Origin of the sequence: Bordetella genomosp. 8, assembly GCF_002119685.1 — a bacterium.
Classification (GTDB): domain Bacteria; phylum Pseudomonadota; class Gammaproteobacteria; order Burkholderiales; family Burkholderiaceae_B; genus Bordetella_C.
On the sequence record NZ_CP021108.1, the window covers coordinates 3,870,881 to 3,926,670 of the forward strand.

Annotated in this window: 55 protein-coding genes and 1 tRNA gene (1 of these 56 cut by a window edge); 27 read left to right on the forward strand and 29 right to left on the reverse strand. The window is 64.3% G+C overall.

Annotated elements, in window-relative coordinates; genetic code table 11:
* Nucleotides 1-14 precede the first annotated feature (14 nt).
* From CAL12_RS17615 to CAL12_RS17630, 4 genes are all read left to right on the forward strand, one after another.
* Nucleotides 15-959 (forward strand): AEC family transporter, encoded by a 945-nt coding sequence (locus CAL12_RS17615; RefSeq protein ID WP_086065820.1) that lies wholly within the window; start codon nt 15-17, stop codon nt 957-959.
* Nucleotides 960-1,053: 94 nt separating this feature from the next.
* Nucleotides 1,054-2,331, forward strand: coding sequence for an arsenic transporter (locus tag CAL12_RS17620; RefSeq protein WP_086065821.1), 1,278 nt, complete (start codon nt 1,054-1,056; stop codon nt 2,329-2,331).
* Nucleotides 2,332-2,424: 93 nt separating this feature from the next.
* Nucleotides 2,425-4,086, forward strand: a complete 1,662-nt coding sequence (locus tag CAL12_RS17625) for an FMN-binding glutamate synthase family protein (RefSeq protein WP_086065822.1) — start codon at nt 2,425-2,427, stop codon at nt 4,084-4,086.
* A gap of 201 nt (nt 4,087-4,287) precedes the next feature.
* Nucleotides 4,288-4,569, forward strand: a complete 282-nt coding sequence (locus CAL12_RS17630) for a hypothetical protein (protein WP_086065823.1) — start codon at nt 4,288-4,290, stop codon at nt 4,567-4,569.
* 117 nt (nt 4,570-4,686) lie between these two features.
* Here the strand turns inward: CAL12_RS17630 and CAL12_RS17635 are convergent, their stop codons facing one another.
* The gene (locus tag CAL12_RS17635) at nt 4,687-6,078 is read right to left on the reverse strand and encodes a sigma-54-dependent transcriptional regulator (RefSeq protein WP_086065824.1); all 1,392 of its coding nucleotides are present in this window, start codon (nt 6,076-6,078) and stop codon (nt 4,687-4,689) included.
* A 271-nt stretch (nt 6,079-6,349) separates the two neighbouring features.
* Between CAL12_RS17635 and CAL12_RS17640 the strand changes: the two genes are divergently transcribed.
* Nucleotides 6,350-7,432 (forward strand): sigma-54 interaction domain-containing protein, encoded by a 1,083-nt coding sequence (locus CAL12_RS17640; protein ID WP_232464559.1) that lies wholly within the window; start codon nt 6,350-6,352, stop codon nt 7,430-7,432.
* A gap of 6 nt (nt 7,433-7,438) precedes the next feature.
* Here the strand turns inward: CAL12_RS17640 and CAL12_RS17645 are convergent, their stop codons facing one another.
* Nucleotides 7,439-7,891 (reverse strand): PRC-barrel domain-containing protein, encoded by a 453-nt coding sequence (locus CAL12_RS17645; RefSeq protein WP_086065825.1) that lies wholly within the window; start codon nt 7,889-7,891, stop codon nt 7,439-7,441.
* Nucleotides 7,892-8,167: 276 nt separating this feature from the next.
* Between CAL12_RS17645 and CAL12_RS17650 the strand changes: the two genes are divergently transcribed.
* Nucleotides 8,168-9,646 carry an RNA polymerase factor sigma-54 gene (locus CAL12_RS17650; protein WP_232464560.1) on the forward strand — a complete coding sequence of 493 codons (1,479 nt, stop codon included), beginning with the start codon at nt 8,168-8,170 and terminating at the stop codon, nt 9,644-9,646.
* Between the two features lie 131 nt (nt 9,647-9,777).
* Here CAL12_RS17650 and CAL12_RS17655 read toward each other — a convergent pair whose 3' ends face one another.
* A complete protein-coding gene (locus tag CAL12_RS17655; protein WP_086065827.1) occupies nt 9,778-10,110 on the reverse strand; it encodes a hypothetical protein in 333 nt (110 codons plus the stop codon).
* A 166-nt stretch (nt 10,111-10,276) separates the two neighbouring features.
* Here CAL12_RS17655 and CAL12_RS17660 point away from each other — a divergent pair, with 166 nt between their 5' ends.
* Entirely contained in the window at nt 10,277-10,645 is a 369-nt protein-coding gene (locus CAL12_RS17660; protein ID WP_086065828.1) for a hypothetical protein, read from the forward strand.
* A 113-nt stretch (nt 10,646-10,758) separates the two neighbouring features.
* Here CAL12_RS17660 and CAL12_RS17665 read toward each other — a convergent pair whose 3' ends face one another.
* The 4 genes from CAL12_RS17665 to CAL12_RS17680 all read right to left on the reverse strand — a co-directional run bounded on the left by CAL12_RS17665 (nt 10,759) and on the right by CAL12_RS17680 (nt 13,565).
* Nucleotides 10,759-12,213 (reverse strand): phospholipase D-like domain-containing protein, encoded by a 1,455-nt coding sequence (locus CAL12_RS17665; RefSeq protein ID WP_086065829.1) that lies wholly within the window; start codon nt 12,211-12,213, stop codon nt 10,759-10,761.
* A gap of 134 nt (nt 12,214-12,347) precedes the next feature.
* The gene (locus CAL12_RS17670; RefSeq protein ID WP_086065830.1) at nt 12,348-12,659 is read right to left on the reverse strand and encodes a hypothetical protein; all 312 of its coding nucleotides are present in this window, start codon (nt 12,657-12,659) and stop codon (nt 12,348-12,350) included.
* Between the two features lie 19 nt (nt 12,660-12,678).
* A complete protein-coding gene (locus CAL12_RS17675) occupies nt 12,679-13,194 on the reverse strand; it encodes a hypothetical protein (protein ID WP_086065831.1) in 516 nt (171 codons plus the stop codon).
* 32 nt (nt 13,195-13,226) lie between these two features.
* Entirely contained in the window at nt 13,227-13,565 is a 339-nt protein-coding gene (locus tag CAL12_RS17680; protein ID WP_086065832.1) for a DUF883 family protein, read from the reverse strand.
* A 221-nt stretch (nt 13,566-13,786) separates the two neighbouring features.
* Between CAL12_RS17680 and egtD the strand changes: the two genes are divergently transcribed.
* The 3 genes from egtD to CAL12_RS17695 all read left to right on the forward strand — a co-directional run bounded on the left by egtD (nt 13,787) and on the right by CAL12_RS17695 (nt 16,283).
* Nucleotides 13,787-14,809 (forward strand): L-histidine N(alpha)-methyltransferase, encoded by a 1,023-nt coding sequence (gene egtD / locus CAL12_RS17685; protein ID WP_086065833.1) that lies wholly within the window; start codon nt 13,787-13,789, stop codon nt 14,807-14,809.
* Between the two features lie 27 nt (nt 14,810-14,836).
* A complete protein-coding gene (gene egtB, locus CAL12_RS17690) occupies nt 14,837-16,153 on the forward strand; it encodes an ergothioneine biosynthesis protein EgtB (protein ID WP_086065834.1) in 1,317 nt (438 codons plus the stop codon).
* A 53-nt stretch (nt 16,154-16,206) separates the two neighbouring features.
* Nucleotides 16,207-16,283 (forward strand) — tRNA-Met (locus tag CAL12_RS17695).
* 68 nt (nt 16,284-16,351) lie between these two features.
* Here CAL12_RS17695 and CAL12_RS17700 read toward each other — a convergent pair.
* Together CAL12_RS17700 and CAL12_RS17705 are read right to left on the reverse strand one after the other, a co-directional pair.
* The gene (locus tag CAL12_RS17700; RefSeq protein ID WP_086065835.1) at nt 16,352-16,702 is read right to left on the reverse strand and encodes a hypothetical protein; all 351 of its coding nucleotides are present in this window, start codon (nt 16,700-16,702) and stop codon (nt 16,352-16,354) included.
* A 127-nt stretch (nt 16,703-16,829) separates the two neighbouring features.
* A complete protein-coding gene (locus CAL12_RS17705; RefSeq protein WP_086065836.1) occupies nt 16,830-17,033 on the reverse strand; it encodes a cold-shock protein in 204 nt (67 codons plus the stop codon).
* 403 nt (nt 17,034-17,436) lie between these two features.
* Between CAL12_RS17705 and CAL12_RS17710 the strand changes: the two genes are divergently transcribed.
* A complete protein-coding gene (locus CAL12_RS17710; RefSeq protein ID WP_086065837.1) occupies nt 17,437-17,775 on the forward strand; it encodes a hypothetical protein in 339 nt (112 codons plus the stop codon).
* A gap of 2 nt (nt 17,776-17,777) precedes the next feature.
* Here the strand turns inward: CAL12_RS17710 and CAL12_RS17715 are convergent, their stop codons facing one another.
* The 3 genes from CAL12_RS17715 to purB form a co-directional block, all read right to left on the reverse strand.
* The gene (locus CAL12_RS17715; protein WP_232464561.1) at nt 17,778-18,095 is read right to left on the reverse strand and encodes a hypothetical protein; all 318 of its coding nucleotides are present in this window, start codon (nt 18,093-18,095) and stop codon (nt 17,778-17,780) included.
* A gap of 88 nt (nt 18,096-18,183) precedes the next feature.
* Nucleotides 18,184-18,414, reverse strand: coding sequence for a hypothetical protein (locus CAL12_RS17720; protein WP_086065838.1), 231 nt, complete (start codon nt 18,412-18,414; stop codon nt 18,184-18,186).
* A gap of 254 nt (nt 18,415-18,668) precedes the next feature.
* The gene (gene purB, locus CAL12_RS17725; protein ID WP_086065839.1) at nt 18,669-20,045 is read right to left on the reverse strand and encodes an adenylosuccinate lyase; all 1,377 of its coding nucleotides are present in this window, start codon (nt 20,043-20,045) and stop codon (nt 18,669-18,671) included.
* Between the two features lie 170 nt (nt 20,046-20,215).
* On the opposite strand from purB, the gene CAL12_RS17730 reads away from it, so the two are divergent.
* Nucleotides 20,216-20,830 (forward strand): glutathione S-transferase, encoded by a 615-nt coding sequence (locus CAL12_RS17730; RefSeq protein WP_086065840.1) that lies wholly within the window; start codon nt 20,216-20,218, stop codon nt 20,828-20,830.
* Between the two features lie 15 nt (nt 20,831-20,845).
* Here CAL12_RS17730 and CAL12_RS17735 read toward each other — a convergent pair whose 3' ends face one another.
* Together CAL12_RS17735 and mnmA are read right to left on the reverse strand one after the other, a co-directional pair.
* Nucleotides 20,846-21,661: a sulfite exporter TauE/SafE family protein gene (locus CAL12_RS17735; RefSeq protein WP_086065841.1), complete on the reverse strand. Its 816-nt coding sequence runs from the start codon at nt 21,659-21,661 to the stop codon at nt 20,846-20,848.
* 21 nt (nt 21,662-21,682) lie between these two features.
* Complete coding sequence (gene mnmA / locus CAL12_RS17740) at nt 21,683-22,804, reverse strand: tRNA 2-thiouridine(34) synthase MnmA (protein ID WP_086065842.1); 1,122 nt, start codon at nt 22,802-22,804, stop codon at nt 21,683-21,685.
* Between the two features lie 91 nt (nt 22,805-22,895).
* On the opposite strand from mnmA, the gene CAL12_RS17745 reads away from it, so the two are divergent.
* From CAL12_RS17745 to CAL12_RS17755, 3 genes are read left to right on the forward strand one after another with little or no spacing between them, the layout of a single operon-like run.
* Nucleotides 22,896-24,014: a Re/Si-specific NAD(P)(+) transhydrogenase subunit alpha gene (locus CAL12_RS17745; RefSeq protein WP_086065843.1), complete on the forward strand. Its 1,119-nt coding sequence runs from the start codon at nt 22,896-22,898 to the stop codon at nt 24,012-24,014.
* Nucleotides 24,015-24,362, forward strand: coding sequence for an NAD(P) transhydrogenase subunit alpha (locus CAL12_RS17750; protein ID WP_086065844.1), 348 nt, complete (start codon nt 24,015-24,017; stop codon nt 24,360-24,362).
* Nucleotides 24,359-25,798: an NAD(P)(+) transhydrogenase (Re/Si-specific) subunit beta gene (locus CAL12_RS17755; protein ID WP_086065845.1), complete on the forward strand. Its 1,440-nt coding sequence runs from the start codon at nt 24,359-24,361 to the stop codon at nt 25,796-25,798. The genes CAL12_RS17750 and CAL12_RS17755 overlap by 4 nt, the downstream gene beginning before the upstream one ends.
* Here CAL12_RS17755 and glcF read toward each other — a convergent pair.
* From glcF to CAL12_RS17790, 8 genes are all read right to left on the reverse strand, one after another.
* The gene (gene glcF, locus CAL12_RS17760) at nt 25,782-27,041 is read right to left on the reverse strand and encodes a glycolate oxidase subunit GlcF (RefSeq protein WP_086065846.1); all 1,260 of its coding nucleotides are present in this window, start codon (nt 27,039-27,041) and stop codon (nt 25,782-25,784) included. The two genes, CAL12_RS17755 and glcF, sit on opposite strands and share 17 nt — an antisense overlap.
* Nucleotides 27,042-27,048: 7 nt before the next feature.
* Complete coding sequence (gene glcE / locus CAL12_RS17765; protein ID WP_086065847.1) at nt 27,049-28,158, reverse strand: glycolate oxidase subunit GlcE; 1,110 nt, start codon at nt 28,156-28,158, stop codon at nt 27,049-27,051.
* Between the two features lie 13 nt (nt 28,159-28,171).
* Nucleotides 28,172-29,674, reverse strand: coding sequence for an FAD-linked oxidase C-terminal domain-containing protein (locus CAL12_RS17770; protein ID WP_086065848.1), 1,503 nt, complete (start codon nt 29,672-29,674; stop codon nt 28,172-28,174).
* Nucleotides 29,675-29,751: 77 nt separating this feature from the next.
* On the reverse strand, nt 29,752-31,161 hold the full coding sequence (locus CAL12_RS17775; RefSeq protein WP_086065849.1) for an FAD-binding oxidoreductase: 1,410 nt from the start codon (nt 31,159-31,161) through the stop codon (nt 29,752-29,754).
* A gap of 79 nt (nt 31,162-31,240) precedes the next feature.
* Nucleotides 31,241-32,311 (reverse strand): 3-deoxy-7-phosphoheptulonate synthase AroG, encoded by a 1,071-nt coding sequence (gene aroG / locus CAL12_RS17780; protein ID WP_086065850.1) that lies wholly within the window; start codon nt 32,309-32,311, stop codon nt 31,241-31,243.
* A gap of 93 nt (nt 32,312-32,404) precedes the next feature.
* Complete coding sequence (locus CAL12_RS28115; RefSeq protein WP_157793023.1) at nt 32,405-32,575, reverse strand: hypothetical protein; 171 nt, start codon at nt 32,573-32,575, stop codon at nt 32,405-32,407.
* Between the two features lie 15 nt (nt 32,576-32,590).
* Complete coding sequence (gene tldD / locus CAL12_RS17785; protein WP_086065851.1) at nt 32,591-34,048, reverse strand: metalloprotease TldD; 1,458 nt, start codon at nt 34,046-34,048, stop codon at nt 32,591-32,593.
* 18 nt (nt 34,049-34,066) lie between these two features.
* The gene (locus CAL12_RS17790; RefSeq protein ID WP_086065852.1) at nt 34,067-34,894 is read right to left on the reverse strand and encodes a carbon-nitrogen hydrolase family protein; all 828 of its coding nucleotides are present in this window, start codon (nt 34,892-34,894) and stop codon (nt 34,067-34,069) included.
* Between the two features lie 118 nt (nt 34,895-35,012).
* Between CAL12_RS17790 and CAL12_RS17795 the strand changes: the two genes are divergently transcribed.
* On the forward strand, nt 35,013-35,381 hold the full coding sequence (locus tag CAL12_RS17795; RefSeq protein ID WP_086065853.1) for an H-NS histone family protein: 369 nt from the start codon (nt 35,013-35,015) through the stop codon (nt 35,379-35,381).
* A 164-nt stretch (nt 35,382-35,545) separates the two neighbouring features.
* Here CAL12_RS17795 and CAL12_RS17800 read toward each other — a convergent pair whose 3' ends face one another.
* Entirely contained in the window at nt 35,546-36,196 is a 651-nt protein-coding gene (locus tag CAL12_RS17800; protein WP_086065854.1) for a DUF4136 domain-containing protein, read from the reverse strand.
* A gap of 166 nt (nt 36,197-36,362) precedes the next feature.
* Here CAL12_RS17800 and pepN point away from each other — a divergent pair, with 166 nt between their 5' ends.
* A complete protein-coding gene (gene pepN, locus CAL12_RS17805; protein WP_086067960.1) occupies nt 36,363-39,065 on the forward strand; it encodes an aminopeptidase N in 2,703 nt (900 codons plus the stop codon).
* Nucleotides 39,066-39,090: 25 nt separating this feature from the next.
* Complete coding sequence (locus tag CAL12_RS17810) at nt 39,091-40,113, forward strand: class 1 fructose-bisphosphatase (protein WP_086065855.1); 1,023 nt, start codon at nt 39,091-39,093, stop codon at nt 40,111-40,113.
* Between the two features lie 119 nt (nt 40,114-40,232).
* On the opposite strand, the gene CAL12_RS17815 is transcribed toward CAL12_RS17810, so the two are convergent.
* The 3 genes from CAL12_RS17815 to CAL12_RS17825 all read right to left on the reverse strand — a co-directional run bounded on the left by CAL12_RS17815 (nt 40,233) and on the right by CAL12_RS17825 (nt 42,589).
* Nucleotides 40,233-40,448: a YgdI/YgdR family lipoprotein gene (locus CAL12_RS17815; RefSeq protein ID WP_086065856.1), complete on the reverse strand. Its 216-nt coding sequence runs from the start codon at nt 40,446-40,448 to the stop codon at nt 40,233-40,235.
* A gap of 122 nt (nt 40,449-40,570) precedes the next feature.
* Nucleotides 40,571-41,563: a quinone oxidoreductase family protein gene (locus CAL12_RS17820; RefSeq protein ID WP_086065857.1), complete on the reverse strand. Its 993-nt coding sequence runs from the start codon at nt 41,561-41,563 to the stop codon at nt 40,571-40,573.
* Nucleotides 41,564-41,635: 72 nt separating this feature from the next.
* Complete coding sequence (locus tag CAL12_RS17825) at nt 41,636-42,589, reverse strand: DMT family transporter (RefSeq protein ID WP_086065858.1); 954 nt, start codon at nt 42,587-42,589, stop codon at nt 41,636-41,638.
* A gap of 177 nt (nt 42,590-42,766) precedes the next feature.
* On the opposite strand from CAL12_RS17825, the gene CAL12_RS17830 reads away from it, so the two are divergent.
* From CAL12_RS17830 to CAL12_RS17845, 4 genes are all read left to right on the forward strand, one after another.
* Nucleotides 42,767-43,267, forward strand: coding sequence for a MarR family winged helix-turn-helix transcriptional regulator (locus CAL12_RS17830; RefSeq protein ID WP_086065859.1), 501 nt, complete (start codon nt 42,767-42,769; stop codon nt 43,265-43,267).
* Nucleotides 43,268-43,413: 146 nt separating this feature from the next.
* The gene (locus tag CAL12_RS17835; RefSeq protein ID WP_086065860.1) at nt 43,414-44,850 is read left to right on the forward strand and encodes an efflux transporter outer membrane subunit; all 1,437 of its coding nucleotides are present in this window, start codon (nt 43,414-43,416) and stop codon (nt 44,848-44,850) included.
* A gap of 19 nt (nt 44,851-44,869) precedes the next feature.
* A complete protein-coding gene (locus tag CAL12_RS17840) occupies nt 44,870-46,063 on the forward strand; it encodes an HlyD family secretion protein (protein ID WP_086065861.1) in 1,194 nt (397 codons plus the stop codon).
* A complete protein-coding gene (locus CAL12_RS17845; protein ID WP_086065862.1) occupies nt 46,060-47,673 on the forward strand; it encodes a DHA2 family efflux MFS transporter permease subunit in 1,614 nt (537 codons plus the stop codon). Before CAL12_RS17840 ends, CAL12_RS17845 begins: the two co-directional genes overlap by 4 nt.
* A 98-nt stretch (nt 47,674-47,771) precedes the next feature.
* Here CAL12_RS17845 and CAL12_RS17850 read toward each other — a convergent pair whose 3' ends face one another.
* The 3 genes from CAL12_RS17850 to CAL12_RS17860 all read right to left on the reverse strand — a co-directional run bounded on the left by CAL12_RS17850 (nt 47,772) and on the right by CAL12_RS17860 (nt 51,837).
* On the reverse strand, nt 47,772-48,629 hold the full coding sequence (locus CAL12_RS17850; protein WP_232464562.1) for a hypothetical protein: 858 nt from the start codon (nt 48,627-48,629) through the stop codon (nt 47,772-47,774).
* A gap of 517 nt (nt 48,630-49,146) precedes the next feature.
* Entirely contained in the window at nt 49,147-50,208 is a 1,062-nt protein-coding gene (locus CAL12_RS17855) for a tartrate dehydrogenase (protein ID WP_086067961.1), read from the reverse strand.
* Between the two features lie 90 nt (nt 50,209-50,298).
* Nucleotides 50,299-51,837, reverse strand: a complete 1,539-nt coding sequence (locus tag CAL12_RS17860) for a helicase HerA-like domain-containing protein (RefSeq protein WP_086065864.1) — start codon at nt 51,835-51,837, stop codon at nt 50,299-50,301.
* 149 nt (nt 51,838-51,986) lie between these two features.
* Here CAL12_RS17860 and CAL12_RS17865 point away from each other — a divergent pair, with 149 nt between their 5' ends.
* The 5 genes from CAL12_RS17865 to rsfS all read left to right on the forward strand — a co-directional run.
* Entirely contained in the window at nt 51,987-52,721 is a 735-nt protein-coding gene (locus CAL12_RS17865; protein WP_086065865.1) for a YebC/PmpR family DNA-binding transcriptional regulator, read from the forward strand.
* A 114-nt stretch (nt 52,722-52,835) separates the two neighbouring features.
* Nucleotides 52,836-54,140 carry a phosphoribosylamine--glycine ligase gene (purD, locus tag CAL12_RS17870; RefSeq protein ID WP_086065866.1) on the forward strand — a complete coding sequence of 435 codons (1,305 nt, stop codon included), beginning with the start codon at nt 52,836-52,838 and terminating at the stop codon, nt 54,138-54,140.
* Complete coding sequence (gene hemF / locus CAL12_RS17875) at nt 54,141-55,073, forward strand: oxygen-dependent coproporphyrinogen oxidase (protein WP_086065867.1); 933 nt, start codon at nt 54,141-54,143, stop codon at nt 55,071-55,073.
* Nucleotides 55,070-55,660, forward strand: a complete 591-nt coding sequence (gene nadD / locus CAL12_RS17880; protein WP_086065868.1) for a nicotinate (nicotinamide) nucleotide adenylyltransferase — start codon at nt 55,070-55,072, stop codon at nt 55,658-55,660. Before hemF ends, nadD begins: the two co-directional genes overlap by 4 nt.
* A gap of 74 nt (nt 55,661-55,734) precedes the next feature.
* Nucleotides 55,735-55,790: the beginning of a ribosome silencing factor gene (rsfS, locus tag CAL12_RS17885; RefSeq protein ID WP_086065869.1), read on the forward strand. It continues 340 nt past the right edge of the window; the window shows 56 of its 396 coding nt (coding positions 1-56); it begins with the start codon at nt 55,735-55,737; its stop codon lies off the right edge, out of view.

Sequence of the window (55,790 nt, forward strand, 5' to 3'; positions counted from 1 at the left end):
CACCGATATTCCACATGCATGCCGTTGCCACCGCCGCCCTGCCGGTATTCGCCTTGATCCTGGTGGGCTGGCTGGCCGCGCGCAGGGGCCTGATGGGCCCGTCGGCAAGCGACGTCCTGAACCGTTTCGTCGTTTATCTGTCGTTGCCGGCACTGCTTTTCCGCGCCATGTCGCAAGTGACGTGGGACCAGGTGGCGCATGCGGGCTATGCGCTGTCCGTCATCGGCGGCATCGCCGCGGCTTTCGCCATCGCCCTGATCGCGCATCGCGGCAAGGGCACGCCATTGACCGACGTCAGCATCGAGGCCCTGAGCAACTCCTACGCGAACGTCGGTTTCATGGGCATCCCGCTATGCCTCGTGGTGTTCGGCCAGCAAGGCCTGGCGCCCGTCATCGTGGCGACGTTGATGACCGCCTGCGTACTGTTCGGCGTGTCCATCGCGCTGATCGAAGCGGACCAGCGGCAGGGCCAGCATATGGGCAAGACCTTTGCCAAGGTGGGCGGCGCGCTGATACGCAACCCCTTGGTGGCGTCGCCCCTGCTGGGCTTCGCCTGGTCGGTCACGGGCGTCCCGCTGCCCGAATCAGTCGACCGGTTCCTGGTCCTGCTGGGCAATGCGGCGAGCCCTTGCGCGCTGATTGCCATCGGCCTGTTCCTGGCGCAGGCTGAAGCCGGCGCGGACGGCGCCACCGTCGCGCGCGTCGTTACCGCCAAGCTGCTGGTGCAGCCGGCCGTGACAGCCCTGCTGGCCTTCGGCGTGTTTTCCATGCCGCCGGTATGGGCCTGGACGGCCGTGCTGATGGCCGCCCTGCCCATAGGCACCGGTCCGTTCATCCTGGCTCGACTGTATGGGCGCGATGCCCGCCTGGCGTCCCGAACCATATTGCTGTCGACGCTGGTGTCGGTCGTGACGATTTCGGCGCTGGTCGCATGGATAGAAGCCCACGGCGTGCGTTAGCGCCGCGGCGCTGTCCCGCCAGCATTCGCACACACGCGATACGGCCCGCCTCTTACTCCACCGCTTTCTTTCACATACTGCCCGCCACCCCGCCATGATCGCAGCCTGCATCTTCATATTGACCCTAGCCCTGGTCATCATCCAGCCGCGCGGCCTGGGCGTGGGCTGGAGCGCCGCGGGCGGCGCGGTCCTGGCGCTGGCCCTGGGGGTGGTGCATATCGGCGACGTGGCCGAGGTCTGGCACATCGTCTGGAATGCGACGGCCACCTTCATCGCCATCATCGTCACCAGCCTGATCCTGGACGAGGCGGGCTTCTTCAAATGGTGCGCCTTGCACGTGGCCAAATGGGGCCGCGGCCATGGCCGGCGGCTGTTCGTCCTGATCGTGCTGCTGGGCGCGATGGTCACCGCCCTCTTCGCCAATGACGGGGCCGCCTTGATCCTGACGCCCATCGTCATGGAAGTCCTGCTGGCCCTGGGTTTCGGCGCGGGTGCATCGCTGGCTTTCGTGATGGCGGCCGGTTTCATCGCCGACACGGGCAGCCTGCCGCTGATCGTGTCCAACCTGGTGAACATCGTCTCGGCGGACTTCTTCGACATCGGCTTCGCGCGATATGCATCGGTCATGGTGCCGGTCAACTTCGCGGCGGTGGCGGCCTCGCTCGCCATGCTGGGCCTGGTGTACAGGCGGGCCATCCCCCTCCGTTACGACGACGGCCAGCTTCCCGAACCGCGCAGCGCGATACGCGATCCGGCCACCTTCCGCGCCGGATGGATCGTGCTGGCCCTGTTGCTGGCCGGTTTTTTCATACTGGAGCCCATGGGAATACCGGTGAGCGCCATCGCCGCCTGCGGCGCCCTGGGGCTGCTGCTCGTCGCCGGGCGCACCCATATCGTCGGCACCCGGCGCATCATGCGCCATGCCCCCTGGCACATCGTCGTGTTCTCGCTCGGCATGTACCTGGTCGTCTATGGGCTGCGCAATGCGGGCCTGACGGCGTACCTGACCAGTTTCCTGTCGTGGTGCGCGCAGGGCGGCGTCTGGGGCGGCGCATTCGGCGCCGGGGTCGCCGCCGCCACGCTGTCTTCGGTCATGAACAACCTGCCCGCGGTCCTGGTGGGCGCCCTGTCCATCGCCGACGCGTCGGCGGCGGGCGCCGTGCGCGAAGCCATGATCTACGCGAACGTCATCGGCAGCGACCTCGGGCCCAAGATCACCCCGATAGGCAGCCTGGCGACGCTGTTGTGGCTGCATGTCCTGGAGCGCAAGGGCATGCATATCGGCTGGGGGTATTACTTCCGCATCGGCGTGGTCCTGACCGTACCCGTCCTGCTGGTCACCCTGGCGGCGTTGGCGTGGCGTTTAAGTTGAAACGCCTGGCGGACACGGCTTTCTGTTATGGTGAGCCGCGTTTCGATCCCGCGGCCGGCAGCAGGCGGCCGATATCCGTCAGGAAGCAAAAAAATGTCCTGGTTCGCCATCAGGTTCTCCACTTTGGCACTCGTCCTGGCCGGCGCGGTCTGCACGGGCGTGCTGGCTGCGCTGTCCTCGCTGGCATGGCTATGGGCCGCCGTCCCGCTGTGCGCGCTCGCGGTCCTCGGCATCTACGACATGGTGCAGACGCATCACGCCATACGTCGCAACTACCCTATCCTGGGTAACCTGCGTTTCCTGTTCGAGGCCATACGGCCGGAGATCCGCCAGTACTTTCTGGAAGACGATACCAACGCCACGCCGTTCTCACGGGCGCAGCGCTCCATCGTGTACCAGCGGGCCAAGAAGCAGGTGGACAAGCGACCCTTCGGCACGCAGGAAGAGGTCTACAACGACCGTTATGAATGGATGAACCATTCGCTGGCACCGACGCACGTCGCCGACAGCGATTTCCGCGTCACCATCGGTGGGCCGGATTGCAAGCAGCCGTATTCCATGTCCGCGCTGAATATATCCGCCATGAGTTTCGGCGCCCTGTCCGGCAATGCCATCACGGCCTTGAACGAAGGCGCCCGGATCGGCGGCTTCGCGCACGACACGGGCGAAGGCGGCATCAGCCCCTATCACCGCAAGCCGGGCGGCGCGCTCGTCTGGAATATCGGCTCTGGTTATTTCGGCTGCCGCGACGAGCAAGGCAATTTCTCGGCGGAGGCATTCATCCGCAATGCGCGCGATCCGCAGATCAGGATGATCGAGATCAAGCTCTCGCAAGGCGCGAAGCCGGGCCATGGCGGCATCCTGCCCGGCCCCAAGGTCACGCCCGAAATCGCCGCGACACGGGGCGTGGCGCCCTGGAAGGATTGCAATTCGCCAGCGGGACATAGCGCCTTCGATTCGCCCATCGGCCTGATGCGCTTCGTGGCCAGGCTGCGCGAATTGTCCGAAGGCAAGCCGGTAGGCTTCAAGCTATGCGTCGGCCATCCCTGGGAATGGTTCGCCATCGTCAAGGCCATGCTGGAAACAGGCATCACGCCAGACTTCATCGTCGTCGATGGCGCCGAAGGCGGTACCGGCGCCGCGCCGCCCGAATTCGTCGACCACGTCGGCACGCCCCTGCGCGAAGGCTTGCGCCTGGTACATAACACACTGGTGGGCGTGAACCTTCGCGATCGCATCCGCATCGGGGCGTCCGGCAAGATCGTCACGGCTTTCGACATGGCGCGAACCATGGCGCTGGGAGCGGACTGGTGCAACGCGGCGCGCGGATTCATGTTCGCGATAGGCTGCATCCAGGCGCAGTCCTGTCACACCGACAAATGTCCCACGGGCGTTGCCACCCAGGACCCGGTCCGGCAACGCGCGCTGGTGGTACCCGACAAGGCGCAGCGCGTGGCCAATTTCCACGCGAATACGCTGCACGCACTGGCCGAACTGCTGGGGGCGGCAGGATTGACGCATCCCAAGGCGCTGCGGCCGCATCACATCGCGCGCCGCATTTCACCGTCGGAAGTCCGGCTGCTGTCAGCCATCTTCCCGGAGCTGGCACCGGGCGAACTGCTGGAAGGAAAATTCCGGCACAAGGTATTCGAGACCGGTTGGGCGATGGCGCGCGCGGACTCCTTCCAGCCCGCCCAGGACATTACGACCGCTCAGGCCCTGGCCGACAGTCCCCCCGAGGCAGTGCCGGCCTGATCGCCCGGGTCGGCGCCCCTGCGGGCGCCCCTGCAGGCGCCCCTGCAGGCGCCCTGCCGGCGGCCCGACCCCGCTGTACGCCGCCGAACGAAGCGCGCCGGGACAGGGTCACCGGTCCGCGGCGGCAGGGCACAGTGCTTGCGTCGAGCTCGCCATGCGCGGCGTCACCACGCCGCGGTTCGACGCATCAGGAGGACTTTCATGGCAACACGATATAACCCCGACGCCGATCTGGCCGGTGCTTCCCTGCCCGGCCACGGCAACCGCGCGCTGGGTCCGAGCGACTCCTCGGATTCCGCGAGTGACCTGGGCCCCGGCGCGCCGGACACCGACACGGATTCCACCGGCACCGGCGACCGCGCCGACGTGGAAGGCGAACCGGACGGCCCGGTGGCCGACGATATCGCGATCGACCGGATTGTCGGCGAAGAGGAAGCCGGCCTGGCCCACACCCGCCCCGAGCCCACCCGCAACGGCGGGTGAGGTCCAAGCCCGGCCTGGCGAAAATCGCCCAGGCCGGGGCGGGGACTTGCCAGCAATTGGCGTTATCAGGCCGGGACTCGGCCGCGACCTTTTATCCGGCCAGGACCTGGCCGCGACTTACTTGACGGGGCGGCCCACCGCTTCCGACTTGGCGGCCTCGCCGTTCACCTTGGGAAAGTGTCCGGCGGCGGCGTACTCTTCGAGCCGGTTATATAGCGTCTTCAGACTGATGCCGAGTATTTCCGCGGCATGCTTCTTGACACCGCCACATTGCTCGAGCGTGGCGAAAATCAAACGCCGATCCGCGTCGGCCAGCGGCACGCCGACCGGCACCGTGATCTGCGACCCGGTGGCGGTTTTCTCCGGCGACATCTGCAGCGGCACGATCCCGGCGCGGATTTCGTTGTCGTCGGCCAGGATGAAAGCGCGATGCACGTAGTTCTTGAGCTCCCGCACATTGCCGGGCCAGCTGTGATTGCGCAGGCTTTCCAGCGTATCCACCGCGAACTTCTTGTCCGCACCCCGCTCCTTGTTGAGCATGTCCAGGTAGCGCTGGGCGATCAGGATGACGTCGTCGCCCCGCTCACGCAAGGGCGGCAATTCCACCGGGAACACGTTCAGTCGGTGGTACAGGTCTTCGCGCAGCTTGCCTTCGGCAACGGCCTCTTCGGGGCTGCGGTTGGTTGCCGCCACGACGCGGACGTCACTGGCGATCTCCCGGTTCGTGCCCACCCGCATGAACAAGCCGGTTTCCAATACCCGCAGCAGCTTCACCTGCAGGTCGATGGGCATTTCGGTGATTTCGTCCAGGAACAGCGTGCCCCCGGCCGCGCGTTCGAAATAACCCTTGTGCTGGCGATCGGCCCCGGTAAAGCTGCCGCGCTCGTGGCCGAACATTTCGCTTTCGATCAGGTTGGGCGAAATCGCGCCGCAGTTGACCGGCAGAAAAGGGCCCTTCTTCCTTCCACTGAGCTCATGGATGGCCTGGGCGGCCAATTCCTTGCCGGTGCCGCTGTCGCCCATCAGGAATACCGTGGCTTCCGTGGGCGCCACCTTGGCGATTTGACGGTAGAGCTGCTTCATGGGCTGCGACCGACCCAGCATTTTGCCGAAACGATCTTCGTCCTCGAAGGGGCCGCCCCACGGGGACAGGTCGGCGTTGCGGGGCATGCGCCCCAACACCATTTTCAGCCGCTGGATATTGACCGGCTTGAGCAGATAATCGATGGCGCCCAGCCGCAGGGCATCCACCGCGCTTTCCACACTGGCGTGGCCGGTAATGAAGACGACATCGACGTTGGGCGAGCTCAGGGCCTGGAAAATATCCAGGCCGCTGCCATCGGGCAATTGCAGATCGGACAGCACCAGGTCCGGCGACTGGCGCAGGATCTGGATCTTCGCCTCGCGCAAATCGCTGGCTTGGGCTACGGTGAACCCTTCGTCCTTGACGATCTCTGCCAGCGCCGTCCGCACTGGCGATTCGTCATCGACGATCAAAACATGTGGCATGCGCAGTTCCGTGAAGTTCGCTTTCTTTCTGGTTTATAAAAGCCTGGGGCGCAATGCGCGCGCCGCGAGTCTTTTATTCTAGCCTCCGCCGGGCGTGAGCCGTATCGCGTTTAAGAGCGATGGCGGTGCATAATGCGGGCCAATCTCGGCCCCGAAGCTTATCGTGGGCCGTTATACCGAAACGTAAACAATTCGTACAGATAGCTAAGATTTTCATCTACTTTCAAGTGCTTGCAACGGCGAGTATTCCGGCTAAGTAGGATCATCAGATATGCAGCCCAACAATATCGCGGGCGCCGGCACCCGGCGCCCGGCAGCCAAACGAGCCAACAAGGAAATGGGAAGTCCCAATGCCGGCGCGGCAGCGCGCCCTGGAGGCCGTGCCGACCCGGCCGCTTTTCCCGATCCTGCGTCCATGGGAAAGTGCGACGCCATGCGCAAGCTGGCCGAGCAGATCGACAAAGTGGCCGGCACCGACGCCAGCGTGCTGATCGTCGGCGAAAGCGGCACCGGCAAAGAACTGGTCGCTCGGGCCATACATGGCGGCAGCACCCGTTCGGACCAGCCCTTCGTGCCGGTGAACTGCGGAGCGATCCCGGCTTCCCTGATCGAAGCGGAACTGTTCGGGCACGAAAAAGGCAGCTTCACCGGCGCCATTGCCCAGAACATCGGATATTTCGAACACGCCAGCGGCGGCACCCTGTTCCTCGACGAGGTTACGGAGATGCCGCTGGACATGCAGGTGCAACTGCTGCGCGTCCTTGAGACCGGCACCTTTCACCGCGTGGGCGGCCTGCAGCCGGTGCGCGTCAACGTACGCATCGTCGCGGCCACCAACCGCGACCCCTACACGGCTGTCAACGAAGGCCGTTTCCGCGAAGACCTGCTGTACCGCCTGGCCGTCGTACCGCTGCGGGTACCGCCGCTCCGCGAGCGGCTGGAAGACGTTCCCTATCTGGCGCAGCGGTTCCTGGACGGTTTCAATGCCGCTGAAGGCACCAGCAAGACCTTCTCCAAGCGCGCGATGGAAACCCTGCAAGGCTACGACTGGCCGGGCAACGTCAGGGAATTGAAGAACACCATTCATCGCGCCTACATCCTGGCCGACAACGTGGTGGAGGTGACCGGTCCCGCGCTGTCGCGCCGCCAGCCCAAGGCACAGGTGGCGCAAGGCACGCTGAAGATGGCGGTGGGTACCTCGCTATTGCAGGCCCAGCGCGAACTGATCCTGGCAACGCTGGCCCACCACCAGGGCGACAAACGGCTGACGGCCCGCACGCTGGGGATCAGCCTGAAGACGCTGTACAACAGGCTGGGCACCTATGACGGCGGCGCCACGGCCCATACAGGCTGAGCGGCGTCAGGACCAGTACGGGGGCTGCCCGTAGTATTCGTGGATACCGGCGGCCCATGACGGGTCGGCCATCCTCGGCCAGTTGTCCTTGTCGAAACCGGCTGCATTGCGCAGCCGCTCCAGATCGATATCCAGCAGGAAACATTTGCGGTCGGTATCCAGGGCCAGCGCGCCCCAGGGAATGGCGAACAGCTTGTCGCCTATCCCCATGACGCCACCTCGCACCAGCACGGCGTAGGCAATGCGGCCGGTGGGTACGTCGATCATGATGTCCTGCAATGTGCCGAGCTTTTCTCCCGACAGGTTCAGGACATCGTTGCCTTCCAGCGTCGAGGCCGCCATGATCTCGGGGCCTGGCCCGGCACTGGATTTCTTCGCCGAACCCACGATGCGGGTTTCGGCGGGCGATCCCGCGGCGGCGGCGCGGGCCGGCGGGACGGTGTCACGGCCATGATCCATATTGCTCTCCTGCACTAAACCGTAAGGCCAGCCCACCAGCCTGGAACTTTTACATGAGCTGGTAATTCCGTCTGGCAAGAAACTACCCTCACGCGCCGGTAGCGCGCGCATCTATCTGGGGTCAGCATACGGCGTGCCTCGAAAACCCAATGAATACGCGGGCTTGCCAAAACGCGCGCACGCGCACAGCCACTGACAAAAAGTTGGCATGTACTTTGCTTTTGTCTTCTTGAATGGGATGGACGTTTCATCCCCGCAGTCAAACGGAGACAGCAATTGGCACATCAAGCCACGTACGAACTCAGGGCGCGTCAGCAGACCAGCCTGACGCCGCGGCTCCAGCAATCGGTAAAACTGCTGCAGATGTCCGCGCTGGAATTCACCCGCGAAATCGAGCAAGCGCTCGCAACCAATCCATTCCTTGAAGAAGGCGACGACGACACGGCAGGCTCGGACGCCGCCAGCAGCACGGCTTCGAATACGGACGCCGTGCTGAACGACAACCTGGGCAGCGCGGCCGAGCTGCAGGCGCCCGCGATCACCGAGGCACCGCCGGAAGTTGTGATCGAACTGCCTGAGCTGCCCGACATGCAATCCGAGTATTCAGGCGACTACCCGGCTGCTCGCGCTTCCGGCGACGGTGACAGCGACGTCGGCCAGTGGGCGCGCAGCACCGAGGATCTGCGCGACCGCCTATCCACCGAACTCTGCAGCTATCGTTTGGCGCCCCGCGACCGGCTGATGGCGGAATACATCATCGAAGGACTCGACGAAGAAGGCTACCTGCGCACGGACCTGGCCGAACTCGCGGGCGAAGGCGTATTCGACCCGCCTGCGGAGCGCGAAGAATGGGAAGTCGCGTTGAAACTGGTCCAACAGCTGGATGTTCCCGGCCTGGCCGCGCGCAACCTGGCGGAATGCCTGAAGCTGCAGCTCATCGCGATGGATGGCGACACCCCGGGCCGCGACCTGGCGCTGCACATCGTCGAGCATGAACTGGAGCGCCTGGGCAAGCACGATTTCTCGGGCCTGGTGCGCGCCTGCCAATGCAGCGACGACGCCATGCGCGAAGCCTGCGCGCTGATCCGTCGGCTCGACCCTCGTCCTGGACTGCGCTACGCGCAAGACGACTCCAGCTACGTGGTGCCCGACGTCGTGGTGCAGAAGTTCAACAACCAATGGATCGTCACGCCCAATCGCGCAGCGATGCCGCGCGCGCGCCTGCATCGCGCATACGCGGACCTGTTCCGCACCGCGCGCTACAGCGACCGCTCGCCCATGGCGCAGGAGCTGCAGGAGGCCCGCTGGCTGATCCGCAACGTCGAACAACGCTACAGCACCATCCAGCGCGTTGCCGAAGCCATCGTGCTGCGGCAGCAGACGTTTTTCGAGTATGGCGAAATCGCCCTGCGCCCACTCATGCTGCGAGAGATCGCGGACGAGCTGGAGATCCATGAATCGACCGTCTCGCGCGCGACCAGCAACAAGTACATGGCAACGCCGCGCGGCATTTTCGAGTTCAAGCATTTCTTCTCGCGCGAACTCTATACCGATACGGGCGGCAGTTGCTCGGCGGCTGCGGTGCGGGCGCTGATCAAGGAAATGATCGATGGCGAAGACGCTGCGACGCCCTTGTCGGATGTCGATCTTGCCCACCTGCTGGGCCAGCAGGGCGTGGTCGTCGCGCGCCGTACGGTCTCCAAGTATCGCGGACAACTGAAGTATCCGCCCGCGGACATGCGCCGCCAGTACTGAACTGGCGACGCAGGGCCTCACGTCGCGTCGTCATCTCGTCGCGACGTCGCGTGGCAAATGAAAACGGGGCGCCGTGGCGCCCCGTTTTCAATGCCTTGCGCTGCCGACGGCACCGCAGGGCACACGGCGGATCAACGCTTGCCCGTGTCGGTGTACGGCGCACCGCCACCCTGCGTCGGCGACACGTTGGTGTTCTTCATGTCGGAGGGCAGGCGCGGCTCCTTCTCCTTGCGCAGGTCGCTGCCCGACGTGTCGCGATTGACCGGCGCGGTGCCGGAAGGTTGCGAAGCATACGGCGCGGGCGCGGGCGTGCCGGGAGGCACCTTGTCGTTGTTGGGCGGCGTCGCGGTTGTATCGTTGGGCGTCGTCGACGGCGTGGTCGGCGCGTTCTGCTGTGCCATCGCGGCACCGGAGCCGCAGGCGGCGGCAAGAATCAACATGGAGGTGAGTCGGCTGATCTTCATTCTGCTCTCCTATCAAGTGTGGCGAGTTTGGACCCCTCATACAGCAAACCCTATGCCCATGAGCAACCATCCTTCGGTTGATGCTCAGGTACACCGCTTGCTGTACAGCAACCAGGTCCAATCGTGGACCGGGCAGACGCCTGATATAAACAAAGGAGTAAGCATCATGAACGTGATCAAACTTTCGCTGAGCGCCATTGCCTTGAGCATCCCCGCCGTCAGCTTCACCGCATACGCGCAAGCGCAGGCGCCGATGACCAACAAGGAAATCGACGCGCAGTACCGCGCCGACGAAAAGAAGTGCGATGGCTTGAAGGGCGATCAGAAGGACGTGTGCCAGAAGCAAGCCAAGGCCACGCGCGATAATGCCAAGGCCGACGCAAAGCAGGCGAAGGAACAATCCGAAGCGCGCCACGACGCTACCAAGAAGAAGCGTGATAACGACTACGACGTCGCCAAGGCCAAGTGCGACACGCTGTCCGGCAATGCCAAGGACACCTGCATGGCCGACGCCAAGACCCGCTACGGCAAGTAAGCGGTTCCTGTCCCACATGCAAAAACGGCCAGCATCGCGCTGGCCGTTTTTCTTTTCTTTGTTCCGCTTGCTTCGAAGCGGCTTCCCATTGTTCAAACGCACCGGCCGGTTTTTCAAAGCCAGCGTTCGAACATCCTGGAAATGGACTCCATGAATCGATCGCGGATGCCGCGGTCTTTCCACGCATCCGGATCGATGCGCTGCGCGTGCGCCACGTCGTCGGCAAAGAGACCTTCCATTTGCTGGCCGAAGCGCGGGCCGATGATCACGGCATTCAGTTCGTAGTTCAGGGCGAAGCTGCGCCAGTCCATGTTGCTCGATCCCACCGTGGACCAGACGCCGTCGATCACCGCGGTCTTGGCGTGTAAAAGCGCGTCGCGCCGCTCGTAGATTTTTACACCCGCCTCGAGCAGCTCGGAATAGTACGAACGCCCCGCGTGGAAAACGAGCGACGAATCGCTGAAGCCAGGCAGCACAATCGACACGTCGACATTGCGGCGGGCGGCGTCGGCAAGCGCACGCACGAATGCCGGATCCGGAACGAAGTACGCCATCGTGATATGTATGGACCGCTGCGCGCTTTGGATCGCCGACATGAAGGTCAGGTAAAGCGTATAGCCATCGCGATCGCCGGGGCGGTTGGCGATGATGCGCACCAGCAGATCGCCCTGGCGCTCAGCCCGCGGATAGAACTCGCGCGGGTCCAGCGGTGGACCATGCTGGGCTTCCCAGCCCGCCTGCATGACGCGTTCGATCTCGGCCACCGCAGGTCCTCGCACGCGTATCTGCGTATCCCGCCAGGGCGCCTCCTTCGGGTCCGGCGCATTGTCCGCATCGGCCGAGCTTCCGCGCAGTATCGAAGCCGACGAGCCCGATGACGGCGAAGACTCGTACACGCCGCTGATATTGATGCCGCCCAGGAATCCGGTCTTGCCGTCGACCACCAATAGCTTGCGATGATCGCGATTGTTGGGCGACCATCCCGCGCGGGCCTCGGCGGGATTGATGGGATTGAAGACGACCACCTGTACGCCGGCGTCCCGCATCCGATCGAAGAAGGCCTTGGGGGTGCCAAGCGTACCGACGCCATCCACCATCAACGCGACCGGCACGCCCTCACGCCGTTTCGCAATCAGGGCGTCCGAAAACCGCTGCCCCGCCTCGTCGGCGTCGAAGATATAGCTTTCCATGTGCACGTACTGGCGTGCGCCCCGTATGGCGGCCAGCATTTCGCGGTAGGTGCTCGGCCCGTCGGCCAATAGCTCGACGCTGTTGTCGGCGGTCAGGGGCGAGCCGCTGATGGCTTCTTCCACCTGCAAGTGGCGCAGCAGGAAGCCGGCGGTCTCGGCGTCCATGTCGCCCGGCTCGAGCCGAGTGGACGGGGGCCCTGCTTTTTCCAGGCCCTTGACGACGGCCTGGCTGCGTTGATAGCTGAGCCAGCCGGAATCGGTCGCAATCCGTATCTGGTCGCGTGGCATCGCGCCGTCGCTGGTATCAGGCACGGTGGCGCAAGCGCCCAGGATGCAAACAACCGCCACGAGCCAGCCGGCCCGCCATAACCGTTTCATATCTTTTTCTTTTTATGCGGCACGATGCAAGCACCGCCCCGTCTTGTCCGCATCGATCGGGGCGGCTGTAGTTTCAGTCCTGGCAGGTCTGGGGGAACGCGGACTCGCCGCGCATGGGAAAGCGGCCGGCTCCGCTACTTTTTACGGGTGTCGGCCGGGGTCGCTTCAGACGGCGCGGCCTGGCGCGAGCCGACACGGCGCTCGGAGTCTTCTTTCTTCGGAAAGCCGAAATCGCGCGTCTCGTACTTGCCTTGGTCGTAGTCCCCCTTGTACCCACCCTGGTCTCCGGGCTGATAGCCGCGGTCCTGTGCCGCCTTGTCCCAATCCTGCTGCTTGTCCAGCTCATGCGCGACGCGCTGCGGCCCCTCGCGGCCCTTCGATTGTGGTTGATCGGTGGCCTGCGCATCCGCTGGCTTGTCGTGTTCGTCAGTGCGTCCGGCTTTCATCGTAGTCTCCCGTATCCGTTCAAATCGGAAATCCGGTCCGCAGGGAGGTTTGCATATCCTCGCGGCCTCGGATCAAATCCGCCACGATATGGCGTTGACGCAGGCGCTCCATGCTGCGCCCGCCAGCATCGCGCAGCAGTTGGGCGCCTTTGTCTTCCTGCCCGGCCTGGGTGACCACGGCGACGAACGCCGCCTGCGTAGGCAAGCGCCCATCGCTGTATCCACGACGTTCCAGCCGAGTGAACAAGGTCGCCAGCAGGTAGCCGAACAAGGCGGCCACCGCGGCCACAAGGACGATGTAGGCGTCCGGCACGTTCATGGCCACCGCGGCGGCGACACCTATCGAAGCGCCCGCCGCGCCCAGGGCCGCCGCCCGCGCCATGGCGACATGAACGAGCTGTCCGGGCCAGCGCTCGCCCTCCGCGGCGCGGAAAACGCATACGGCGTCCTCGCGAAAGCCCTCACCCACCAGGGCATGGGCAGCGCTGGCGGCGTCGGGCAAGGTTTCGAATCGTGCGACCAGTATCACAGGCATGATGACGTCTCGTGGTCGGGGCGGCGATCACGTCAACGACGATCGCCGCCCGAAGACAGGCAGGCGCCCAGCAGCAAGCCCACCAGGGCGGCGATCCCTATCGACTTCCAGGCATTTTCGTGGACGTATTCGTCCGTGGCATCGGCGACGACGCGATAGCGCTCGGCGGCCGTGCTTTCCCAGGATCCCGCCATGCTGCGCGCGTTTTCCAGCTGCGTTTTCAGGCGTTGGCGGGCGCGCTCGACTTCTTCTCCGGTGTAGGAGGCCGTGGAGCGGAGCAATTCCTCCGTTCCCGCCATCAGCTCTCTCAGGCTGGTGGTTACCCTGTCCTTGCTTGCCAGGAGTTCTGCGCTATGGGAGTTCGAGTTCATGGTCTCTCCTTGGAAAAAACCCTTGCAGGTGACAAAGGGGACGGCGTACCGTATGTCCCATTGTCGAGCTTGGCGATGGCCAGAGCCCTTTGCAATCGCAACGATGGGTAAAGCGCTATTTCAGCGCGACAGTAATGCCACATATCCGGCACGCCCCCTCTGGGAACGAGGGTTGCTCACGATCGAGCTTGGCCGGCATCAGCTTCCGACAAGGACTTCGCATGCGTTCTCCCTCGTATTCGTCCCCTTCCCTGCCCGAAACCGCCACGTCCGTCGCGGCACCAGAGGCACGATCCGCGGAACCGCGCTTTCACCAGCGCCATGTCGAGAACACCGAAACGGTAAGAAAAGAGTTGCTCGAAGGACTGGCGAGGCCTCAGGCGGAAATCAGCCCCAAATTCCTGTACGACGAATTGGGTTCCAGCCTGTTCACGGCCATCACCCTATTGGACGAGTACTACCCCACCCGCTGCGAGAACGAGATCTTCGCTCGCCATTCGGCCGAGATCGTGGGGCATGCCGGCCAGACGCGGACCCTGATCGACCTGGGCGCCGGCGACTGCGCCAAGGCCGAACGGCTGCTCGCCCACATGCACCCCACGCACTACGTGCCCATCGACATCTCTGTCGACTACCTGAAAGCCGCCGTCAAGCGTATCGCGGATCATTATCCGGAGCTGGACATCACCGCATTGGGCATGGACTTCTTCAATGACCTGACCCTGTCGGACGACGTCCACCCCGAGCAGCGCACATTCTTTTATCCGGGCTCCAGCATCGGCAACCTGCCGCCCGCACAAGCGGCCGACCTGTTGGCCAATATCCGCCGCCAGTGCGTCGACGGTGCGTTGATCATCGGCGTCGATCTGGTCAAGGCGCGCGAGATACTCGAACCCGCCTACGACGATGCGGTAGGCGTCACCGCGGCCTTCAACCTGAACATGCTGCGCCACGTCAACCAGATCCTGGGCTCCGATTTCGATCTGACGCAGTGGCGGCATGTGGCCTGCTTCAACGAAGCGCGTTCCCGCATGGAGATGCACCTGCGCGCCCGCGTCGCGACGACGGTCACGTGGCCCGGCGGGCAACGGCGCTTCGAGAAGGACGAAAACATACACACCGAGGATTCGTACAAGTACCGGCCGCACGCCTTTAAGGCAATGCTGGCGCGCGCGGGCTTCGGCCAGATCCGCTACTGGACGGATGCGCGCGAATGGTTCGCGGTATTCTGTGCCCGCGCCTGAACCCATTGCCGCAACGCACGAAATAGTATGGATACACCTCAAATCGCGACGCGCACGAAACATTCGACGGACCAGAGCAGCCATCTCCTGCTTACGCAATACCAGACGGTGCGCGACGCCAGCCGGGCGCTGGCCGCACCGCTGAGCGCCGAGGATTGCCAGGCCCAGTCCATGCCGGACGCCAGCCCGGTCAAATGGCATCTCGCGCATACGACGTGGTTCTTCGAAACCTTCCTGCTGCAGCCGCACCTGGCGGACTATGATGTCTTCCATCCGCGTTATGGCTTCCTGTTCAACTCGTACTACAACGCCATCGGCGAGCGGCATCCTCGCCCGCAGCGAGGCCTGCTGACGCGGCCACCGCTGCAGGACATACTCGCCTATCGCACGCACGTCGACGCGGGCATGGCGCGGCTGATTCCTCGCATCAGCCACGACGCGGAAATCGCCGCGCTGGTCGAACTCGGCTTGCACCACGAGCAGCAGCACCAGGAATTGATCCTTACCGACGTCAAGCACCTGCTGTCATGCAACGCGCTGCGGCCCGCCTACACCGAAACGGTGGCGCCCAGGACGACCGGCGCCCCGCTGGTCGCGGTCACGCCGCAAACGTGGCTGGACCATCCCGGCGGCATCGTGTCGCTGGGCCATGAAGGCGCGGGCTTCTGCTTCGACAACGAGACGCCCGCGCACCAGGTGCTGCTGCGGCCGTTCAAGCTGGCGCGGCGCCCCGTCACACAGGGTGAATACCTGGACTTCATGAAGGACGGCGGCTATACCCGCCCGGAGCTCTGGCTGTCGCTGGGTTGGGACACCGTGCGAACGCAGGGCTGGCAGGCTCCGCTGTACTGGGAAGACGTCGACGGCGAATGGCAGGCCTTTACGCTGCGCGGCATGGAACCGATAGACCCGCACGCCCCTGTTACCCACATCAGTTATTTCGAGGCGGACGCCTACGCCCGCTGGGCCGACGCGCGCCTGCCCAGGGAAGCCGAATGGGAGCAGGTCGCGCGAGCGATCGATCCCATGGAAACGCAGGCGAACCTGGTGGAGTCCGGCCACTTCCACCCGAGCGCCGCCACGGCCGGCCCGGCGAATGTGCCGCTGCAGATGTACGGCGACGTCTGGGAATGGACGGCCACCCCTTACGAGCCCTACCCCGGTTTCGCGACCGCGGCCGGCGCCGTCGGCGAGTACAACGGCAAGTTCATGTGCAACCAGTATGTGTTGCGCGGCGGATCCTGCGCCACGCCACGGTCGCATATCCGTGCCACCTACCGCAACTTCTTCCCGCCCGATGCGCGCTGGCAGTTCTCGGGACTGCGGCTGGCACGGGATGCGTGAGCGCGATTTGGCAACCAGCGGATCACCATGCTAGAATCGCGTTCTTTCCTTAAGGCGCATTAGCTCAGCCGGTTAGAGCGACGGAATCATAATCCGCAGGTCCCCTGTTCGAATCAGGGATGCGCCACCAAAGAATGCTCAAGAAGCCCCCACCTCCGCGTGGGGGCTTTTTGTTTGCCCACGCCCTTTGCCCACGCCCTAGCCTTGCGGTCCCGGGTAGATCGCTTTGTCCAGCTTGCGATAAAGAATGGCCACGAAGATGCCCAGCAACCCGCACACCGCGGCAATGCGCACCAGCAGGTTCAGTTCGATCACGGTCAGCGTATGAGGCAGGAAGCGCTGCACCAGCGATGGCGGTCCCCACAATCGCAGCCCTTGCGGGATCATCACGATCATCAACCATCCCGATGCGTTGGCAAGGCCAACGCGCACGCGCGCGAAGCGCGAATGCCGCAGCAGCCGCGCCGCGGTACCCGCCCAGGCCGCGCCCGCGATGGCTGACCAGATAGCGGTGCTCAGGGCCGCCCCCAAGGTGCCGCTTGTCATCATTTCCGCGCTCCTTACGCGACCGAAGAGCACATTATCGCGGAGGAACGGGTGCAGGAATCAAGGAGCCTGGCAACAAAAAGCCCCGCACTAGGCGGGGCTTTCTGGTCAAGAATTCATGCCCGAAGCATTACATGACCCTGATCTTCGTGGCTTGCGGACCCTTGGGACCGGTGGCCACTTCGTATTGCACGCGCTGGTTCTCTTCGAGGGAACGGAAGCCGTTGCCCTGGATTTCGGAGAAGTGCGCGAACAGGTCCTTACCGCCCGACTCGGGGGTGATAAAGCCATAACCTTTTTCAGAGTTGAACCACTTGACGACGCCGGTTTCCATACCGAATTTCCTTGCATTTACAATGGGCACGAGGCCCGGGATACGAGAGATTCAAGCTAGGGCCAAGAACAATAGCGGAGACCGGGAAGAACTCTGAACTGTACACAGATCGCGCTGCTTGAAAACCTCAACGACACTATGAACGGGACGTTCATTTAAGTCAAAACATTTTCCCCCGTCCACGGTGGGATATGAAACCAATTGCTACATCGCAGCGCATAAGGCCGCGCTGCTCTTACGCAGCGTTGCACATGAACATTGTGAAGAAGGAACGAATGGGAATTGCTGTGCAGCGGGTGCGCACTTTGCGGCATAAATGCGACTCCGCTTATCCGCAACATGCGTGCACCTTATACGCCGCCTCCCCACTCCATAATGCCGCCATGGCGATAAAAGGTTAATCATGAGCATTATCAGCGCCCACACCGGCGACCTCACCTCCGGTATTGTCCTGCGCACGACACTGGATGGCGAGTTCATCCGCAGCTATGTCGTGGTCAGCCCGCCCGATCTGGACGTAATCGCCGATATCGTGCCGCGCTCGGAGGTCGAGGCGGGCGGCCAGATCCACGCCACAGCCGTGAGCAGCCCGGAGAGGGCCGTGGAAGAAATCGGCGATGTCCTGGACAATATCAATCCAGGAGACATCGCCGTTTTCCTGTGCGCCGATACTCCAGCATACGAAGCCGCATTGCAGCTTTTAGGCTACGACGCGGCGCGCCACGATACTGAATTGCACTGAATTCAATACAAAGCCGGATTCGACGCGGGCACCTGATAAACCCTCACGCCAGCACGCGGCGTATTTTCGGCGGGCGTATATTGCGGCTTGGCGCCGCCCTGGATCGGCGCCAGGCGAAAACCCAAATCCATACCCCAACGATCCGTTTCGCGGATCCATTGGGTATGACAGCAAGAGCAGCGAAAGCGATCTTCGCGATGGTTTTCACGGCGCTTTTCCGTGGGGCGCACAAAGCCTTCATGCACCAGATTCTGGTGGGCCTGCAGTCCGGGCGTGGCTAGCGTAATGCTCTGGCAAGGAAGGCACATCATGGCGCTCATTTTCTTCTCCAATTTGGGTAGCTAAGGCGGTAAGGCAGGACAAAGGTATGCGCCGGCTCGTCCGCAGCGGGCCGGCGCGGGAAATGCTTCAGGTATCGGACGGGAAGGGAGCGGGCTCCAGCTCTTCCAGTGCAGTCCGGCCGTCCAGGATCGTTTCGTCGACCGACGGAAAGCCGACGGGAGACTCGATGCACTGCACGCGCGGCTCACCGAGTCGGCGGTCCTCGATCAGGATCTTCCAGCTGTATCGGCCTTGCCCATCCGGATCCACGGTCAGGGTGGCGCCCCAAGCGTTGAAGGTTTTTGCGAAAACTTCCATTGCGTATCGCCCAACAGGTTGTTGCCGGGGGTATCGCAAGCCGCGTGCCTGGGGTCGTTCAGCCCTGCTTTCCCTGGGAAGGGGCTTCGCCCGGGGTGGTCGTAGAAATGGGGACGTGGTGAAATAGCGCCATTCCTGGCGAATCGCACAGACACAAAGCCTTTAGGAAATGCAACGCCCCTGGACATCATGGGCGGCCAGGCAAACAAAAAGGCCGGCAAGCTTGCCGGCCTTTGCACTGAGGATTGTCTTTTTTACAATGCCCGGGCCAGTTCGGCCGCCAGCCCGATATAGGAACGTGGCGTCATATCCAGCAGGCGGGTCTTGGCGTCCTCAGGCAAAGCAAGGCCCTGGATGAACTCTCGCAGGGCGGACTCGGTAATGCCCTTGCCTCGGGTCAGCGCCTTCAACTGCTCATACGGTTGCGGCAGGCCGTAGCGGCGCATCACCGTCTGGACAGGCTCGGCAAGGACTTCCCAGCAACCGTCGATGTCCGCGTCGATCGCCGCCTTATTGACCTCGAGCTTGTCCAGGCCGCGCAGGCAGGCGTCCCATGCCACCATGCAGTAGCCGAACGCCACGCCCAGATTGCGCAGCACCGTCGAATCGGTCAGGTCGCGCTGCCAGCGCGAGACGGGCAGCTTGTCGGCCAGGTGGCGCAACATGGCGTTGGCCAGGCCGATGTTCCCTTCGGAGTTCTCGAAATCGATCGGATTGACCTTGTGCGGCATGGTCGACGACCCGACTTCGCCTTCCTTCAGGCGCTGCTTGAAATACCCCAGCGACACGTAGCCCCATACGTCGCGGTCCAGATCCAGGACGATGATGTTGGCGCGCGCCACGGCGTCGAACAAGGCGGCCATCCAGTCATGCGGCTCGATCTGGATCGTGTGGCGATTTTGCGTCAGTCCCAGCCCCTGCAGCACGCGCTGGCTGAACGCCGGCCAGTCGACTTCGGGATAGGCGGAAAGGTGGGCGTTGTAATTGCCGGTGGCGCCGTTGAGCTTGGCCAGCGGCTGCACCGCGCGGATGGCATCCAGCGCCCGGCCCAGCCGCGCCGCGACGTTGGCGAACTCCTTGCCCAGCGTGGTCGGGCTGGCGGGCTGGCCATGCGTGCGCGACAGCATGGGCTGGTCGGCATGGGCGACGGCCATCGCCGCCAGCTTGTCGCGCACTTTCTGCAGGGTCGGGACCAAAACACCGTTGCACGCGCGCGACAACATGAGCGCATGCGAGGTGTTGTTGATATCTTCCGAAGTACACGCGAAATGTATGAACTCCGCGGCCCGGGATAACTCGACGTGATCGGCGACCTTTTCCTTCAGCCAGTACTCCACCGCCTTGACATCATGGTTGGTGACGCGCTCGATTTCCTTGATCCGGGCGGCATCCGCTTCGGTGAAATCGTCGACGATCGCGCGCAGGCGCGCCTGGGCATCGGCGGAAAAGCGCGGCAACTCCGGCAGGCCGGCGTCGGCCAGGGCTGCCAGCCAGGCCACTTCCACTTCGACGCGGTGCGCCATGAAACCGGCTTCGGACAACAGTCCGCGCAGGGCATCGCCGCGCGAGGCGTATCGGCCGTCCAGGGGGGAAAGCGCATTGAGCGAACTGAGGGCGGGGGCTATATGCATGAGCAGGATAAAGAACCGGATCGAGTATTGAAAACCGCGGAAAAGCGGCGCGATTTTATCATCCGCGGTTCCGCCACCCTTATCGCGGCCCGCCGGGCGCGTCAGCCGCGTTCTGCCGTGGCATCATCCTGCTATACTGCCGCCCGCTTTCCGACTATGACCGTGCATCCATGAAACTGATAGGCTCCCTTACTAGCCCGTACGTACGTAAGGTACGGATCGTCATGGCGGAGAAGAAACTGGATTACCGCTTTGAGCTCGAGGACGTCTGGTCCGCCGAGACGAAGATCCAGCAATACAACCCGCTGGGCAAGGTGCCCTGCCTGGTCATGGAAGACGGCGGCGCGCTGTTCGATTCCCGCGTCATCGTCGAGTATCTCGACACCCTTTCCCCTGTTGCCCGGCTGATTCCGCAGTCCGGCCGCGAACGCGCCGCCGTGAAATGCTGGGAAGCCATCGCCGACGGCGTGCTGGATGCCGCCGTGGGGATCGTCAAGGAAAGGCAGCGTCCGGACGCCGTGCGCAACGACGAGTGGATCGCCCGCCAGTACGGCAAGATCAACGCCAGCCTGGACGCGATGAACAAGAGCCTGGGCGAGCATGCCCATTGCATGGGCATCAACCATAGCCTGGCGGATGTCGCGGTGGGTTGCGCCCTGGGCTACCTGGTATTGCGCTTCCCTGACCTGGACTGGCGCGCGGGCCATGCCAACCTGGCCCGCCTGTTCGACAAGCTGTCGACGCGGCAATCCTTCATCGATACGGCGCCGCCCACCCCGGCGTGAACGGCACCCGCGGTCTCAGCTGAACGCGCGCCAGGCCTTGTAGGCCATGAAGATAGCCAGGGCGAAAAGCAGATAGGCGAAGATGCGCTTGACCGTCGCGACCGGCAAGGTATGCGCGGCGCGAGCGCCCAGGGGCGCCGTGAACACGCTGGTGCACACCAGCGCCAGCAGCGCCGGCCAGTAGATATAGCCGAGCATTCCCGGGGTGTGGCCGGCTTCGCGCAGCCCCGACACCACATAGCCGGTGCTATTGGCCAGGGCAATGGGAAAGCCCAGTGCCGCCGACGTCGCGACCGCGTTGCGTAGCGGCACGTTGCACCAGATCATGAAGGGCACCGACAGAAAGCCGCCGCCCGCCCCCACCAATCCGGAAATGAAGCCGATGCCCACCCCGGCGGTGGACGTGCCGACGACGCCAGGCATCTGGCGCGAGGGCTTGGGCTTGGTGTTGCGCAGCATCGAGTAGCCGGAATACAACACGAAGACGGCAAAGAAGGCTGACAACCAGCCGGTGTGCAAGGCCGCGAATACGGCGCCGCCCGCCAGCAGCCCGCCGACGATCAGCCCGGGCGCCATGGCGAACGCGATGCGCCAGATCACCGCGCCCGCCGCATGATGGGCCCGCACGCTGGAAATCGAGGTGAACAGGATGGACGTCATCGACGTGGCGATGGCGGCGTGCACGATGAGATCCTCGTCCATGCCTTGCCAGCCGAAGATCATGGTCAGGAAAGGCACCAGCACCATGCCCCCGCCTATCCCCAGCAAGCCCGCCGCGAAACCTGCGCCCGCCCCCAGCAGCAACAGGCAAATCAACATCGGAATATCCACGTCCCGCTCCCATCGTTATGATCATTGGGACGCGATGATACCGCCTCCCAGGCAAATGTCACCGTCGTAGAGCACAGCCGACTGGCCCGGCGTGACGGCCCACTGCGCTTGCGGGAAGTCCAGCGTGAAAGCCCCGCCTTCGGCGCCGCGCAGCGTGCATGCGGCATCGGATTGGCGATAGCGAGTCTTGGCGGCATAGTCCCCGCTGGCGGGGGGATGGCCCGCGATCCAGCTGGCGTCCTGCGCGGCCAGGGAGCCGGACAGCAGCCATGGATGATCATGGCCCTGTACGACATAAAGCGTGTTGCCCGGCAGGTCCTTGCGCGCGGCATACCAGGCTTCGGCGGTGCCGTCATCGCGCTGCCGCCCCTTGACGCCCCCTATGCCTATGCCCTTGCGTTGGCCCAGCGTGTAGAACGACAGGCCCGTATGGGTGCCCACGCGCTGGCCTTCGGGCGTCAGGATGGGCCCGGGCGCCGTCGGCAGATAACGGTTCAGGAACTCGCGGAAAGGACGCTCGCCGATGAAGCAGATGCCTGTGGAGTCCTTTTTGGCGGCGTTGTGCAGGCCGATTTCGTGGGCGATGCGGCGCACCTGGGTCTTCGGAATCTCGCCCAGGGGGAACATGGTGCGGGACAGCTGCGCCTGGTTCAGCCGGTGCAGGAAATAACTCTGGTCCTTGGTACCGTCCAACGCTTTCAGCAACTGATAGCGGGCGCCGTCCGAGGTTTCCACGGCCCGCACGCGGGCGTAATGGCCGGTCGCGATCAGATCCGCGCCCAGGCTCATGGCGTGGTCGAGAAAAGCCTTGAACTTGATCTCGGCGTTGCACAACACGTCGGGGTTGGGCGTGCGGCCCGCCGAATATTCGCGCAGGAATTCGGCGAAGACGCGGTCCTTGTACTCCGCCGCGAAGTTCACGGCTTCGATATCGACGCCCACCCGGTCAGCGACGCTGGCGGCGTCCAGCCAGTCCTGGCGCGTCGAACAATACTCGGAGTCGTCATCGTCTTCCCAGTTCTTCATGAACAGGCCGATGACTTCGTAGCCTTGCTGTTTGAGAAGCCAGGCCGTCACGGAAGAATCGACGCCGCCGGACATGCCGACGACGACGCGGCCTTTGGTTGGAGCAGTGGAGGACATAAGACGCATTTTACCCGGTGGTTTCACTGAGGCCACGGACGGGCAAGTCGTGTATAAGTGTCAGCGGCCCGATATCCGACGAGGAGAACGCATGCGTATCGGAATACCGCGAGAGACCCTGGAGGGGGAAACCCGCGTGGCGGCGACACCCGAGACCGTCAAGAAGTACGTGGCGGGCGGCAATTCCGTCATTGTGGAACGCGGGGCCGGGGACGCCGCGCGTTATCCCGACCAGGCATACGAGGCGGCCGGCGCCAGCGCCGGCTCCAGGACGGACGCCCTGGGCGCCGACATGGTCCTGACGGTACGCATGCCCGACGCCGGCGGCCTGGGAGCGCTCAAGCCTGGCGCCATCCTGGTCGGCATGCTGGACCCTTACGACAGCGAGGGCCTCGCCCGGTTGGCGGCGACCGGCGTCACGGGCTTCGCCCTGGAGGCCGCGCCCCGCATCACCCGGGCGCAAAGCCTGGACGTCCTGTCGTCGCAGGCCAACCTGGCCGGATACAAGGCGGTCCTGCTGGCCGCCCACTACTACGGCCGACTGTTTCCCATGATGATGACCGCCGCCGGCACCCTGAAAGCCGCGCGCGCGGTGGTGCTGGGTGCCGGCGTCGCCGGCCTGCAGGCCATCGCGACGGCGCGGCGCCTGGGCGCGGTGGTGGAAGCCTCCGACGTGCGGCCCGCCGCCAAGGAACAGGTCGAATCGCTGGGCGCGAAATTCATCGACGTGCCGTTCGAGACCGATGAAGAACGCGAGATCGCGCAGGGTGTCGGCGGTTATGCCCGCCCCATGCCGGCTGCCTGGATGGCCCGCCAGGCCGCGCTGGTTTCGGAGCGCTGCAAGCAGGCGGACATCGTCATCACGACCGCGCTGATCCCCGGACGGCCCGCGCCCACGCTGGTGTCCGCGGAAACGGTGCAGGCGATGAAGCCCGGCTCGGTGCTGGTGGACCTGGCGGTCGAGCGCGGCGGCAACTGCCCCCTGTCGGAAAAAGGCCAGGTGGTGGAAAAGCATGGCGTCACGCTGGTCGGCCTGACCAACCTGCCCGCGCTGGTGCCCACCGACGCGTCCGCGCTCTACGCGCGCAACGTGATGGATTTCCTGAAGCTGCTGGTGGACAAGGACGGCTCGCCGGCCATGCAGCGCGAAGACGAGATCGTCGCGGCCTGCCTGGTCTGCGAAGCCGGCAACGTGGTTCGGAGGTCCTGAATGGAAGCCCTGAGTCCTACCCTGATCAACCTGATCATCTTCGTTCTGGCGGTCTACGTGGGCTACCACGTGGTCTGGAACGTCACGCCGGCCCTGCACACGCCGCTGATGGCGGTGACCAATGCGATATCGGCGATCATCATCGTCGGCGCCATGCTGGCCGCCGGCCTGACCGAAGGCGGACTGGCGCGCGGCATGGGCGTGCTGGCCGTGGCGCTGGCCGCGGTGAATGTCTTCGGCGGCTTCCTGGTCACACGGCGCATGCTCGAGATGTTCAAGAAGAAGGAGCGCCCCGCCTCCGGCGCGACGGCTGTTGCCACGACGGCGGCAAAGAAGGAGACGCGATGATCTCGCTGAACGTCGTTACGCTGCTCTATCTGCTGGCATCGATCTGCTTCATCCAGGCGCTGAAAGGGCTGTCCCATCCAAGGACGTCCCGCATCGGCAACGCCTTCGGCATGGCGGGCATGGCGATCGCCGTGGTGACGACGGGCGCGCTGATCGTGGGCCTGGCGGGTCCCGGCATCGCCGGCCTGGGGCTGGGCTGGGTCCTGCTGGGCCTGCTGATCGGCGGTACCGCGGGCACGATCATGGCGCGCCGCGTCGAGATGACGAAGATGCCCGAGCTGGTCGCTTTCATGCACAGCATGATAGGCCTGGCGGCGGTCGCGATCGCGGTCGCCGTGGTCGCCGAGCCTCACGCCTTCGGCATCGCGCCCATGGGCACCGCCCTGCCGATGGGCAACCGCGTCGAGATCTTTATCGGCACCTTCGTCGGCGCGATCACGTTTTCAGGATCCGTCATCGCCTTCGGCAAGCTGTCTGGCAAGTACCGCTTCCGCCTGTTCCAGGGCGCGCCGGTGGTGTTTCCGGGCCAGCACTTCGTCAACCTGGCGCTGGCGTTGATCATGCTGGCCTTCGGGGTGGCTTTCGTCGTGAGCGAAGGCTGGACGCCCTTCATCGTGATGACCGTCATCGCCTTCGTGCTGGGCGTGCTGATCATCATCCCGATCGGCGGCGCCGATATGCCGGTCGTGGTATCGATGCTGAACAGCTATTCGGGCTGGGCGGCGGCCGGCATCGGCTTCTCGCTGAACAACCCCATGCTGATCATCGCGGGTTCGCTGGTGGGATCGTCCGGCGCCATCCTGTCGTACATCATGTGCAAGGCGATGAACCGCTCGTTCTTCAACGTGTTGCTGGGCGGCTTCGGCAATGGTGGTGGCGCCGCCGATGCCGGCGCGGCGACGCAGCAGCGCAACGTCAAGTCAGGCAGCGCGGAAGATGCGGCCTTCCTGATGACGAACGCGGAAAGCGTCATCATCGTGCCGGGCTATGGCCTGGCGGTGGCGCGCGCGCAGCATGCGCTGAAGGAACTGGCGGCGAAGCTGACGGCGAAAGGCGTAACGGTGCGCTATGCGATCCATCCGGTGGCGGGCCGCATGCCGGGCCATATGAACGTACTGCTGGCCGAGGCCGAGGTGCCGTACGACCAGGTGTTTGAAATGGACGATATCAATGGCGAGTTCGGCCAGACCGATGTCGTATTGGTGCTGGGCGCGAACGACGTCGTCAATCCCGCCGCCAAGAACGATCCGCAGTCGCCGATCGCCGGCATGCCCATCCTGGAAGCCTACAAGGCGCGCAACATCATCGTGAACAAGCGTTCCATGGCGGCCGGCTACGCCGGCCTGGACAACGAACTGTTCTATATGGACCGGACGATGATGGTCTTTGGCGACGCCAAGAAAGTCATCGAGGATATGGTCAAGGCCGTGGAGTAGCGTCGGCGGCGGGGCGGGCGGTCCGCAGCCGCTCGTCCAGCACCTCGATCCAGTGGCGCACGGGCGTGGCGGTGCCGCTCTGCAGATGCGTGATGCAGCCGATATTGGCGGACAGGATCATATCCGGCCCCACCGGTGCGATCGCGGCCAGCTTGCGATCCCGCAGCGATCTCGCCATTTCGGGATGCATGACCGAATACGCGCCCGCCGATCCACAGCACAGGTGCCGGTCCGCGAAAGGCTGGAGTTCGAATCCCAGGTCCGCCAGCAAGGTGTCGACCAGGGGCCGCAAGCCTTGCCAATGCTGCAGGGTGCAGGGCGGATGGAAGGCCGCCCGCATGGGCACGTGCGCCCAGCGATCCCGCAGTTCGCGCGCATGCGGCGCGACGATTTCCGAGACGTCGCGGACCATGGACACGATACGCGCCGCGCGGTCGGCGTAGGCGGGATCCTTGCGCAGATGATGCGCATATTCCTTGACCATCGCGCCGCAACCCGACGCGTTCATCACGATGGCCTCCACCCTGCCGCTCTCGACCAGCGGCCACCAGGCGTCGACGTTGGCGCGCATCTGCGCCAGCGCGGTTTCGCTGTCGTCCAGATGCAGGTTGATGGCGCCGCAGCAGCCGCCTTCCGCAAGCACCATGGTGCCTATGCCCAGCGCGTCCAGGACCCGTATCGTGGCCGCATCGATGGTGGGCATCATGGACGGCTGCACACAACCGGACAGCATGATCACCTGGCGGCGATGGCCACGGCCGTCCGGCACGCTGCCGACGGCGCGCGCCTCCGGCACCTTGGCGCGCACGGCGGCCGGCAATAGCGGACGCAAGGCCTTGCCCAGCCGCATCGCCGGCGCGAACCAGCGTGAGGTGAGGCCCTTGCGCAGCAGCGTGCGCTTGATGCGCTGGCCCCAGGGGCGGCTGACACGTTGCTCCACCAGGCCACGACCGATGTCGATCAGGTGTCCATATTCGACGCCCGACGGGCAGGTGGTCTCGCAATTGCGGCAGGTCAGGCAGCGGTCCAGATGCAGCTGCGTGGACTGGGTGGGTTCGGCGCCTTCGAGCATCTGCTTGATCAGGTAGATGCGGCCGCGCGGGCTGTCCAGTTCGTCGCCCAGCACCTGGTAGGTGGGACACGTGGCGGTGCAGAAACCGCAATGCACGCAGCGGCGCAGGATCGCGTCGGCCTCGCGGCCATAGTCCGTATCGCGCGCCCAGGAAGCGATTTGGGTTTGCATGATGTCCCTATAGTTCCAGCACCAGCCGGCCCGGATTGAACAGGCCGGAAGGATCGAGCTCCTGTTTCAGCCGTCGAGTCAGTATCGCGATGCCGGGCGACAAGGGCTGGAATACCCCGTCGACGGGAAGGTCCTCGCGCAGGGCGGCACGGAACAGGGTGGCGTGTCCCCCCCTGCCCTGCGCGGCGCTGCGTATCGACGCCGCGTCGTACCGGCCGCTCAGCCAGCGCTGGCCGCCGCCCCATTCGATCAGGGTGGGACCGAGCTGCAGAGGCGCCGTCGCGGGCGGCACGGCGATACGCCACAAGGGCCGCGACCGGTCGAAGAATGCGTGTGTCTGTTCGCGAACCGAGGACCAGAATGCCTGCGCCTGGTCCTCATCCAGCGGCTCGCCGCCGATGCGCACGCGCGCCGCGTCGATGGCGGGCGGCGCTCCCGACAGGCGGACCCGGATATGGCCGTTATCGGCGGTATCGTCGGGTACCCAGCACGCGGCGGACACTGGCATGGGCAGGCGTCGCCAGGTGGCGAACGAGGACAGCGCGGCGCTTTCGGTCGCCGGCAGCATCAGCGTGGTTTCGGCAACGGGACGTGGCAGCACCTTCAACGAGACTTCCAGCAGCACGCCGAAGATGCCGAGCGATCCCGCCAGCAGGCGCGATACGTCATAGCCGGCGACGTTCTTCATCACCTCGCCGCCGAAACTCAGGACACGGCCATGGGAGTCGAGCACGCGCGCGCCCAGCACGAAGTCGCGCACGCCGCCGCCCGCCATACGGCGCGGGCCCGCGAGGCCCGCGGCCACGCAGCCGCCCACGGTGGCCGACGACTCGTAATGCGGCGGCTCGAAGGCCAGCATCTGGCCTTCCGCGGCCAGCTCGGCTTCGAGCTCGCGCAGCGGCGTGCCGGCGCGCACGGTCACGACGAGCTCCGATGGCTGGTAATTGACGATGCCCCGGTAGGCAGTGACGTCCAGCAGGCAGTGCCCGTCTTCCGGGCGCAGCGGCCGATGATTGCCATAGAAAGCCTTGCTGCCGCCGCCGCAGATGAATAGCGGCTTGTGCCCGGCGCGCGCCGTCATGACCTGGTCGCACAATTCCGACAGGACGAAATCCATGACTACCCTGTGATCAGAAGCGGGACAGATCCGGGAATCGGAGCTCGCCGCCATGTACGTGCATCTTGCCGTACTCCGCGCATCGAGCCAGGGTGGGAATCACCTTCTGTGGATTGAGCAGGCAGTGCGGATCGAAGGCCCGCTTGACCGCAAGGAAGGTATCCAGTTCCTCGCGCGAGAACTGCACGCACATCTGATTGATTTTCTCCATACCCACACCGTGCTCTCCCGTCACGGTGCCTCCTACTTGTACGCACAGTTCGAGTATCGCGACGCCGAATTTATCGGCGCGCTCGGTCTCGTCCGGCTTGTTGGAATCGAAAAGGATCAGCGGATGCAGATTGCCGTCCCCCGCGTGGAACACGTTGGCGCAACGCAGCCCGAACTCGTCTTCCATTTGTTCGATCGCGTTCAGCACGCGCGCGAGATGTCGTCGCGGAATGGTACCGTCCATGCAGTAATAGTCCGGCGATACGCGGCCGGCCGCCGGAAAGGCATTCTTGCGGCCAGCCCAGAAACGCAGTCGCTCGGATTCGGAGGTGGACACCTGCAGGCGCGTTGCGCCGGCGTCCTGCAGCACCGCTTCCATGCGCGCCATTTCGTGGGCGACCTCTTCCTGCGTGCCGTCCGACTCGCACAACAGGATGGCCTGCGCGTCCATGTCGTAGCCGGCCTTCACGAACGGTTCGACCATGTGGGTGGCCTGCTTGTCCATCATCTCCAGCCCGGCCGGGATGATGCCCGCGCCGATGACCCGCGTGACCGCATTGCCGGCGGCCTCGACGCTGGGGAAGCTGGCCAGCACCACCTGCGCGCAGACCGGCTTGGGCAGCAGCTTGACCGTGATTTCAGTGACGATGCCCAGCATGCCCTCGGAACCGATGAAGACGGCGAGCAGGTCCAGGCCGGGCGAGTCCGGTGCTTCGCTGCCGAGTTCGACGACGTCGCCGTCTATGGTGACCACGCGGACGCGCAGGATATTGTGCACGGTCAGCCCGTACTTCATGCAGCGGACGCCGCCGGAATTTTCCGCGACGTTGCCCCCTATCGAACAGGCGATCTGGCTGGATGGATCGGGCGCGTAGTACATGCCATAGGCCGCGGCGGCCTCGGAGATCGCCAGGTTGCGCACGCCGGGCTCGACCACGGCCAGCGCATTGTCGGGGTCGATGCGCTTGACGCGGTTCAGCTTCGACAGGCCCAGCAATACCCCCTGGCTGTGCGGCATCGCCCCGCCCGACAGGCCCGTGCCAGCGCCGCGCGGCACCACGGGCGCGCTGAGACGGTTGCAGACACGCATGACCTGCTGCACCTGGGCTTCGGTCTCCGGCAGGCAGACCACGGCAGGCAAGGCCCGATAGAGGGACAAACCGTCGCACTCATAGGGTCGCATGTCCTCTTCCCGATACAGCACGCAATGCGCCGGCAGGACGGCCTGCAGCGCGGCCACCAGCTCCGGCACCGCCGGGGGCGCCGCCTGCGCATCCGTGAGATCGGTCTCTACCAGGGTATTCATGCTTCAAAGATAGCGCGCGCGCGGCGATCGCACAGTCAGGGATTTACCCCAACGCAGGAAACGCCGTTGCGCGGTTGCTACCAAGGGAAAATCTTGCCCGGGTTGAGGATATTGTTGGGGTCGAAAGCATGCTTGAGGCTGCGCATCAGGGCCAGGGCGTCCTGGCCGTGCTCCTCCAGCAGGTATCCCATCTTGTGGAGGCCGATGCCGTGCTCGCCCGTGCAGGTGCCATCGGCCGCGATGGCCCGGTGAACCAGGGCATGGTTGATGCGCTCCGATGCGTCCCACTCGTCCTGGCTATCGGGGTCCAGCAGCATCAACACGTGGAAATTGCCGTCGCCGACATGGCCGACGATGGTGAAGGGGAAAGGCGCATCGGCCAGGTCGCGCGCGGTTTCCCGCACGCAATCGGCCAGGGCGGAAATTGGCACGCAGACGTCCGTGGTGCTGGCGCGACAGCCGGGCCGCAATTGCAGGCCGGCGAAATAGGCGTTGTGGCGCGCCGCCCATAGACGGCTGCGGTCTTCCGGACGGTTGGCCCATTCGAAATCCATCCCGCCGTGGTCGCGGACGATGGCCTGTACCAGGTCCGCCTGCTCTTGCACGCCGGCGGCGCTGCCATGGAATTCGAACAGCAACAGCGGCGTTTCGCGCAATTCCAGCTTGCTATACCGGTTCACGGAGCGCACCGCGTATTCATCCATGAATTCCACGCGGGCCACCGGTACGCCGGCCTGCATGATCTCGATGACGCTGTCCACGGCATCGCCCAGCGTGGGGAAATTGCAGACCGCAGCGGAAACGGCTTCGGGCTGGGGATACAGCTTGACCGTCACCTCGGTGATCAGGCCCAGCGTGCCTTCGCTACCGACGAAAATGCGCGTGAGGTCGTAGCCCGCGGATGACTTGGGCGCCCGGCTCGCCGTGCGCAGCACGCGCCCGTCGGCGGTAACGACCGTCAACGACAGCACGTTTTCCCGCATGGTTCCATAGCGGACCGCATTGGTGCCGGACGCGCGCGTGGCCGCCATGCCGCCCAGGCTGGCATCGGCGCCCGGATCGACAGGGAAAAACAGGCCGCTGTCGCGCAGGTGTTCGTTCAACTGCTTGCGGGTCACCCCGGCCTGCACGGTCGCGGTGAAATCCTCGGCATGCACGGCCAATACCGCATTCATGCCCGAGAGGTCCAGCGTGATTCCGCCCTGGACCGGCAGCAGGTGCCCCTCCAGCGAGGATCCCGCGCCGTAGGCCACGATGGGCACGCGATGCTCGTTGCATATCCGCGCCACTGCCGCGACTTCTTCCGTGGTCCGGGCGAAGATCACCGCGTCCGGCAGCACGTCCGGGTACGGCGATTCGTCATGCCCATGGTGCTCGCGCACCGCCTGCGCCATCGACAGCCGGTCGCCGACGACCGCGCGCAGGGCATCCAGACACGCCGCCGGCACGGGGCGCCGCAACCACGAGGAATCGGTCAAGTCGTTCATATGTTTATCCGAACCGCTTTTATCCGAACCGGAGATTCCGCCATTCTACGCCGCGCCATCCGGCGCGGATCCGCACCGGCTACTTGCCGCTGATGGTCGCGCGGCGGCGTTCCTGCACCGCGGTGGCCAGGCCTTCCAGCAATTCCACGGAGGCATCCCAATCGATGCAGCCATCGGTGATGCTTTGCCCATAGGTCAAGGGTTTTCCGGGGATCAGGTCCTGGCGTCCGGCCAGCAGGTGGCTTTCGACCATCAGGCCGACGATACGGGCGTCGCCGCCGGCGATCTGGCGACCGATATCCCGCGCGACCAGCGGCTGGTTCTGCGGATTCTTGCTGCTATTGGCATGGCTGGTATCGATCATCAGCCGCTGCGCCAAACCGGATTTCGCCAGGTCCTGGCTGGCCGCGTCGATACTGGCGGCGTCGTAATTGGGCGTTTTGCCACCGCGCAGGATGACGTGGCAATCCTCATTGCCGGCCGTCGAAACGATCGCGGAATGCCCGCCTTTGGTGACCGACAGGAAATGGTGCGGCTGTGAGGCCGCCTTGATTGCGTCGACCGCGATTTTGACATTGCCATCGGTGCCGTTCTTGAAACCGACCGGACATGACAGGCCCGATGCCAATTCCCGATGGACCTGGCTTTCCGTGGTGCGGGCGCCGATCGCCCCCCAGGAAACCAGGTCGGCAATATATTGCGGCGTGATCATGTCCAGGAATTCGCAGCCCGCCGGCAGTCCCAGCGTATTGATTTCCAACAGCAATTCCCGTCCGACGCGTATGCCCTTGTTGATGTTGAAGCTGCCGTCCAGATCGGGATCGTTGATCAAACCCTTCCAGCCGACGGTGGTGCGCGGCTTTTCGAAATAGACCCGCATCACGATTTCCAGGTCCCCTTTCAGCCGATCGCGTATCGGCTTCAACCTGCCGGCGTATTCGATCGCTGCCTTGGGATCGTGGATGGAGCACGGCCCGATAACCACGGCCAGACGATCGTCCATGCCGTGCAGAATCCGATGCAAGGCCTGGCGCGCCGAATAAACGGTGTCCGACACCGACTGACTGCAGGGGAATTCGCGCATGACATGCGCGGGCGGCGTTAATTCCTTGATTTCTCGGATACGCAAGTCGTCGGTATTGTGCGACACGGTGGTGCTCCTTCCTGGGGTACGTTGCCAGGCTGGCGGACATGAAAAAAGCCGCCAGTTCGCTGGCGGCTTTTTTGAGGGGATTCGCTAACTTCAGTTTGCGCGCAACCCTTCCTCCGCCAGCGGCATCGGAAAGCCATAAAAATAAAATCGAGCGGCGGAGCCGCCCAGGCGGTGGTTGCTTGCGAAGGTCATGAAAAGTGCGGCTTTGCCGCGCAGAATGACATGGCGGCAAATCCTAGCACAAAAACCGCCGGAGGTCATGGCGGAAAGCCGGATTCAAGCCGTGCCCCCCACGGTTAGGCCATCCATGCGCAACGTGGGCATACCCACGCCGACCGGGACGCTCTGGCCTTCCTTGCCGCAGGTACCGACCCCGGAATCGAGCCGCATATCGTTGCCTATCATGCTGACGCGGGTCATGGCGTCGGGGCCATTGCCGATCAGCGTGGCGCCCTTGACCGGATAGCTGATCTTGCCGTTTTCGATCATGTAGGCTTCCGAGGCGGAAAACACGAACTTGCCACTGGTGATATCCACCTGACCGCCGCCGAAATTCACGGCATACAGCCCACGTTTCACCGACGCCAGGATTTCTTCCGGCGGGGTATCGCCGCCCAGCATATAAGTATTCGTCATGCGGGGCATGGGCAAATGGGCGAACGATTCGCGCCGTCCGTTGCCAGTAGCGGCCGTCTTCATGAGGCGCGCGTTCATGGTGTCCTGCATATAGCCGCGCAGGATACCGTCCTCGATCAGGACATTGCGTTGCGTGGGATTGCCTTCGTCGTCCACGTTGAGCGAACCGCGGCGGTCGGGCAAGGTGCCGTCGTCGATCACCGTGACGCCCTTGGAAGCAACGCGCTCGCCGATGCGTCCGGCGAAAACGCTGGAACCCTTGCGATTGAAATCGCCTTCCAGCCCATGGCCTACCGCCTCATGCAGCAGGATACCGGGCCAACCGGAGCCCAGCACAACCGTCATTTCACCCGCCGGAGCGGGCCGCGCGTCCAGGTTTACCAGGGCCTCGTGCACGGCATGTTCGACATACCCGCGCATGATTTCATCGGTGAAATAGCCCAGGCCGGACCGGCCGCCGCCCCCGGCATGGCCCATTTCCCGGCGGCCATCGCGTTCCACGATAACGGTCAGCGACAGGCGTACCAGAGGCCGTACGTCCGCAGCCAGCCGGCCGTCGCTTCCGGCCACCAGAATGACGTCGTATTCCGCGCCCAAGCCCGCCATGACCTGTATGACATGCGGATCGCGCGCCCGCGCCATGCGTTCGATGCGCTCCAGCATGGCCACTTTGTCGGGCGCGCTGAGGGTGAGCAAGGGATCGACGGCCGGATACAGGTCATGGGCCATCGACGCGCCCTGCGCGCGCACCTTGGCCTTGCCGGCGCCCTGGCGCGCGATGCCACGCACCGCGCGGGCCGAGGACAGCAAGGCGTCGGGAGACAGTGAATCGGAATAGGCGAAGGCGGTTTTCTCGCCGCTGATCGCGCGCACGCCCACGCCCTGCCCGATGGAAAAGCTGCCGGTCTTGACGATGCCCTCTTCCAGGCTCCAGCCTTCGCTGCGCGTGTACTGGAAATAAAGATCGGCGTAATCGACCTTGTGCGTGAATATTTCGCCCAGCGCGCGCGCCATGTCGGCTTCGCTCAATCCCCAGGGGTCGAGCAAGACGGATTTGGCGGTCGCCAGGGCTTGGATGTCAGGGTCGGTTATTTTCATTTCGGCAACTCTCGGGATTTACATGACGCGGTGGCGCAGCGCGGGCAGAGCTGTACGCACCTCGGAAAGCCGTGCGGGATCTATGTTACCCCCTGCCACGCCGGGCCCTTCCGGGAGAACGTCGACAATCTCGCCCCAGGGATCGACCAGCATGGAATGCCCCCAGGTACGGCGTCCGTTGGGATGCACACCGCCCTGGGCGGGCGCCAGCACGTAGCACTGGTTTTCGACGGCGCGCGCACGCAGCAGCAATTCCCAATGCGCCTTGCCGGTCGTATAGGTGAACGCGGCGGGGACGACGATCAGGTCCACCTGGCCCAGCGCCCGATACAACTCCGGGAACCGCAAGTCATAACAGACCGACAGGCCCACCTTGGCAAAGGGCGTATCCACCGTGCGCACCTCGGTTCCCGGCCGTATGGCGATCGACTCGTCATACGATTCCTGGCCACGCCGGAAATTGAACAAATGGATTTTGTCGTAGCGGGCCAACGCTTTCCCATCAGGCCCATATACCAGCGAGGTGTTGTAGACACGCGCCGCGTCGGGGCTGATGAAGGGCATCGTTCCGCCAACCAGATAAATACCGTGGCCGCGCGCCTGGTCCGCGAGAAACTCCTGTATCGGGCCGGCGCCCTCGGTTTCGCGAATTGCCAGCTTGTCGTGATCTTTTTGTCCCATGAAGCAGAAATATTCCGGCAATGAGACTAATCGGGCACCGGATTCGGCCGCTTTTGCGATTAATTGGGACGCAGCATCCAGATTTTCACTGACCATGGGCGTGCTCACCATCTGGATTGCCGCCACGCGGGTGGATGACGAAGGGGGAGTGGAAGGAGAGTTCATCGGAAACAAATAGATTCAAGAATTCCTGGGATTATCCCCAACTCGTTTTATGCTATTGTCGACAAAATAACTATAATCGGGACGGAAAATCAAATTCCATAATAAGGAACGATATACCATGCCAAGAGAGACCTACTCCGCGCAGCAAGCCAGGATCGAAAAAGAGATCGACAAGCTACGCAAAAAGTCTGAGGCGCTGCAGATGAAGCGTCGCAAGCCCGTTGTAGCCTCCATCATTCGTTCGATGCGTGAATACAGCATCACGCCCGAAGAAATCGCCACTGCCTTCGGCAAGCCCGCCACGCGCCGGGGCCCGGCCCGCAGGAGCACCCCGGGCGCAGCCGCCGCGCCAGCCAAGCGCGCCGTCGCGCCGAAATACCGTCATCCCGATACCAAGGAAACCTGGAGCGGCCGGGGCAAGCCGCCGCGCTGGCTCACCGCGGCCGAAGCCGCGGGCGCGACGCGCGAGAGCTTTCTCATTCAATAACGGAACCGTTCCTGTCGTTTCGCAGGCTGACGATTCGATTAACGATTCCTGCCTTGCCTTCCCGGCCCCGCGCGACAGCGCGGGGCTTTTTCTTTCACGCGGAATAAACACGTGCCGGTGCCTTATGGCCTTGCCGCCGGCGCGGCCACCCTCGCGTCTTCGCCCTAACGGCCCATTGTGTAGCGTACTTCCCGCTCCGAACCATTGTTCGCCGGGAAATTATCGAAGATGGCGCGTACCAGATAAGGCATCACCGCCAGCAAGCGGTCGTTGCCGGATACGCTGTAGGCGGTGGCGCGATAGACTTCCTTGCCACCTTGGCTCGCATCGCGTATTTCCACCGTCAAGGCATTGCGGTATGCCACCGAAGGCATATCCACCCAATCGGGCCCCCACATTCCCGGCCCCCACGGGCTACCCCAATAACGGCCACCATAGAAACCCGGGCCGTAGCCGCCATAAAAGTAAGGATCGACGGGACGACGGACATTTACCTGCGTCTGCGTCACGCCATACTTGAACGACACGTCGAAGCGCGCTGGCTGCCCCGCCTGCGCCTCCACCAGTCCGGTCGGGCTGATGCCGCTGCGCACCATATCCTGGAAATTCTGGTATTCAAGGTTGTTATTCTGGCTGGGGTCGGCCGGCACGAAACGATAACGCTGGCCCGTCGCGCCCGCTGGCCAATCCTGGAACGACGTCACTCGCGCCGATACGGTAGGTGTGGTCGCGCATCCGGCAACCAGGCCCGCCAGCAGCAGCAGGGCCAACGCCTGAGCAAAGCGGCGGATGCGGGATGAATCGGCTCGGTACATGAAATCTCCTGCGAAACGGCGAGGCGTCGTCGGTCTCGGACAAGCATCATAATGGCTGTCCATCCCGTTGGACAGGAAACCGGAAGCAAAGTTTTGCGGCTTGCGGCAAGGGCGCGGCGCAAGCCCGACCTACAATAACGTCCAACCCATCACGACAGGCCAGGCCATGCGTACCGAAAGCTCCATTACCGTCTACCGCAAGGATTACCAGCCCTACCCGTTCGATATCCCGGAGGTCGCGCTGGCGTTCGATCTGGATCCGGACGCGACCACGGTCACCTCCCGGCTGGCGGTGCGGCGCCGCGCCGGCCACGAAGGCGAACCGCTGCAGCTCGACGGCAGCGAGCTCGAACTGGTTTCGGTGGCCGTGGACGGCCGCGCACTGGGGCACGGCGAGTACAGCGTGGACGAACATATGCTGACGCTGCCCAACCTGGGCGCCAGCGCGACCATCGAAATCGTCAGCCGCTGCAGGCCGTCGGCGAATTCGACCTTGATGGGTCTTTACGTGTCCGGTGGCAACTTCTTCACGCAATGCGAGGCGGAGGGCTTCCGGCGCATTACCTGGTTTGCCGACCGTCCGGACGTCATGTCGCGCTACCGCGTTACCTTGCGCGCGGGCAGCGAATACCCCGTGCTGCTCAGCAATGGCAACCTGCTGGAGCAGCGCACCCTGCCGGATGGGCGCGCCGAAGCCGTGTGGGAAGACCCGTTTCCCAAGCCTTGCTATCTGTTCGCGCTGGTGGCCGGACGCCTGACCCACAGGGAAACGCGACTGAAGACCGCCTCCGGGCGCGAGGTGCTGCTGCAGGTCTATAGCGATCCTGGCTCGGAATCGAAGACCGAATGGGCGCTGGAGTCGCTGGTGCGGTCGGTGCGCTGGGATGAGCGCCGGTTCGGCCTGGAACTGGACCTGGATCGATTCATGGTGGTCGCGGTGCGCGATTTCAATATGGGGGCCATGGAAAACAAAGGCTTGAACATATTCAATGCCGCGTATGTCCTGGCGGATCCCGACACAGCCACCGACGCCAACTACGAAGCGATCGAAGCCGTTATCGGCCATGAATATTTCCATAATTGGACCGGCAATCGCGTCACCTGCCGCGATTGGTTCCAGCTCAGTCTCAAGGAAGGCCTGACGGTATTCCGCGACCAGGAGTTCAGCGCCGACGTGATGGCCGATGGCATGGATGCGCAGGCGGCCGCCAGCGCGCGCGCGGTCAAACGCATCGACGATGTCGTCACGCTGCGCGCCGCGCAGTTTCCGGAGGACGCCGGGCCGATGGCACACCCGATACGCCCCGAGAGCTACCAGGAAATCGGCAACTTCTATACCGCCACGGTTTATGAGAAAGGCGCCGAAGTCATCCGCATGCAGCACACATTGCTGGGCGAAGCCGGATTCCGCGCGGGCATGGACGAGTATTTCCGCCGCCACGACGGCCAGGCCGTGACCTGCGACGATTTTGTCGCCGCCATGGAATCCGTATATAGCCGCCAGCATCCGGGTCGCGATCTGCAGGTATTCCGGCGTTGGTACAGCCAGGCCGGCACGCCGCGCGTCGCGGTGGACCTGCAGTATGACGCGGACGCGCGGCGCTGCACGGTGACGCTGTCGCAGCGATGCGCCCCGGTAGGGGTGGAGAAAACCGCGCCCCCCGCTGGCGGCAAAAAGCCTTTTCATATCCCGTTCGCCATGGGTCTGCTCGGCCGCGACGGACAACCCATCACGCTGCGCGTGGATGGGATGGAAAGCGAGACGGTACTGCTGGAATTGACGCAGGAGCGCCAACAGTGGGTATTCGAGGATATTCCCAGCGCGCCCGTGCCATCGCTGCTGCGCGGCTTTTCGGCCCCGGTCATCGTGGAATATCCATGGAGCGATGAAGAACTGGCCCTGCTGTCGGCCCACGACACGGACCCGTTCGCACGCTGGGAAGCCGGCCAGGAACTGGCCACGCGGGAGATCCTGCGCCTGACCGCGGCGCGGCAGGCGGGCGCGCCATTGCAGAGCAGTCCCGCCTTCATCGCCGCTTGGCGCGCGCTGCTGGAGGATCCGCGGCTGGACGCCGCCTATCGCGCCCGCGCGCTATCCCTGCCTTCCGAGAAGACCTTGGCGGAACGCATGACCGCCATGGACCCGCCATCGCTGGCGGCCGCGCGCGACTTCCTGCGCGATGAGATCGGCACGCAGTTGGCCCCACTCTGGCGCACGGCGTTCGCCGACAGCCAGACGCCGGGCCCCTACAGCCCGGCGCCGGAACCCACCGGCAAGCGCGCGTTGAAAAACATGGCCTTGAGTCAACTGCTGGCAAGTGGCGATGCGCAGGCCGCGCAATGGGCGCTGGAGCAGTACGAACAGGCGGGCAACATGACCGACCGCCTGGGGGCCATGACGGCCCTGGTGAACTACGGCGACGAAGACGTCGCGACGCGCACGCTGAGCCACTTCTACGAACAATGGCAACATGACCCGCTGGTCATCGACAAATGGTTTGCGCTGCAGGCCACCGCACGCGCCACCACGGTCGACACGGTGCGTGGCCTGATGGCACATCCCGCCTTTACGTTGCGCAATCCGAATCGCGCCCGCGCGCTGGTATTCCAGTTCTGCCTGAATAATGCGCGCGGCCTGCACGCGGCCGATGGCTCAGGTTATCGCTACTGGCAGGAACAGGTGCTGGCGCTGGACGCATTGAATCCGGAAGTCGCTGCCCGGCTGGCGCGCGCCATGGACAACTGGTCGCGCTTCGTGCCGTCCTTGCGGGAGCCGATGCGGACAGCGCTGCAGGCGGTGCGGGCGCACGACGGCCTGTCGCGCAACGTGAGCGAAATCGTATCCAAGGCGCTGGAATTGGCTGCCTGAAAATCGTGTGTTCGAGGAGAACCTTTTGAAACGTAAAACCCTGACTCAGTATTTAGTCGAGCAGCAGCGCGAAGCCCAGGCCGTCGGCCCGGAAGTCCGCCTGCTTATCGAAGTGGTGGCGCGCGCCTGCAAGGCGATCAGCCATGCCGTCAGCAAAGGCGCGTTGGGCGGGGTCCTGGGCAGCCTGGAATCCGAGAATGTGCAGGGTGAAGTCCAGAAGAAGCTGGACGTGTTGTCCAATGAGATCCTGCTCGAAGCCAACGAATGGGGTGGGCACCTGGCCGCCATGGCTTCGGAAGAAATGGAAACCATCCACCTGATTCCCAACCGCTATCCCAAGGGCGAATACCTGCTGCTTTTCGATCCGCTGGATGGCTCGTCCAATATCGACGTCAATGTGTCCATCGGCACCATTTTTTCGGTGCTGCAGGCGCCGCATGACACGCATGGCCAGCCGGTAACGGAAGAAGACTTCCTGCAGGCCGGCAGCAGGCAGGTCGCCGCCGGCTATGCGGTCTACGGGCCTCAGACCATGCTGGTGCTGACGGTCGGCAACGGGGTGATCGGCTTTACGCTGGACCGCGAAATGGGATCCTGGGTATTGACGCATGAAAACATGCAGATTCCGGCCGACACCAAGGAGTTCGCCATCAATATGTCGAACATGCGCCATTGGGCGCCACCGGTGAAACGATATGTCGACGATTGCCTGGCCGGCAAAGCGGGCCCGCGCGGCAAGGATTTCAATATGCGCTGGGTGGCTTCCATGGTGGCCGACGTCCATCGCATCCTGACGCGAGGCGGCGTTTTCATGTACCCCTGGGATGCGCGCGAACCGTCGAAGCCGGGGAAACTGCGCCTGATGTATGAAGCCAATCCCATGAGCCTGATCGTGGAACAGGCTGGCGGCGCCTCCATCAACGGCACGCAGCGCATTCTGGATATCGAACCGACCCAGTTGCATGAGCGGGTCAGCGTGATATTGGGCTCGCGCAATGAAGTGGAAATGGTCGCCCGTTACCACCGCGAGCACGGCGACGCGCAATAGATTCCCACGACATCAAACAAAACCGGCGCCCGAGGCGCCGGTTTTGTTTTCCCGGATGGTGTTTCCCGGATGGTACATACCTTGGGTAGATAGCGCGGGGCTGTATCCGCAGGCCGGCCCTACTTGACCTGCTCGATGGACTTCACGTCGTCCTTGTTGATCTGGACGTCGCGGCCGTTCTGCTCGTACTGGTACATGCCCGACTTCTTGTCGTATTCCGGCTTGTCCGGGGTCACGATTTGCGAACCGTCCCGCGTGTTCACGACCGAGGGCGAAGAGCACCCCGCCAGAATGGCAACCGCGGCCAACGATATAGCGCTCAATTTAAGAGTCATGTCATCTCCTTGCGTGATGTACATGGCCAATTTATCGAACGCGGGACACGGTTGCGGTGACCGGATGTGCAGAAAGTGCGAGCATCTGTTAATCGCGTGCCCGCACTTCAGCGCTGCCTGTTTCAGTTATCCAGCGTGAGCACGGTCGCACCCGTGGTTTTGCGCGACGCAAGCGCCATCTGTGCCTCGGCTGCCTCTTCCAGGGGATAACGCTGGTCGATACGCATGCGTATCTTCTTCTTCAGCACCAGGCCGAACAGCTCGTCAGAAGCCGCTTTGAGCTTGGCGGGCGTATTGACGTGCAGGCCCAGGGACGGCCGGGTCAGGTAAAGGCAACCCTTCTGATTCAGGATGCCGACGTTGACACCGCTGACCGGACCGGACGCGTTGCCGAAACTGACCATGAGCCCGCGCGGTTCGATGCAATCCAGCGAGATTTCCCAGGTGTCCTTGCCGACGCCGTCATAGACCACCGGCACTTTCTTGCCGCCGGTCAATTCGAGCACGCGCTCGACGACGTTTTCCCGGGAATAATCGATGGTCTGCCACGCGCCGTGCGCGCGCGCGAGTTCGGCCTTCTCCGGGCTGGACACCGTGCCGATCAGTTTGACGCCCAAGGCCTTGGCCCATTGGCATGCAATCAGACCCACGCCGCCGGCGGCAGCGTGGAACAGAATCGTTTCCCCGCCCTGCAGACGGTAGGTCTGGCGGAACAGGTATTGCACCGTCAGGCCTTTGAGCATCATCGCCGCCGCTTCGTCGAAGCCGATGCCCTTGGGCAGTTGGACCACATTGGCTGCCGGCACGTTGCGCATTTCGGCGTAAGCGCCCAGGGGGCTCTGGCCGTAGGCGACGCGGTCGCCTTTCTTGATGTGCGTGACTTCGCTACCGACCGCTTCCACCACGCCCGCGCCTTCGAAGCCCAAGCCGTGCGGCAGCGGGTGCGGGTACAGGCCGGTCCGGTAATAGATGTCGATGAAATTCAAGCCGGCGGCGTGCTGGCGCACCGTCACTTCGTTGGGACCGGGCGGGGGCACCTCCACGTCAACCAACTTCAGGACTTCCGGGCCGCCGTGGGCCTCCAACTGGATTGCCTTGACAGTATTGCTGGCCATACAACGCTCCTTCTTTGTGTTCGTCGTGGGTAAGAGTCGAATCATCCATGCGCGTCGCAGCCGCGCGCAGTGTCAATTGTTCTTCGATGCAGCCTGGCGGCGGGCCGTCAGCACGAACACGCCCGCCAGCACGAAGGCGGTGCCCGCCAGTTGCCACGCGGTGACCGGCTCGCCGAGAAACCAGAATGCCAGGAACAGTACCGATACGGGGCCCAGCATGCCCAGTTGCGCGGCCAGTGGGGGGCCGATACGGGACACGGCCGCCATGATCATGAACACCGGCAGGACCGTGTTGACGGTGGCGTGGATCAGGGACAGGCCGTAGAAGCCCGGCGGCTGGATCAGCACGCCGGGCGGATGCACCATGAAGAATTGCAGCAGGCAGGCGATGCTGGACACCGACATCGCGTACGCCGTCAGGCGCATCGGCCCCACCCGCTTGACCAGTTCGCCCGAACCGATCAGATACAAGGCATAGGAAAAGGCCGAACCAAAAACGAACGCCGACCCCAGCAGCACCGCGCTGCCACTGGTCTGCGCCATGTCATGGGCGAAAACCAGCACCACGCCCAGATAGGACAGCAGCAAGGCCAGCCACTGGCGGCCGGCAATGGGCCGTTTGAGCCAGAAAGCCGTGATCAGCAACACCAGGGTAGGCGCCAGGAACAGGATCAGCCGCTCCAGCCCGACGCTGATATAGCGCAAGCCCAGGAAGTCCAGAAAGCTCGACAGGTAATAGCCGATCAGCCCCAGCAGCACGACCTTGAAGCACTCCTTGCGGGTCAACACCGGAATCTCGCCCCGGACGGCCCGGCGCGACTGCCGCCAGGCAATGAACGCGAAGAAAGGCAGCGAAAACAGCATGCGGAATGCGATCAAGGTGACCGCGTCCACGCCGTATTCGTAGGTGAATTTGACGACGATGGCCTTGCCGGAAAACAGGATGGCGCCCAGGGCGGCCAGGGAAAATCCCGCGGCACGATTCGAGAAAGCGGGCGCGGCGGATGTTGCGACGGTGGAATTCATGCCGGGATTTTATGTGGCCGCGCCGGGTCTTTGCACGGCATTTCTGGCGCGCGGCGGTCATGCGCCGCCCTGCTCCGCGCGCTACACCGGCCCGCGCCAACGCCGGGCCCCGGCAGTCAGCCTTTCGTCAGAAAACTTAACTTGACAATAACTGTCTAGGCAGTTAACTTGTTTGCCATGAACACAGAACCCATTGCCCCATCAGACGAATCGCCGCCTTACCGCTGCGACCGCACCCGGGTCGAGGACAACCCCGGTTACCTTATCCGTCTGGTCTTCAATTCCCTGAATCGGGCCTTGGACCAGGAGATGGCGCCGCTCGGCCTGACGGCAACGCAATGGCGTCCCGTCGCCATGGTGGCACTGGGGCGCGCCGATACCGCCGCTGAACTTGCCCGCCTGAACGAAGTCGATACGGGTGCGATGACGCGCACGCTGGACCGGCTGGAAGCCAAGAAACTGCTGCGCCGCCAGCGCAGCGAGCAGGATCGGCGGGTCATCAAGATCGAGCTGACGGAAGAAGGCGAAGCCATGGTCCGGGAGATCCCGATGAACATCGCCCGCACGCTTAACCATTATCTGCGCGGGTTCTCCGAACATGAGGTCGAACTGTTGACCCATTTCCTGCGCCGCATGCTGGCCAACGGCTCCGCCCCAGTGCCGCCGCCCAAGGGCTGACGCATGGGAAACCGTTTTTTTCGCCTAATTAGCTGTCTAGTCAATTAATAACTGATCAATCAAATGACAACCCGCTTACACCCGTTTCTTCGCCGCGAAACGCCTGTCCAGCTTTCCATCGTCGTCGGCCCCCACTGCTAATCGCTATGAAACGCCTGTCTACTTTGCTATTGGTGATCGCCTTGAGCGGTTGCGCCTTCATGGAGAAAGGTCCCACGCCCGTGGCCGAGCTTACGGAGCACAAGCTGGGCCTGTCGGACCAGGCCGCCGCCTGGCCGACGACGCAGTGGTGGCAGCGCTACGGCGATCCCCAGCTGGATGCGCTGGTGCAGGAAGCATTGGCGAACAATCCATCCATCAGCGCGGCCCAGGCCCGGCTGGCGCAGGCCAATGCCGCCGTCAGCGGCGCCCGCGCTCCCCTGCTGCCCCGCGTGGACGGAGATTATTCGCTACAGCGCGAACATATCTCGAAGACGTACATCTATCCGGAACCGCTGGCGGGATCGGTGCAAAGCGACAACCGCCTGGGACTGGATTTCAGCTATGAGCTGGATTTCTGGGGCAAGAACCGCTCGGCACTGCAGTCCGCGCTGTCGCGCGAACAGGCGGCCGAGGCCGACAGGCAGGCGGCCCGCACCATGTTGTCCAGCGCCATGGTGCAGAGCTACCTGAGCCTGCAGAATGCCTTCGCGCAGCGCAAGGTGCTCCAACGCATCATCGCGCAGCGGGACGAAGCCCTGTCCATCACGCGGCAGCGTTTCAGTGCCGGCCTGGACACCCAGGTGGAAGTCAAGCAGGCGGAATCGCAGCTCGCCTCGGCCAAGGTGCAGGCAACGCAAGTGGAGACCACGCTGGCACAACTGCGCAACCAGGTCGCGGCGCTGGCCGGCGCGGGCCCGGCCCGCGGCCAGAGCCTGCAGGAAGCCAACCTGACCGTGCCGGCGGGCGGCCTTCCCGCTTCTGTCCCGCTGGAGTTGCTGGGCCATCGCGCCGACGTCGTCGCCGCCCGCTGGCGCGCGGAAGCCGCCCGCAAGACCATAGACGTGGCCAAGGCGGACTTCTATCCCAACGTCAACATCACTGCCTTCATCGGCTTCCAGGCGCTGGGCACCAACAATCTGCTGCGAGCCGCCAGCCGCACGGCCAACATCGGCCCCGCCATCTCGCTGCCGATATTCCATGGTGGCGAATTAAACGCGAACCTGGCCGGCCGCCGTGCGGACACCGACCTGGCGGTGTCGGACTACAACCAGACCGTACTCGACGCCGTCCGGCAGGTCGCGGATGCGCTGGATGCCTTGCGACTGCTCGATCGCGAAACGGTGGAACAGCGCCAGGCGCGCCAGTCGATCGACGCGGCGTACGACCTGGCGGTGAACCGCTACAAGGCGGGACTGGGCAACTACCTGATCGTGCTGGTCGCGCAGAACGACGTGCTGACGCAGGCGCGCCTGGAAACGGATCTGCGCTTCCGCGCCTACAAGCTGGACGCCGAGCTGGCCAATGCATTGGGCGGCGGCTATGTACCGGCGCCCGCCAATGCGGAAATCGCCCAGCAGGACACCTCGAACACCACCCATTGAAGAATATCGGACCGACGTAATGAACGCTCCTCAAACTTCCAATCCCAAACGCAAGCGCCTGATGCTGATCGCAACGGGTGTGTTCGTGCTGATCGCCATCGCCTACGGCGTCTGGTGGTGGCTGGTCGGCTCGCATTTCGAAGGCACGGACGATGCCTATGTCCATGGCAACCTGGTGCAGATCACGCCCCAGGTGCCCGGCACCGTGGTGGCCATCGAAGCGGACGATACCGAGACGATCGAAGCGGGCGCCCCGCTGGTCCGCCTGGACCCGTCCGATACCGACATCGCCCTGCGCCAGGCCGAAGCCAAGCTGGCGCAGACCGTGCGCCAGGTGCGGACCCTGTACGTGCAGAACGATGCCCTCGCGGCCGACGTCGGCGTGGGCAAGGCCGACCTGGAACGCGCGCAGGCCGACCTGACGCGAGCGCGCAGCGACCTGGCGCGGCGCCAGACGCTGGCCAAGTCGGGCGGTGTCAGCGGCGAAGAAATCCTGCATGCGCAGACGACGCTGAAGTCCGCTGAATCCGGCGTGGCGCAGGCCCAGGCCGCGCTGGAGGCTTCCAAGGCCAAACTGGCCACCAACCAGGCCCTGACGCACGGCACCACGGTGGAGAACCATCCTGACGTGCGCGAAGCGGAAGCCGAGCTGCGCAACGCATGGCTGGCGCAATCGCGCACCGTGCTGCCGGCGCCGGTCACCGGCATGGTGGCGCGACGCAGCGTGCAGGTCGGCCAGCGCGTCGCGCCGGGCAACACCTTGATGAACGTCGTGCCGCTGGACCAGGTCTGGGTGGAAGCCAACTTCAAGGAAGGCCAGCTGCGCGAAATGCGCGTGGGTCAACCGGCCACGCTGACGGCCGATCTGTACGGCAGCAGTGTCACCTACCATGGCAAGGTCATCGGCCTGGACGCGGGCACGGGCAGCGCATTCGCCCTGCTGCCGGCGCAGAACGCGACCGGCAACTGGATCAAGGTCGTGCAGCGCGTGCCCGTGCGCATCGCGCTGGATCCACAGGAACTGAAAGCGCACCCGCTGCGCATCGGCCTTTCCATGGACGTTGAAGTCGATCTCAGCAAGAAAGATGGCGCGGCGGTCACGGAGCAGACGGCGCGCGCGCAGCCGGCGCTGGAAACGAAGGCCTTCGAGCCCGACCACAAGCAGGTCGACGACATGATCCAGAAAATCGTCAAAGAGAACCTCGCGCAATGAATCCCGCCAGCAACGCCGACACCGCTCGCGCCGACGCGCCGGCCGCCCCGGCGGAGCAGCGGCCCGCCAGCTACCCTCCCCTGGAAGGCGGCCTGCGGGTGGTCGGGTCCATCGCGTTGTCCACGGCGGTGTTCATGAATGTGCTGGACACGTCGATCGCCAACGTGTCCATCCCGACCATCTCTGGCGACCTGGGCGTCAGCACCAGCCAGGGCACATGGGTCATCACGTCCTTCGCGGTGGCCAATGCCATTACCGTGCCGCTGACCGGCTGGCTGACACAGCGCTTCGGCCAGGTGCGGCTGTTCGTGACGTCGACGCTGCTGTTCGTCATCGCGTCGTGGCTGTGCGGCTTCGCGCCGACGCTCGAAGCCTTGATCGCGTTTCGCGTGCTGCAGGGCGCGGTGGCGGGCCCGATGATTCCCTTGTCGCAGACCCTGATGCTGGCCAGCTTTCCCAAGCAGAAGGCAGGCATGGCGCTGGCGGTCTGGTCGATGACGACATTGGTGGCGCCAGTAGCGGGGCCGCTGCTCGGGGGCTGGATATCCGACAACTATTCCTGGCCGTGGATTTTCTATATCAATGTCCCGGTGGGATTGATCGCGGCCTGGTTCAGCTGGCGCATCTACAAGGACCGTGAATCGGTCACCCACAAACTGCCCATCGACAAGGTCGGCCTGGTGCTGCTGGTGATATGGGTCGGCGCCATGCAGATCATGCTGGACAAAGGCAAGGAGCTGGACTGGTTCCAAAGCCCGACCATCATCGGGCTGGCCGTGGTCACGGTGATCGCGTTCGTGTTCTTCATCATCTGGGAGCTGACGGGAAGCCATCCCATCGTCGACCTGCGCCTGTTCAAGGGACGCAACTTCACCATAGGCGCCGCGACGCTGGCCATCGCTTACGGCGTATTCTTCGGCAACGTCGTGCTGCTGCCCCTGTGGCTGCAAAGCAATATGAACTACACCGCGACCGATGCCGGCTTCGTCACCGCGCCGGTCGGGATACTGGCCATCCTCCTGACGCCCGTGGTGGGCCGCATGCTGGCCACGCGCGATCCGCGGCAGATCGTCACCTTCGCTTTCTGCGTCTTCGCGCTGGTCTGCTACATGCGCGCCAGCTTCACGCCGCAGACCGACATGGGTGCGTTGATGATCCCCACGATCATCCAGGGCGCGGCCATGGCGGCCTTTTTCGTGCCGCTGACCTCCATTACCCTGTCGGGGCTGGAGCCGTGGCGCATCCCGGCCGCCGCCGGGTTGTCCAACTTCTGCCGCCTGACCGCGGGGGCCTTCGGCACATCCATCGCGACGACGCTGTGGGAAAACCGCGCCACGCTGCACCATGCGCGGCTGACCGAAACGGCCGTGCCCGGTTCACAGGCCTACGACCAGATCATGCACGGCCTGTCGACGCTGGGCATGTCGGCGAGCCAGGCGCTGCACACCTTGAACGGCATGCTGGATACCCAGGCGTTCACGATGTCGGCGCTGGACGTTTTCTACGGTTCGGCCATCGTGTTCCTGCTGCTGACCGGGCTGGTGTGGTTTGCACGCCCGACGCGCGCCAAGGATACGGGCGCGGCGGAAGCCGCCGCCGGCGCGCACTGAGCAACGGAAGTCTGGCACCGCCACCGCGATAAGGAAAAGGCCCCCGGTCGCATGCAGCCTGCTGCACGCCACCGGGGGCCTTTTTCATGGCGGCTGGCTCAGGAAACCAGCGTGCGCCAGTCCAGTTTGGGCATGATCCGATCCGACAAGGCGCTATTCAGCGAAAGATTGAACACGTCGACGCCGCGCGCCTTGAGCAAGGCGGCCGCATGCGAGAAGGACGGTTCGATCAGCCGATCGAAATTGCGCACCAGGCGGCTGTTTTCCGGCTGGGCTTCCTTGTAGAAGCGGCGCGCGCCGGAGAATCCCAGGTCCAGGCCGTGCATGTAGATGCGGCCGACGCCACCGGCAACCAGGATCTGCAGCGCGGCATACGCCACGGTGTCGGCATCGAACACTCCGCTGGCCAGGTCGAAGCTATAGCCCAGCGAACGCTGCGAATCGAAGAGCGACAGCGCCGGATTGGCCTGCGCCATGGCGGACAGTTCTTCGGGATTGAAATGCGGCAGATAGGCGCGTTCGGAAACGACTTCGATGACGCAGACGCGGCAGCGATAACGTTCCGGCCAAGGCATGCCCTGGACCATGTAGCGCAGGACATCCGGCGTGACGAACAAGGTCAGATCGCGTTCGACGACCTCACGCATCAGGTCGATGCGGCGGCGCACGAAATTCTGGTCGATCACGCAGTAGTAGCGGAACGGGATGTCGAATTGGCGCGCCAGGGAAATCGAGCCATTGACGCCCATGGCCGCCTGGATCGGCAGCTTGTCGTACTGGATTTCCCCGACCGACGGGCCGCTCAGTATCACGTGCACCGTGTCATGGTGTTCGTCGAACGCGTTTTGCAGCGGCGTCACCGGAACGGCGTGGCGGAAGGCCGAAAACGTATTGATCGCGCCCTGTTCGTCGCGCCCGATGGACACATAGGGCCACAGGTGGCGATTGTGCTGCATGCGACGGCTGCGGAACAACGCGTAGAACTTGCGCCAGAACCGGTCAAGCGGCTTATCACCTACCGTGCCATCGTCGGCGACAGCAACGCTACCGCTTTCGGGAAGCAGTGGCGCCTTCCCCGCAACCAGGGAATCCGCGTTGTCGGCAGCCAAACTTGTGGAAGATAACAATGCCAAACTCGAACGTGAGGGCGCAAACGTACAAAAATGTACAGCGCGATCTGGGAGTACCGGGGACGCAGCACGGAAATCCGCGCTCGGCCGTAGTTAAACTATACCTTCCCGGGGGCGTCAATAGTTTGAAAATCCGTGGGAATTTACAAACTTCCAGGCCCTGGACGGGATGCTGCGGCCTCTATGCCGCAGCAAAAAAAGGGACACTCCAACCATAGCACGTATCGTCGCGCATGGGCTTGGGAACATCCTCAGGGCCAATGTTTACATTTGCTTGCGGGGACCGCCTGCGCAGTCCCCGTCGCGTCATGGCAGCCGGCGGCAATCAGCGGCCGGCAAGCCTCTAGGCGAGCCGCTCGGCGACGGCGCGGCCGACGTCTTGCGTGCTGGCCTGTCCCTTCATATCGGGCGTGCGCGGCCCGTTCGCCAGGACGTCCTCGATCGCCGCGACCACCGCGGCGGAGGCTTCCGGATAACCCAGGAAATCCAGCATCAGGGCGCCGCTCCATATCTGCCCGATGGGATTCGCGATGCCCTTGCCGTAGATGTCGGGCGCCGACCCGTGGACCGGCTCGAACAGGGACGGGAACTTGCGTTCCGGATTCAGGTTGGCGGACGGCGCAATGCCTATGGTCCCGGTGCAGGCCGGGCCCAGGTCGGACAGAATGTCGCCGAACAGGTTGGATGCCACGACCACGTCGAACATGTCGGGCCGCTGGACGAAGTGGGCGCACAGGATGTCGATGTGGTACTTGTCCCAGCGCACGTCCGGATAGCGCTGCCCCATTTCGGCAACGCGTTCGTCCCACCACGGCATGGAAATGGAAATGCCGTTGGACTTGGTGGCCGCCGTCAGGTGCTTGCCGCGCTTGCGCGCCAGTTCGAAAGCGAACTTCAGTACGCGCTCAGCGCCGACCCGGGTAAAAACGCTTTCCTGGATGACGATTTCGCGTTCGGTGCCGGCAAACAGCTTGCCGCCGCTATTGGAATACTCGCCTTCGGTATTTTCGCGGACGATGAAGAAATCGATGTCGCCGGGCTTGCGGTTGGCCAGCGGCGAAACCACGCCCGGCATCAGGCGGACGGGGCGCAGATTGATGTACTGGTCGAAATCGCGGCGAAAGCGGAACAGCGAACCCCAAAGGGCTTCGTGGTCCGGCACCGCGTCGGGCCAGCCGATGGCGCCGAAGAAGATCGCCTCGTGACCGCCGATCTGGGCAGCCCAGTCGTCCGGCATCATCTTGCCATGCCGGGCGTAGTAGTCGCAGCTCCAGTCGAAGTGGTCCCATTGGAACTCGATGCCGAACTTCGCCGCGGCGGCGTCCAGCACGCGCAGCCCTTCCGGGACGACTTCCTTGCCGATGCCGTCGCCGGGGATTACCGCGATTTTGTGTTTCTTAGCCACGCCGAGCCTCCATATCCATGTGTTGTCGTTGATGTCCGTCGATATCGTCATGCCCGCCCATTATCGAACAAACCGCGGGGCGGGACAGGATCAGCGGCGTCGCGAACCCAGCAGAGAGCCGAGCACGCCACGCACCAATTCGCGCGCGACCGAGCGCATCGCGGTTTTCGCCATGGTCTGCACCACGCCGTCCCGACGGCCGCCGCGTGGACCGGTGGAGCCGAACAGAACGTCGTTCAATCCGTCCATCACCCCGCCGCCCTTGCCTGCCGCGTCGGGAACGCCGGGCGCGCCGGCCGGCCGGGCGGGCGCATCCGCCGGTTCGGCGGGCCCGGCCGCGCGGCGACCCAGGACCTCGTAAGCGGAGTCCCTGTCGACCGCCTGCTCGTATTTTCCTTTCACCGGGGACACCGAGCGCAGGGCCTCGCGCTCCGCGGCGGTGGCCGGCCCGATGCGGCTGGCGGGCGGCGCGATCCAGGCGCGCTGCGTCACGCCGGGGCGTCCTTTTTCGTCCAGAAGCGACACCAGGGCCTCGCCGACGCCCAGCTCCGTGATGGCCTGCTCCAGGTCGAGTTGCGGATTCGGCCGCATGGTCTGCGCCGCCGTACGCACCGCTTTCTGGTCGCGCGGCGTAAATGCGCGCAACGCGTGCTGGATGCGATTTCCCAGTTGTCCCAGCACGGTTTCCGGAATATCCAGCGGGTTCTGCGTCACGAAGTACACGCCGACGCCCTTGGACCGGACCAGACGGACGACCTGTTCGACCCTGTCCAGAAGCGCCTTGGGCGCGTCCTCGAACAGCAGGTGTGCTTCGTCGAAGAAGAACACCAGGCGCGGCTGTTCCGGATCGCCGACTTCGGGTAGCTTTTCATAGAGTTCGGCCAGCAGCCAGAGCAGGAATACGGCGTACAGGCGAGGCGCCTGCATCAGCTTGTCCGCCGCGAGTATGCTGACCACGCCACGGCCTTCGCCGTCCACCCGCATGAGGTCGGCGATGTCCAGCATCGGTTCGCCGAAGAAATCGTCGGCGCCCTGCGACTCCAGCCGCAGCAATCCGCGCTGGATGGCGCCCACGGTCGCGGCCGACACGTTGCCGTAGCGCGTCTTCAGTTCCGCGGCGCGGTCGGCGACGTCCTGCAGCATCGCCCGCAGGTCCTTCAGGTCCAGCAGCAGCAGGCCTTCGTCGTCGGCGACCTTGAAGACCATGGAAAGCACGCCTTCCTGCGTGTCGTTGAGCTCCAGCATGCGCGACAGCAGCAGCGGCCCCAGGTCCGAAACGGTCGCGCGCACGGGATGGCCCTGCTGGCCGAAGACGTCCCAGAGGATGGCCGGCGTGGCGGCCCATGCGGGTTCGTCCAGGCCCAGCGCGTCCAGCCGCTGGCGCAGCCTGGGGCTGGACGCGCCGGCCTGTGAAATGCCGGTCAGGTCGCCTTTGACATCGGCCAGGAACACGGGTGTGCCGATGCGCGAGAACTGCTCGGCCAGCACTTGCAGCGTCACGGTCTTGCCGGTGCCGGTGGCGCCGGTGATGCAACCGTGCCGATTGGCCATGCCAGGCAGCAGGCCCAGATCCTGGCCGTCGTGCCGTGCAACACGCAGGACGGGCAGCAATGGGGCGGTATCTGGCATGGCGGTCTCCCGTTGAATTTGGCGCGGCCGAGGCGCCGGCCGCCCGGGCATTCTCCGCCGCACCGTGCAAGCACGCAACACGTCGGCCGCACCGCGCGGGGACGGCACGGTAAAATGGCCGTCTTTGCCTCAACCTTATTCGGAAAGCCATGGCCGGACACAGTAAATGGGCCAATATTCAGCACCGCAAGGGCCGCCAGGACGCCAAGCGCGGCAAGCTGTGGACCAAGATCATCCGTGAAATCACCGTTGCCGCGCGGGCGGGCGGTGCCGATCCGGAAAGCAACCCGCGCCTGCGGCTGGCCTGGGACAAGGCCACCGACGCCAACATGCCCAAGGACAACATCCAGCGCGCGATCCAGCGCGGCGCCGGCGGCGCGGATGGCGACAACTACGAAGAAGTCCGCTACGAAGGCTACGGCATCGGCGGCGCGGCGGTGATCGTCGACTGCATGACGGACAACCGCACCCGCACGGTGGCCGAAGTGCGCCATGCATTCGCCAAGAACGGCGGGAACCTGGGCCAGGAAGGCTCCGTCGCGTTCATGTTCAAGCACTGCGGCCAATTCATCTTCGCGCCCGGCACGCCGGAAGACAAGGTCATGGAAACCGCGCTGGAAGCCGGCGCCGAAGACGTGATGACGGATGCCGAAGGCGTGATCGAAGTCATCTGCGCGCCGGCCGACTATGCCGCCGTGCGGCAGGCCTTCGAAGCGGCCGGCATGAAGGCGGAAATGGACGGCGTCATCATGAAGGCGTTGAACGAAACCGAGCTCACCGGCGAGGATGCGGTCAAGATGCAGAAGCTGCTCGACGCACTCGAAGGACTGGACGACGTGCAGGAGGTCTACACCACGGCCGTCCTCGATGAAACCGACGCCTGATCCTTCCGGGACCCGCCTCGGGCGGGTTACATCATGCCGGGCGCCGTTCGAGCGGCTCGCTGCGCACGGGCCGCCCGCCGGTCCATGCATGTTTTTCTACCTATCCCATCCATTATGAAACTCCTGGTTATCGGTTCGGGCGGCCGCGAACATGCCCTCGCCTGGCGGCTGGCGCAGTCGCCGCGCGTGCACAAAGTATTCGTGGCACCCGGCAATGGCGGCACACAGCACGACAGCCTGCAGAATGTCGCGCTGACCAACGCCGACGAACTGGCCGACTTCGTCCAGCGCGAAGGCATATCGCTCACGGTGGTAGGCCCGGAAGCGCCGCTGGCCGCGGGTGTCGTCGACGTATTCCGCGCCCGGGGGCTGAAGATCTTCGGCCCGACCAAGGCGGCGGCGCAGCTGGAAAGCTCGAAGGATTACGCCAAGGCCTTCATGGTGCGGCACAACATTCCCACCGCGCGCTACCAGACCTTCACCGATCCAGCACTCGCGCATGCGTATATCGACCAGGAAGGCGCGCCCATCGTCATCAAGGCCGACGGCCTGGCGGCCGGCAAGGGCGTGGTGGTCGCCACCACCGTCGACGAGGCGCATGAAGCGGTGGACGCCATGCTGGGCGACGGTTCACTGGGCGAGGCGGGCGCGCGCGTGGTGATCGAGGAGTGCCTGCTGGGCGAGGAAGCCAGCTTCATCGTGATGGTGGACGGCCGCAACGTTCTGGCGCTGGCGACCAGCCAGGACCATAAACGGCTGCAGGATGGCGACCAGGGCCCCAACACCGGCGGCATGGGTGCCTACTCGCCGGCGCCGGTCGTCACGCCGGAACTGCACCATCGCATCATGCGCGAAGTCATCCTGCCTTCGGTGCAGGGCATGGCACGCGACGGGCTGCCCTATACCGGTTTCCTGTATGCCGGCCTGATGATCGCGCCCGGCGACGATCCGGACCGGCCCATCAAGGTCCTGGAGTACAACTGCCGCATGGGCGATCCGGAAACGCAGCCGATCATGATGCGGATCAAAAGCGACTTTGTCGATGTCGTGGAACATGCGATTGCCGGAACGCTGAACCAGGCGGACATCGTCTGGGACCGGCGCACCGCCCTGGGCGTGGTGCTGGCGGCGCACAATTACCCCGGTACGCCTCGCACCGGGGACGTGATCTCCGGCTTGCCGGAGGACGCCGCCGACTGCATGGTTTTCCATGCCGCCACGCGCCTGGACGGCGATCAGATCAAGACCACAGGCGGTCGCGTCCTGTGCGTGACGGCCCTCGGGGATTCGGTGCGCATGGCGCGCGAGCGCGCATACGAAACCGTGGACCGGATCGCGTTCGACGGCCGCCAGTACCGTACCGACATCGGCTGGCGCGCCCTGAAACGCGTACCGCCCAAACCCAAGGCAAATACCTGAATGAACGCCGAACCCGCCTCCCTGCCCTTCGAATCCGCCGTCGAATCGGCGCGAGACTATTTCGCCAACCTGCAGGCGCGCATCGTCGCGAGCCTGGAACAGTTGGATGGGACGGCATTCCGCACCGATACGTGGGAAAGGCCGGAAGGCGGCGGCGGCGTTTCGCGCATGCTGGAAGGCGGCCAGGTGTTCGAGCGCGCCGCGGTGTTGTTCAGCCATGTCTTGGGCAGCAACCTGCCACCCTCGGCCAGCGCACGGCGGCCGGACCTGGCCGGACGACCCTGGCAGGCCATGGGCGTATCCCTGGTGCTGCATCCGCGCAATCCTTACGTGCCGACCGTGCACATGAATGTGCGCCTGTTCGTCGCGCCCGCGCGCCATAGCGGCGAAAGCTCGGCCTACTGGTTCGGCGGCGGCATGGATCTGACGCCCTACTACGCCTTCGAAGACGACGCACGTCACTTCCACCGCACCTGCCGGGATGCGCTCGCCGCGCATGGCGACGACTACTACCCGCGTTTCAAGCAATGGTGCGACGAATATTTCTACCTGAAGCACCGGGGCGAGACCCGGGGCATAGGCGGCATATTCTTCGATGACCTGGCCGAACCCGGTTTCGACGTTTGCTTCGCGCTGGTCCGCGACGTCGGCGACGCCTTCCTGCATGCCTACGTTCCCATCGTGGAGCTGCGCAAGGACGAGCCGTACGGGGAACGGGAACGTTCCTTCCAGTCCTATCGGCGCGGACGCTACGTTGAATTCAACCTGGTGTACGACCGCGGAACGCTGTTCGGCCTGCAATCCGGCGGACGCACCGAATCCATCCTGCTGTCGATGCCGCCGGTTGCGAATTGGCGCTACGACTGGAAGCCTGAGCCCGGTACGCCCGAGGCCGCGCTGGCGGGATTTCTCGTGGCCCGGGACTGGCTTTGAACCGCATCGGCCTGCTCGGCGGCAGTTTCGATCCCATCCATATCGCCCATATCGCGCTGGCGCGTGCTGCGCTGCGCGAACTCCACCTGTCGCAGGTCCAGCTGATCCCGGCCGCCGCGCCGTGGCAGCGGCAACCGCTGCAGGCAACTGCCGAGCAACGCTGCGAAATGGTTCGCCTTGCGATCGCCAGCGAGCCGGGCATCGTGCTCAACACGATGGAAATCGACCGCGGCGGCCCGACGTATACGGTGGATACCGTCAGCGCCCTGCCGCGCGGGCCGCGCTACGTCTGGTTATTGGGATCGGATCAGTTGGCCAATTTCTGCACATGGCGCGATTGGCGCATCATCGTCGACCGGGTGGACCTGGCCGTGGCCGTGCGTCCCGGCACCCCGCTGGATCCCCCGACGGACCTGCGGGAGCACCTGGCCGCACTGGGGCGCCAGGTCGAAACCCTGCCCTTCGCCGAAATGCCTGTCTCCGCATCCGCTGTCCGCGAGCGCCTGGCACGCGGGTTGCCGGTCGATGACCTATTGCCGGAGCCGGTGTGCCGATATATCGGGGCCCATCAGCTCTACCGTGACTAGGCCGTGGCTGCTTTCCAACGATGTGACGGCACCGCCTCGCCCTAAACCCACGACCGGGGGTTATAGTTGCGACCATGGAAATACAGAAATTGCAGCGCGCCGTTATTGACGCCCTCGAGGACGTCAAGGC

What these genes read in the sequence shown, in the direction of transcription:
- CAL12_RS17665 (WP_086065829.1), bottom strand. Translation starts at nt 12,213, where the DNA reads ATGAAACGGTTATGGCGGGCCGGCTGGCTCGTGGCGGTTGTTTGCATC.
- CAL12_RS17815 (WP_086065856.1), bottom strand. Translation starts at nt 40,448, where the DNA reads ATGACTCTTAAATTGAGCGCTATATCGTTGGCCGCGGTTGCCATTCTG.
- CAL12_RS17755 (WP_086065845.1), top strand. Translation starts at nt 24,359, where the DNA reads ATGATCTCGCTGAACGTCGTTACGCTGCTCTATCTGCTGGCATCGATC.
- CAL12_RS17715 (WP_232464561.1), bottom strand. Translation starts at nt 18,095, where the DNA reads ATGAGCGCCATGATGTGCCTTCCTTGCCAGAGCATTACGCTAGCCACG.
- CAL12_RS17770 (WP_086065848.1), bottom strand. Translation starts at nt 29,674, where the DNA reads ATGAATACCCTGGTAGAGACCGATCTCACGGATGCGCAGGCGGCGCCC.
- CAL12_RS17730 (WP_086065840.1), top strand. Translation starts at nt 20,216, where the DNA reads ATGAAACTGATAGGCTCCCTTACTAGCCCGTACGTACGTAAGGTACGG.
- CAL12_RS28115 (WP_157793023.1), bottom strand. Translation starts at nt 32,575, where the DNA reads ATGACCTCCGGCGGTTTTTGTGCTAGGATTTGCCGCCATGTCATTCTG.
- glcF (WP_086065846.1), bottom strand. Translation starts at nt 27,041, where the DNA reads ATGCAAACCCAAATCGCTTCCTGGGCGCGCGATACGGACTATGGCCGC.
- CAL12_RS17825 (WP_086065858.1), bottom strand. Translation starts at nt 42,589, where the DNA reads ATGAATTCCACCGTCGCAACATCCGCCGCGCCCGCTTTCTCGAATCGT.
- glcE (WP_086065847.1), bottom strand. Translation starts at nt 28,158, where the DNA reads ATGGATTTCGTCCTGTCGGAATTGTGCGACCAGGTCATGACGGCGCGC.
- CAL12_RS17845 (WP_086065862.1), top strand. Translation starts at nt 46,060, where the DNA reads ATGAATCCCGCCAGCAACGCCGACACCGCTCGCGCCGACGCGCCGGCC.
- CAL12_RS17850 (WP_232464562.1), bottom strand. Translation starts at nt 48,629, where the DNA reads ATGCAGCACAATCGCCACCTGTGGCCCTATGTGTCCATCGGGCGCGAC.
- CAL12_RS17660 (WP_086065828.1), top strand. Translation starts at nt 10,277, where the DNA reads ATGAACGTGATCAAACTTTCGCTGAGCGCCATTGCCTTGAGCATCCCC.
- hemF (WP_086065867.1), top strand. Translation starts at nt 54,141, where the DNA reads ATGAACGCCGAACCCGCCTCCCTGCCCTTCGAATCCGCCGTCGAATCG.
- CAL12_RS17720 (WP_086065838.1), bottom strand. Translation starts at nt 18,414, where the DNA reads ATGGAAGTTTTCGCAAAAACCTTCAACGCTTGGGGCGCCACCCTGACC.
- CAL12_RS17640 (WP_232464559.1), top strand. Translation starts at nt 6,350, where the DNA reads ATGCAGCCCAACAATATCGCGGGCGCCGGCACCCGGCGCCCGGCAGCC.
- CAL12_RS17840 (WP_086065861.1), top strand. Translation starts at nt 44,870, where the DNA reads ATGAACGCTCCTCAAACTTCCAATCCCAAACGCAAGCGCCTGATGCTG.
- CAL12_RS17625 (WP_086065822.1), top strand. Translation starts at nt 2,425, where the DNA reads ATGTCCTGGTTCGCCATCAGGTTCTCCACTTTGGCACTCGTCCTGGCC.
- CAL12_RS17820 (WP_086065857.1), bottom strand. Translation starts at nt 41,563, where the DNA reads ATGGCCAGCAATACTGTCAAGGCAATCCAGTTGGAGGCCCACGGCGGC.
- CAL12_RS17745 (WP_086065843.1), top strand. Translation starts at nt 22,896, where the DNA reads ATGCGTATCGGAATACCGCGAGAGACCCTGGAGGGGGAAACCCGCGTG.
- CAL12_RS17835 (WP_086065860.1), top strand. Translation starts at nt 43,414, where the DNA reads ATGAAACGCCTGTCTACTTTGCTATTGGTGATCGCCTTGAGCGGTTGC.
- CAL12_RS17705 (WP_086065836.1), bottom strand. Translation starts at nt 17,033, where the DNA reads ATGGAAACCGGCGTCGTCAAGTGGTTCAACTCTGAAAAAGGTTATGGC.
- egtB (WP_086065834.1), top strand. Translation starts at nt 14,837, where the DNA reads ATGGATACACCTCAAATCGCGACGCGCACGAAACATTCGACGGACCAG.
- purD (WP_086065866.1), top strand. Translation starts at nt 52,836, where the DNA reads ATGAAACTCCTGGTTATCGGTTCGGGCGGCCGCGAACATGCCCTCGCC.
- CAL12_RS17630 (WP_086065823.1), top strand. Translation starts at nt 4,288, where the DNA reads ATGGCAACACGATATAACCCCGACGCCGATCTGGCCGGTGCTTCCCTG.
- CAL12_RS17710 (WP_086065837.1), top strand. Translation starts at nt 17,437, where the DNA reads ATGAGCATTATCAGCGCCCACACCGGCGACCTCACCTCCGGTATTGTC.
- CAL12_RS17670 (WP_086065830.1), bottom strand. Translation starts at nt 12,659, where the DNA reads ATGAAAGCCGGACGCACTGACGAACACGACAAGCCAGCGGATGCGCAG.
- CAL12_RS17795 (WP_086065853.1), top strand. Translation starts at nt 35,013, where the DNA reads ATGCCAAGAGAGACCTACTCCGCGCAGCAAGCCAGGATCGAAAAAGAG.
- CAL12_RS17615 (WP_086065820.1), top strand. Translation starts at nt 15, where the DNA reads ATGCATGCCGTTGCCACCGCCGCCCTGCCGGTATTCGCCTTGATCCTG.
- CAL12_RS17775 (WP_086065849.1), bottom strand. Translation starts at nt 31,161, where the DNA reads ATGAACGACTTGACCGATTCCTCGTGGTTGCGGCGCCCCGTGCCGGCG.
- tldD (WP_086065851.1), bottom strand. Translation starts at nt 34,048, where the DNA reads ATGAAAATAACCGACCCTGACATCCAAGCCCTGGCGACCGCCAAATCC.
- CAL12_RS17645 (WP_086065825.1), bottom strand. Translation starts at nt 7,891, where the DNA reads ATGGATCATGGCCGTGACACCGTCCCGCCGGCCCGCGCCGCCGCCGCG.
- CAL12_RS17800 (WP_086065854.1), bottom strand. Translation starts at nt 36,196, where the DNA reads ATGTACCGAGCCGATTCATCCCGCATCCGCCGCTTTGCTCAGGCGTTG.
- pepN (WP_086067960.1), top strand. Translation starts at nt 36,363, where the DNA reads ATGCGTACCGAAAGCTCCATTACCGTCTACCGCAAGGATTACCAGCCC.
- CAL12_RS17865 (WP_086065865.1), top strand. Translation starts at nt 51,987, where the DNA reads ATGGCCGGACACAGTAAATGGGCCAATATTCAGCACCGCAAGGGCCGC.
- mnmA (WP_086065842.1), bottom strand. Translation starts at nt 22,804, where the DNA reads ATGTCCTCCACTGCTCCAACCAAAGGCCGCGTCGTCGTCGGCATGTCC.
- CAL12_RS17750 (WP_086065844.1), top strand. Translation starts at nt 24,015, where the DNA reads ATGGAAGCCCTGAGTCCTACCCTGATCAACCTGATCATCTTCGTTCTG.
- CAL12_RS17680 (WP_086065832.1), bottom strand. Translation starts at nt 13,565, where the DNA reads ATGAACTCGAACTCCCATAGCGCAGAACTCCTGGCAAGCAAGGACAGG.
- CAL12_RS17790 (WP_086065852.1), bottom strand. Translation starts at nt 34,894, where the DNA reads ATGAACTCTCCTTCCACTCCCCCTTCGTCATCCACCCGCGTGGCGGCA.
- CAL12_RS17635 (WP_086065824.1), bottom strand. Translation starts at nt 6,078, where the DNA reads ATGCCACATGTTTTGATCGTCGATGACGAATCGCCAGTGCGGACGGCG.
- CAL12_RS17675 (WP_086065831.1), bottom strand. Translation starts at nt 13,194, where the DNA reads ATGCCTGTGATACTGGTCGCACGATTCGAAACCTTGCCCGACGCCGCC.
- CAL12_RS17830 (WP_086065859.1), top strand. Translation starts at nt 42,767, where the DNA reads ATGAACACAGAACCCATTGCCCCATCAGACGAATCGCCGCCTTACCGC.
- purB (WP_086065839.1), bottom strand. Translation starts at nt 20,045, where the DNA reads ATGCATATAGCCCCCGCCCTCAGTTCGCTCAATGCGCTTTCCCCCCTG.
- egtD (WP_086065833.1), top strand. Translation starts at nt 13,787, where the DNA reads ATGCGTTCTCCCTCGTATTCGTCCCCTTCCCTGCCCGAAACCGCCACG.
- CAL12_RS17655 (WP_086065827.1), bottom strand. Translation starts at nt 10,110, where the DNA reads ATGAAGATCAGCCGACTCACCTCCATGTTGATTCTTGCCGCCGCCTGC.
- CAL12_RS17620 (WP_086065821.1), top strand. Translation starts at nt 1,054, where the DNA reads ATGATCGCAGCCTGCATCTTCATATTGACCCTAGCCCTGGTCATCATC.
- CAL12_RS17700 (WP_086065835.1), bottom strand. Translation starts at nt 16,702, where the DNA reads ATGATGACAAGCGGCACCTTGGGGGCGGCCCTGAGCACCGCTATCTGG.
- CAL12_RS17860 (WP_086065864.1), bottom strand. Translation starts at nt 51,837, where the DNA reads ATGCCAGATACCGCCCCATTGCTGCCCGTCCTGCGTGTTGCACGGCAC.